At 57.0% G+C, this 57,671-nt stretch carries 49 protein-coding genes (2 of these 49 cut by a window edge); 20 read left to right on the top strand and 29 right to left on the bottom strand.

Annotated elements, in window-relative coordinates; translation table 11 throughout:
- The 6 genes from aroK to pilM form a co-directional block, all read right to left on the bottom strand.
- Nucleotides 1-332: the 5' portion of a shikimate kinase AroK gene (gene aroK / locus RT657_RS13580; protein WP_003852989.1), read on the bottom strand. Its footprint begins 190 nt before the window's first position; 332 of the gene's 522 nt are visible here — the first part of the coding sequence; its start codon is at nucleotides 330-332; the stop codon falls past the left edge of the window.
- Nucleotides 333-694: 362 nt separating this feature from the next.
- On the bottom strand, nucleotides 695-1,966 hold the full coding sequence (gene hofQ, locus RT657_RS13575) for a DNA uptake porin HofQ (RefSeq protein ID WP_313655079.1): 1,272 nt from the start codon (nucleotides 1,964-1,966) through the stop codon (nucleotides 695-697).
- On the bottom strand, nucleotides 1,902-2,288 hold the full coding sequence (locus RT657_RS13570; protein ID WP_313655078.1) for a HofP DNA utilization family protein: 387 nt from the start codon (nucleotides 2,286-2,288) through the stop codon (nucleotides 1,902-1,904). The genes hofQ and RT657_RS13570 overlap by 65 nt, the downstream gene beginning before the upstream one ends.
- Nucleotides 2,278-2,766 carry a hypothetical protein gene (locus tag RT657_RS13565; protein WP_313655077.1) on the bottom strand — a complete coding sequence of 163 codons (489 nt, stop codon included), beginning with the start codon at nucleotides 2,764-2,766 and terminating at the stop codon, nucleotides 2,278-2,280. Before RT657_RS13565 ends, RT657_RS13570 begins: the two co-directional genes overlap by 11 nt.
- Complete coding sequence (locus tag RT657_RS13560) at nucleotides 2,759-3,304, bottom strand: PilN domain-containing protein (protein ID WP_313655076.1); 546 nt, start codon at nucleotides 3,302-3,304, stop codon at nucleotides 2,759-2,761. The genes RT657_RS13565 and RT657_RS13560 overlap by 8 nt, the downstream gene beginning before the upstream one ends.
- A complete protein-coding gene (gene pilM, locus RT657_RS13555; protein ID WP_313655074.1) occupies nucleotides 3,301-4,107 on the bottom strand; it encodes a pilus assembly protein PilM in 807 nt (268 codons plus the stop codon). The genes RT657_RS13560 and pilM overlap by 4 nt, the downstream gene beginning before the upstream one ends.
- A 116-nt stretch (nucleotides 4,108-4,223) precedes the next feature.
- Between pilM and mrcA the strand changes: the two genes are divergently transcribed.
- The 4 genes from mrcA (at nucleotide 4,224) to RT657_RS13535 (ending at nucleotide 9,773) form a co-directional block, all read left to right on the top strand.
- Nucleotides 4,224-6,773 carry a peptidoglycan glycosyltransferase/peptidoglycan DD-transpeptidase MrcA gene (mrcA, locus tag RT657_RS13550; protein WP_313655072.1) on the top strand — a complete coding sequence of 850 codons (2,550 nt, stop codon included), beginning with the start codon at nucleotides 4,224-4,226 and terminating at the stop codon, nucleotides 6,771-6,773.
- Between the two features lie 556 nt (nucleotides 6,774-7,329).
- Nucleotides 7,330-7,740: a GNAT family N-acetyltransferase gene (locus tag RT657_RS13545; RefSeq protein WP_313655070.1), complete on the top strand. Its 411-nt coding sequence runs from the start codon at nucleotides 7,330-7,332 to the stop codon at nucleotides 7,738-7,740.
- Between the two features lie 24 nt (nucleotides 7,741-7,764).
- Nucleotides 7,765-8,454 carry a LuxR C-terminal-related transcriptional regulator gene (locus RT657_RS13540; protein WP_313655069.1) on the top strand — a complete coding sequence of 230 codons (690 nt, stop codon included), beginning with the start codon at nucleotides 7,765-7,767 and terminating at the stop codon, nucleotides 8,452-8,454.
- Between the two features lie 20 nt (nucleotides 8,455-8,474).
- Nucleotides 8,475-9,773 carry a cytosine permease gene (locus tag RT657_RS13535; RefSeq protein ID WP_313655068.1) on the top strand — a complete coding sequence of 433 codons (1,299 nt, stop codon included), beginning with the start codon at nucleotides 8,475-8,477 and terminating at the stop codon, nucleotides 9,771-9,773.
- Nucleotides 9,774-9,818: 45 nt separating this feature from the next.
- On the opposite strand, the gene nudE is transcribed toward RT657_RS13535, so the two are convergent.
- Entirely contained in the window at nucleotides 9,819-10,382 is a 564-nt protein-coding gene (nudE, locus tag RT657_RS13530; RefSeq protein ID WP_313655066.1) for an ADP compounds hydrolase NudE, read from the bottom strand.
- Nucleotides 10,383-10,772: 390 nt separating this feature from the next.
- On the opposite strand from nudE, the gene RT657_RS13525 reads away from it, so the two are divergent.
- The 5 genes from RT657_RS13525 (at nucleotide 10,773) to pckA (ending at nucleotide 16,929) form a co-directional block, all read left to right on the top strand.
- Entirely contained in the window at nucleotides 10,773-12,908 is a 2,136-nt protein-coding gene (locus RT657_RS13525; protein ID WP_313655065.1) for an intracellular growth attenuator family protein, read from the top strand.
- 58 nt (nucleotides 12,909-12,966) lie between these two features.
- Complete coding sequence (yrfG, locus tag RT657_RS13520; protein ID WP_313655064.1) at nucleotides 12,967-13,614, top strand: GMP/IMP nucleotidase; 648 nt, start codon at nucleotides 12,967-12,969, stop codon at nucleotides 13,612-13,614.
- A gap of 13 nt (nucleotides 13,615-13,627) precedes the next feature.
- The gene (gene hslR, locus RT657_RS13515; protein WP_313655062.1) at nucleotides 13,628-14,029 is read left to right on the top strand and encodes a ribosome-associated heat shock protein Hsp15; all 402 of its coding nucleotides are present in this window, start codon (nucleotides 13,628-13,630) and stop codon (nucleotides 14,027-14,029) included.
- A 49-nt stretch (nucleotides 14,030-14,078) separates the two neighbouring features.
- Nucleotides 14,079-14,945 carry an Hsp33 family molecular chaperone HslO gene (gene hslO, locus RT657_RS13510; protein ID WP_313655060.1) on the top strand — a complete coding sequence of 289 codons (867 nt, stop codon included), beginning with the start codon at nucleotides 14,079-14,081 and terminating at the stop codon, nucleotides 14,943-14,945.
- Nucleotides 14,946-15,309: 364 nt separating this feature from the next.
- On the top strand, nucleotides 15,310-16,929 hold the full coding sequence (gene pckA, locus RT657_RS13505; RefSeq protein ID WP_313655059.1) for a phosphoenolpyruvate carboxykinase (ATP): 1,620 nt from the start codon (nucleotides 15,310-15,312) through the stop codon (nucleotides 16,927-16,929).
- A 39-nt stretch (nucleotides 16,930-16,968) separates the two neighbouring features.
- Here the strand turns inward: pckA and envZ are convergent, their stop codons facing one another.
- Together envZ and ompR are read right to left on the bottom strand one after the other, a co-directional pair.
- Nucleotides 16,969-18,336, bottom strand: coding sequence for a two-component system sensor histidine kinase EnvZ (gene envZ, locus RT657_RS13500; protein WP_313655058.1), 1,368 nt, complete (start codon nucleotides 18,334-18,336; stop codon nucleotides 16,969-16,971).
- Nucleotides 18,333-19,052: a two-component system response regulator OmpR gene (gene ompR, locus RT657_RS13495; RefSeq protein ID WP_313655057.1), complete on the bottom strand. Its 720-nt coding sequence runs from the start codon at nucleotides 19,050-19,052 to the stop codon at nucleotides 18,333-18,335. Before ompR ends, envZ begins: the two co-directional genes overlap by 4 nt.
- A 538-nt stretch (nucleotides 19,053-19,590) precedes the next feature.
- Between ompR and yjbE the strand changes: the two genes are divergently transcribed.
- From yjbE to RT657_RS13475, 4 genes are all read left to right on the top strand, one after another.
- Nucleotides 19,591-19,839 carry an exopolysaccharide production protein YjbE gene (gene yjbE / locus RT657_RS13490; protein ID WP_313655056.1) on the top strand — a complete coding sequence of 83 codons (249 nt, stop codon included), beginning with the start codon at nucleotides 19,591-19,593 and terminating at the stop codon, nucleotides 19,837-19,839.
- Nucleotides 19,840-20,022: 183 nt separating this feature from the next.
- Entirely contained in the window at nucleotides 20,023-20,496 is a 474-nt protein-coding gene (greB, locus tag RT657_RS13485) for a transcription elongation factor GreB (RefSeq protein WP_313655055.1), read from the top strand.
- A 103-nt stretch (nucleotides 20,497-20,599) separates the two neighbouring features.
- On the top strand, nucleotides 20,600-22,927 hold the full coding sequence (locus RT657_RS13480) for a Tex family protein (RefSeq protein WP_313655054.1): 2,328 nt from the start codon (nucleotides 20,600-20,602) through the stop codon (nucleotides 22,925-22,927).
- Between the two features lie 127 nt (nucleotides 22,928-23,054).
- Nucleotides 23,055-24,740, top strand: a complete 1,686-nt coding sequence (locus RT657_RS13475; protein ID WP_313655053.1) for an alpha-amylase family glycosyl hydrolase — start codon at nucleotides 23,055-23,057, stop codon at nucleotides 24,738-24,740.
- On the opposite strand, the gene RT657_RS13470 is transcribed toward RT657_RS13475, so the two are convergent.
- Both RT657_RS13470 and bioH read right to left on the bottom strand, forming a co-directional pair.
- Complete coding sequence (locus RT657_RS13470; RefSeq protein ID WP_313655052.1) at nucleotides 24,741-25,010, bottom strand: YdgH/BhsA/McbA-like domain containing protein; 270 nt, start codon at nucleotides 25,008-25,010, stop codon at nucleotides 24,741-24,743.
- A 170-nt stretch (nucleotides 25,011-25,180) separates the two neighbouring features.
- A complete protein-coding gene (gene bioH, locus RT657_RS13465) occupies nucleotides 25,181-25,957 on the bottom strand; it encodes a pimeloyl-ACP methyl ester esterase BioH (protein WP_313655051.1) in 777 nt (258 codons plus the stop codon).
- Nucleotides 25,958-25,991: 34 nt separating this feature from the next.
- Here bioH and gntX point away from each other — a divergent pair, with 34 nt between their 5' ends.
- Both gntX and nfuA read left to right on the top strand, forming a co-directional pair.
- Nucleotides 25,992-26,672: a DNA utilization protein GntX gene (gene gntX / locus RT657_RS13460; RefSeq protein WP_313655050.1), complete on the top strand. Its 681-nt coding sequence runs from the start codon at nucleotides 25,992-25,994 to the stop codon at nucleotides 26,670-26,672.
- 58 nt (nucleotides 26,673-26,730) lie between these two features.
- A complete protein-coding gene (nfuA, locus tag RT657_RS13455; RefSeq protein ID WP_009087718.1) occupies nucleotides 26,731-27,306 on the top strand; it encodes a Fe-S biogenesis protein NfuA in 576 nt (191 codons plus the stop codon).
- A 37-nt stretch (nucleotides 27,307-27,343) separates the two neighbouring features.
- Here the strand turns inward: nfuA and malQ are convergent, their stop codons facing one another.
- The 5 genes from malQ to glpE form a co-directional block, all read right to left on the bottom strand.
- A complete protein-coding gene (gene malQ / locus RT657_RS13450; RefSeq protein WP_313655049.1) occupies nucleotides 27,344-29,425 on the bottom strand; it encodes a 4-alpha-glucanotransferase in 2,082 nt (693 codons plus the stop codon).
- 9 nt (nucleotides 29,426-29,434) lie between these two features.
- Nucleotides 29,435-31,840, bottom strand: coding sequence for a maltodextrin phosphorylase (gene malP, locus RT657_RS13445; RefSeq protein WP_313655048.1), 2,406 nt, complete (start codon nucleotides 31,838-31,840; stop codon nucleotides 29,435-29,437).
- Nucleotides 31,841-31,995: 155 nt separating this feature from the next.
- The gene (locus tag RT657_RS13440; protein WP_111140862.1) at nucleotides 31,996-32,754 is read right to left on the bottom strand and encodes a DeoR/GlpR family transcriptional regulator; all 759 of its coding nucleotides are present in this window, start codon (nucleotides 32,752-32,754) and stop codon (nucleotides 31,996-31,998) included.
- Nucleotides 32,755-32,785: 31 nt separating this feature from the next.
- A complete protein-coding gene (gene glpG, locus RT657_RS13435) occupies nucleotides 32,786-33,607 on the bottom strand; it encodes a rhomboid family intramembrane serine protease GlpG (RefSeq protein WP_313655047.1) in 822 nt (273 codons plus the stop codon).
- Between the two features lie 29 nt (nucleotides 33,608-33,636).
- Entirely contained in the window at nucleotides 33,637-33,963 is a 327-nt protein-coding gene (gene glpE, locus RT657_RS13430) for a thiosulfate sulfurtransferase GlpE (protein WP_313655045.1), read from the bottom strand.
- A gap of 227 nt (nucleotides 33,964-34,190) precedes the next feature.
- Between glpE and glpD the strand changes: the two genes are divergently transcribed.
- Nucleotides 34,191-35,696 (top strand): glycerol-3-phosphate dehydrogenase, encoded by a 1,506-nt coding sequence (gene glpD / locus RT657_RS13425; RefSeq protein ID WP_313655043.1) that lies wholly within the window; start codon nucleotides 34,191-34,193, stop codon nucleotides 35,694-35,696.
- Between the two features lie 204 nt (nucleotides 35,697-35,900).
- On the opposite strand, the gene glgP is transcribed toward glpD, so the two are convergent.
- The 5 genes from glgP to glgB form a co-directional block, all read right to left on the bottom strand.
- Nucleotides 35,901-38,348: a glycogen phosphorylase gene (glgP, locus tag RT657_RS13420; RefSeq protein ID WP_313655042.1), complete on the bottom strand. Its 2,448-nt coding sequence runs from the start codon at nucleotides 38,346-38,348 to the stop codon at nucleotides 35,901-35,903.
- 18 nt (nucleotides 38,349-38,366) lie between these two features.
- Nucleotides 38,367-39,800: a glycogen synthase GlgA gene (glgA, locus tag RT657_RS13415; RefSeq protein ID WP_313655040.1), complete on the bottom strand. Its 1,434-nt coding sequence runs from the start codon at nucleotides 39,798-39,800 to the stop codon at nucleotides 38,367-38,369.
- A 63-nt stretch (nucleotides 39,801-39,863) separates the two neighbouring features.
- Nucleotides 39,864-41,156, bottom strand: a complete 1,293-nt coding sequence (glgC, locus tag RT657_RS13410) for a glucose-1-phosphate adenylyltransferase (protein WP_313655039.1) — start codon at nucleotides 41,154-41,156, stop codon at nucleotides 39,864-39,866.
- A 10-nt stretch (nucleotides 41,157-41,166) separates the two neighbouring features.
- Nucleotides 41,167-43,149 carry a glycogen debranching protein GlgX gene (gene glgX / locus RT657_RS13405; RefSeq protein ID WP_313655038.1) on the bottom strand — a complete coding sequence of 661 codons (1,983 nt, stop codon included), beginning with the start codon at nucleotides 43,147-43,149 and terminating at the stop codon, nucleotides 41,167-41,169.
- Nucleotides 43,146-45,329, bottom strand: coding sequence for a 1,4-alpha-glucan branching enzyme (glgB, locus tag RT657_RS13400; RefSeq protein WP_313655037.1), 2,184 nt, complete (start codon nucleotides 45,327-45,329; stop codon nucleotides 43,146-43,148). Before glgB ends, glgX begins: the two co-directional genes overlap by 4 nt.
- 2,177 nt (nucleotides 45,330-47,506) lie before the next feature.
- Between glgB and RT657_RS13395 the strand changes: the two genes are divergently transcribed.
- Nucleotides 47,507-47,668, top strand: a complete 162-nt coding sequence (locus RT657_RS13395; RefSeq protein ID WP_313655036.1) for a hypothetical protein — start codon at nucleotides 47,507-47,509, stop codon at nucleotides 47,666-47,668.
- A 283-nt stretch (nucleotides 47,669-47,951) separates the two neighbouring features.
- Here RT657_RS13395 and asd read toward each other — a convergent pair whose 3' ends face one another.
- On the bottom strand, nucleotides 47,952-49,061 hold the full coding sequence (asd, locus tag RT657_RS13390) for an aspartate-semialdehyde dehydrogenase (RefSeq protein WP_313655035.1): 1,110 nt from the start codon (nucleotides 49,059-49,061) through the stop codon (nucleotides 47,952-47,954).
- Nucleotides 49,062-49,280: 219 nt separating this feature from the next.
- On the opposite strand from asd, the gene RT657_RS13385 reads away from it, so the two are divergent.
- Nucleotides 49,281-49,874: a YhgN family NAAT transporter gene (locus RT657_RS13385; protein ID WP_009087757.1), complete on the top strand. Its 594-nt coding sequence runs from the start codon at nucleotides 49,281-49,283 to the stop codon at nucleotides 49,872-49,874.
- A 47-nt stretch (nucleotides 49,875-49,921) separates the two neighbouring features.
- On the opposite strand, the gene gntU is transcribed toward RT657_RS13385, so the two are convergent.
- From gntU to RT657_RS13365, 4 genes are all read right to left on the bottom strand, one after another.
- Nucleotides 49,922-51,262: a gluconate transporter gene (gene gntU, locus RT657_RS13380; RefSeq protein WP_313655034.1), complete on the bottom strand. Its 1,341-nt coding sequence runs from the start codon at nucleotides 51,260-51,262 to the stop codon at nucleotides 49,922-49,924.
- Nucleotides 51,263-51,264: 2 nt separating this feature from the next.
- Nucleotides 51,265-51,801: a gluconokinase gene (gene gntK, locus RT657_RS13375; protein WP_313655032.1), complete on the bottom strand. Its 537-nt coding sequence runs from the start codon at nucleotides 51,799-51,801 to the stop codon at nucleotides 51,265-51,267.
- A gap of 139 nt (nucleotides 51,802-51,940) precedes the next feature.
- Nucleotides 51,941-52,936, bottom strand: a complete 996-nt coding sequence (gntR, locus tag RT657_RS13370) for a gluconate operon transcriptional repressor GntR (protein WP_313655030.1) — start codon at nucleotides 52,934-52,936, stop codon at nucleotides 51,941-51,943.
- A 102-nt stretch (nucleotides 52,937-53,038) separates the two neighbouring features.
- Entirely contained in the window at nucleotides 53,039-53,734 is a 696-nt protein-coding gene (locus tag RT657_RS13365) for a pirin family protein (protein WP_313655028.1), read from the bottom strand.
- A gap of 343 nt (nucleotides 53,735-54,077) precedes the next feature.
- Between RT657_RS13365 and RT657_RS13360 the strand changes: the two genes are divergently transcribed.
- Entirely contained in the window at nucleotides 54,078-54,578 is a 501-nt protein-coding gene (locus tag RT657_RS13360) for a GNAT family N-acetyltransferase (RefSeq protein ID WP_313655129.1), read from the top strand.
- Nucleotides 54,579-54,638: 60 nt separating this feature from the next.
- Here the strand turns inward: RT657_RS13360 and ggt are convergent, their stop codons facing one another.
- The gene (gene ggt, locus RT657_RS13355) at nucleotides 54,639-56,390 is read right to left on the bottom strand and encodes a gamma-glutamyltransferase (RefSeq protein WP_313655027.1); all 1,752 of its coding nucleotides are present in this window, start codon (nucleotides 56,388-56,390) and stop codon (nucleotides 54,639-54,641) included.
- Between the two features lie 202 nt (nucleotides 56,391-56,592).
- On the opposite strand from ggt, the gene RT657_RS13350 reads away from it, so the two are divergent.
- Nucleotides 56,593-56,880 (top strand): DUF2756 domain-containing protein, encoded by a 288-nt coding sequence (locus tag RT657_RS13350; protein ID WP_313655026.1) that lies wholly within the window; start codon nucleotides 56,593-56,595, stop codon nucleotides 56,878-56,880.
- Here the strand turns inward: RT657_RS13350 and ugpQ are convergent.
- Together ugpQ and RT657_RS13340 are read right to left on the bottom strand one after the other, a co-directional pair.
- Entirely contained in the window at nucleotides 56,877-57,620 is a 744-nt protein-coding gene (gene ugpQ / locus RT657_RS13345) for a glycerophosphodiester phosphodiesterase (RefSeq protein WP_313655025.1), read from the bottom strand. The genes RT657_RS13350 and ugpQ overlap by 4 nt on opposite strands.
- Nucleotides 57,617-57,671: the 3' end of a sn-glycerol-3-phosphate import ATP-binding protein UgpC gene (locus RT657_RS13340; RefSeq protein ID WP_313655024.1), read on the bottom strand. It continues 1,019 nt past the right edge of the window; the window shows 55 of its 1,074 coding nt (coding positions 1,020-1,074); the start codon falls outside the window, past its right edge; the stop codon is at nucleotides 57,617-57,619. Before RT657_RS13340 ends, ugpQ begins: the two co-directional genes overlap by 4 nt.

Here is a 57,671-nt window from a genome sequence, read left to right as displayed (position 1 = left end):
AGTTGCTTCTCGATGGTGGTTTCAAGATAAACCACAACACCGCGGGCGGAGAGACGATTACGCGTTTCCCGGGATTTGACGGAACCTCCGCCTGTCGCCAGGACGATGCCTTGCTTCTCGGTCAGTTCGTTAATGATTTTTTCTTCGCGATCGCGAAAGCCAGCTTCGCCTTCGACATCAAAAACCCAGCCCACATCCGCTCCGGTGCGTCGCTCAATTTCCTGATCGGAATCGAAGAACTCCATGTTGAGTTGCTGAGCCAACTGACGGCCAATAGTGCTTTTGCCGGCACCCATCGGCCCAACCAGAAAGATATTGCGTTTCTCTGCCATTTTGTCGGTATTACTAAGAATTCGTTAATGATACCCCGCGTTCAGCATTTGCTGGCGGGACAGGAACTGAGACCTCATGAGCGTTAGCAAGAGTCAGATGAAAAATTATCTCAACACTCAAGGCTGTTTGGCAACCGATTATATTGCCTTCAGCACATCCATTTCTGGATTGGCCTGTGTTCGCGAAACTGTAACGCGCCAGCGCTGCGTCTTTATAACGCGGCTTACAGAGGAGTTGACTAATCTGCTTGCCAGGTTTTACCCGGCATAGACGGTTACACCGTATTGAAAATCGCTAAACCTTGTAAGCTAATTCCTCTCCTGCGTCAACGCAGATGGCCCTAAGGAACACATTTTCCGTTTTATCCACCCGTAAGCGCTGATTCCCTGACCAATCGCGGTGTAATGAAGATGACCAGCTCTCTTTTTTTGCGCTGTTCCCTATGCTGGCGGAACAGTCCGCCAATGAACGGCACATTCCCCAGTAGCGGCACCTGATTCTGTCCACGCGTGCGCTGCTGCTGAAAGATACCGCCTAACGCCAGCGTTTGCCCGTCACTGACTGTGACCTGAGTCTCAATTTCCTGTTTATCAATGGATAAAATGTCGCTGTCGCCGGTTCGGATGCTGCGACCCGGCATATTCTGACTGATGTGAATTTTCAGCTGAATGCGACCATGACCGGAAATAGCGGGCGTAACCTCCATGCCCAGCACGGCTTCTTTAAACTCAATGCTGGTAGCCCCGCTATTTCCCGCCGACACTTCGTAAGGGATCTCGGTGCCCTGCTTAATCGAGGCGGTCTGCTGATGCGAGGTAAAAAGGCGCGGACTGGCGATGATTTCGATCTGGTTCTCCTGCTCCAGCGCACTGAGTTCCAGATCCAGAAGCCCACCGCCGATGCGCGACAGCGCCATTCCCACGCTGATGCCCGGTGAACTGACCGCCAGCGGAATCTCCAGCCGGGGATGATGCAGGAGGCGGGTCACTGCCGCCTCGCCCGCCTGCAATCCCCACTTCACCCCCAGTTCCTGCAGATGCTCCTCACTGATGGTCACGATATGCGCCGAAAGCTCAATCTGCTCCAGCGGTCGATCCAGCGCCCGTATCCAGCGTTCTGTCTCATTTAACGCAGCCGCCGTATCGCGCAGCAGCAGTGCATTGGTGCGTTTGTCGATCGTCGCACTGCCACGCGGGGTCATTAATGTCTGCCGCTCATTCAGCAGACTGGCATGAACTTCACTGGCGCTGGCATAGCGCAACATTACGCTACGCTGCTGCAAAGGGCGCTGTTGTAAGGCTGCCTGCTGCTCAGCCTCGCGCGCCTGCTGCTGTGCCTGCTGCCAGCCAGCCGGATAGACCATCAGGACATTGTCCTGCTCGATAAGCGTCAGCTTTGCCATACGCGCGACCAGATCCAGCGCCTGATGCCAGGGCACGTTATCCAGCCGCAGCGACAGCGTTCCTTCCACCTCCGGCGCAATCATCAGGTTGACCTGCTGATAATCCGCCAGCGCCTGCAGAATGCGCGCAACCGGCGCATGGTCAAACGTCAGGCTGAGGGGCTCCTCATCGGCGGCGTAAACCGGCAGCAGGCCACCCAGGGCCATCAGCAGCAGGGCTATCCTTGTCATATAAACGTCCTTTTAAAGAGAGCCGGGTCTGTTGTGCTTCACAGCTATCCGGTACTGCGAAAGTGATACTGTGGCGACTGACAGCCACAGGCTGCCAGGGATCCACCAGAAATGGCTTGCCGCTGAGGACCCTCACGCTCTGCCCCTGCGGGGTCAGCAGCCAGGCATGAAAATGCGCCTTGCGTCCAACGATTCCCTGTAGCCGCCAGCCAGTCAGGGGCGCAACCGCCGCCCTGCAGAGCGACGGCGCGGCAGGCCGGAACGGGTCCCGCGCCAGTACTCCGCCACAGCAGAGCAACAGGATCAGCAGGCTACGGCGCATCGTCAGGCTCCAGCCAGAGCTGCGCGACCAGAAACTGCGGCTGTGAGCGCAGCTGAAAATGGTGCGGAAAAGGCGCATCACTGCCGGCAAATCCGGCAAACAGTGACTGAAATGCCGGCCACTGCAGATGCAGCGTCAGCGTGCGCGAAGCAGCATCGGGCTGCCACGCTTCAAGCTGGTTATGATACGTCGCCAGGATCGCGTCGACGGCGCCGTCCGGATCGGGCCTGGTGCGCTGCATGGCCTGCAGTTGCGTCTGCAACTGCGCAATAGCTGGATGCTGTTGCCACTCTTTCTGGCGTTGCTGCAGATTAAGGGTTAACCGTGACAGCGCCTGCTGTTCCGCGAATAGCGCCTGCTGCCGGGGCCGTAACCCAGCCAGCCCGAAGAGCAGCAACAGCCCGGCAGAGAAGACCGCAAGCAGGGCGTAACGTGGAATGGCAGCCATCTGCCACCAGCGATTCCACCACTCAATCATCTTTTACCTCCCTCACTGCAAGCCGCAACGAGAACTGATAAAGGCCATCAGACTGGCGCTTTACCGCGCCCTGCGTCACCTGATCAAACAGGGCGACGGTCGTTAACTGCTGCCGGAATTGCCGGATCGCCGTCATCTCCTGCGCCATTCCTTCCAGCGTCAGACGCTGGTCGCGCTTCTCCAGCCAGGTCAGCCAGACGCTGTCGGGCAGTAAGGTGGGTAAAGCCTGCCAGAACAGCTGCCAGGCAGCCAGCTGTGCCCGCTGCCTGCGCTGCTTCGCCTGCTGCTGCTGCACGACCGCGAGCTGCGCCAGCAATGCTTTCTGCTCCGCCTGCTGCGTTATCAGATGATCCAGGGCTTGCTGCTGCACACTGACAGCCTGCGCGACATGCTGACGTGCCAGCTGAATACGCCAGATCTGCTGCATCCCCCACACCAACAGGCTGACAATCACCAGTAACAGCACCGCCAGGCTCTGTCGCTGCTGCTGCTGCAGACGCCGCTGCCGCCAGGGCAGCAGATTGACCGCCCTCGTCACCGCATGTCCTCACGCAATGCCAGACCCGCTGCCAGTGCAAATATGCCGGGATTTTCCGGCAGAGGCGGCTGCTGATAGCGAAACAGATCGAAAGGCGAAAACAGAACAGCGTCAGCCGGCAACACTGACTTTTCGCCTGCACACCAGACGACAGCGGGTGCGTCAGGAAAGGCCTGCTGCTGAAGTGCGCCGGGCGTGGCGAACTCGGCGGTATCGGCAGCAGTATGCGCATCACTCCAGAGCCAGCGGTCATCCTGATGCAGGGCCAGCACTGCGCCCGGCTGCCATGCTGCCTGCCGGACCAGCCGCCTGAGCGAGTCGGTCGTGAGTTCAAAAATCTGCGGCGTTAACCCCGCCTGCAGCAGGGGCGCCATCCACTGATCGATGATCTCCAGCCGTGCCGCCGTTACGCAGAGCTGATCGCCCTGTGCATCCGGGCAATAATCCAGCGCCAGCGCAGCAGGCTCCAGCGGGAAGAGACGGCGCGCGGCCGCCCGCACGTAGTGTCCCAGTGCGGGCTCCTTCAGCGGCTGAGCAGGCAGCGGAAGCTGACGCTGCAGCACCAGCCGGGCGGGCAGTGCGACCCGTAATGAGTAACGTCGTGGCAACCGCTGACGCCAGGCAATTAAGGCCGCCACTAATTCAGGTGAAGATTGCAGCACGCCGTTTCTTAACGTATCTTGCGGCAGCCGCTGCTGCCACCAGTGGCGTAGCTGCCAGCCATCACGACGAGGCTGGAGGGCCAGGGCGCAAATCTGCCTATTCTGAATATCCAGCCCAATTTGCCAGGTATGAAAAGCCATCCGCGCGATCTCCTTATCGTCCGGGAAAATGGACATATCAAAGCGTCTGGCTTGCCTTTATACTACCGCGCGGTTGTTTATAAACTGCTCAAACGACAACAGATGGGAAATTCCAGGTGAAGTTCGTAAAGTATTTATTGATCCTTGCAGTGTGTTGCATCCTGTTGGGAGCTGGCTCGATTTATGGTTTATACAAATATATTGAGCCACAGCTGCCTGACGTCAATACGCTGAAAGATGTGCGTCTGCAGACCCCTATGCAGGTTTACAGCGCCGATGGCGATCTGATCGCGCAGTATGGCGAAATGCGCCGTATTCCTCTGACGCTGCAGCAGGTTCCTCCTGTGATGGTAAAAGCGTTTATTGCAACCGAAGACAGCCGCTTTTATGAGCATCATGGTGTAGATCCGGTGGGGATTTTCCGTGCGGCCAGCATTGCGCTGGTTTCCGGCCATGCCTCACAGGGTGCCAGTACCATCACGCAGCAGCTGGCCCGTAACTTCTTCCTGAGCCCGGAACGCACACTGATGCGTAAGATCAAAGAAGCGTTCCTGGCGATCCGCATTGAGCAGTTACTGAATAAAGATGAGATCCTTGAGCTTTATCTGAACAAGATCTATCTGGGCTACCGTGCTTATGGTATCGGCGCCGCCTCACAGGTCTATTTTGGTAAGCCAGTTGATCAGCTGTCCCTCAGTGAGATGGCAATGATTGCCGGTCTGCCAAAAGCTCCATCAACCTTTAACCCGCTTTATTCGCCGAGCCGTGCCCTGTCACGCCGCAACGTTGTGCTGGCACGTATGCTGGATCAGCATTACATCACCCAGCAGCAGTATGACGAAGCCCGCAACACGCCGCTGGTCGCGAAATATCACGGTCCGGAAATCGCCTTCTCTGCGCCCTATCTCAGTGAGATGGTGCGCCAGGAGATGGTGAAGCGATACGGTGACAACGCCTACACCGACGGCTACAAGGTCTATACCACTGTGACCCGTCGTCTGCAGGAAGCGGCCCAGACATCAGTGCGCAATAACGTCATGGCCTACGATATGCGTCATGGTTATCGCGGTCCGACCCGTGTGCTGTGGAAAGTGGGCGAACCGGCCTGGGATCAGACAAAGATTGAGAACACGCTGAAGACGCTGCCGGTTTACGGCCCGCTTCATCCGGCCGTGGTGACGGAAGCGCGTAGCGATGAAGCCACCGTGATGCTGAAAGATGGCAGCAACGTGTCACTGGCATTAGCCGGTGTACGCTGGGCGCGTCCTTACAAGTCTGACACCGTGCAGGGCCCGACGCCAAAAAGCGTGACGCAGGTGCTGCAGGCCGGCCAGCAGATCTGGGTGCGTAAAGTGGGCGACGACTGGTGGCTGGGCCAGGTGCCGGATGTCAACTCGGCGCTGGTTTCACTGGATCCCAATGATGGTGCGGTGCGCGCACTGGTAGGCGGTTTCGCCTTTAACCAGAGCATGTTTAACCGTGCAACCCAGGCGCTGCGCCAGGTCGGTTCTAACATCAAGCCCTTCCTCTACACTGCCGCAATGGACCGTGGGCTGACGCTCGCCTCAATTCTTAACGATGTGCCGATTTCCCGCTGGGATGCCGGTGCCGGTGCCGACTGGCGTCCTAAAAACTCACCGCCAACCTACGACGGTCCGATTCGTCTGCGTCAGGGTCTGGGTCAGTCGAAAAACGTGGTCATGGTGCGTGCGATGCGTGCGATGGGTGTGGATTACGCCGCAGAGTATCTGCAGCGCTTCGGTTTCCCGGCGCAGAACATCATTCACACCGAGTCGCTGGCGCTGGGCGCCGCCTCGTTCACGCCGCTGCAGGTGGTACGCGGTTACGCCGTGATGGCGAACGGTGGTTTCCTGGTGGATCCCTACTTCATCACCCGGATTGAGAATGAACAGGGCAACATCGTGTTCGAAGAGAAACCGAAGATCGCCTGTCCGCAGTGCAATCTGCCGGTAATCTACGGCGAAACGAAGAAAGCGCTGGCGCTGAACGAAGAGAGCGTTGAGAACGTGGCCGCCTCAGACAGCAATCAGAATCAGGCGTTGCCACAGCCTGCACTGGAGCAGGTGCCAGCTCAGTCACAGCAGGGCGGACAGGCGTATGCGCCTCACGTCATCAACACCCCGCTCAGCTTCCTCATCAGGAGTGCGCTGAACAGTAATATCTTCGGCGAACCGGGCTGGATGGGTACCGGCTGGCGTGCCGGCCGTGACCTTAAGCGCAATGATATCGGCGGTAAAACCGGTACGACCAACAGTTCGAAAGATGCCTGGTTCTCGGGTTACGGCCCGGGTGTGGTGACCTCGGTCTGGATCGGTTTTGACGATGCGCGCCGCGATTTAGGCCGCAGTACGCTCTCCGGGGCCATTCCCGACCAGATTTCGGGCTACGAAGGTGGCGCGAAGAGTGCGCAACCGGCATGGGATGAGTTCATGAAGAGCGCGCTGGAAGGCGTTCCGGTACAGCCGTTAACGCCACCGGATGGCGTAGTTACGGTCACTATCGACCGCAGCACCGGCAAGCTGGCCAATGGTGGGGGGAATACGCGTCAGGAGTACTTCATCAATGGCACCCAGCCAACCGAATATTCGGTTCATGATGTGGGCACCACCATTATGGATAATGGCGAGAGTCACGAGCTGTTCTGACGTAACCGCTGAGATGTAAAATAACCTAAGCCGATCGCTCTGACGATCGGCTTTTTTTACGTCACGATTTCATGGCGCATGAGTTTAGAAAAAAGCTATGCCACGCTACTTTTCGCCGCTGCCCCTATTCTCTTCTGCCGATAGCAGGAGATATCAGAAAAGCGATAACACGCCTGTGGCGTGTCACGGGATTCAGGGGAAATTGCAGGCGAAAGAAAGAATAAAGGCTGAGGTTCAGCGACAGCACGCATAAAAAAATGCCGCCCACCTGAGTGAACAGCATTTTTTCAGCCTTACATTATAAGGCAACAGGCGTCCTGCTTAATTGTGGTGACCACTTTAAAAGCCAGGCGCATTTTATTATATTGCTGAAATATCGCATTTCCCTGGTGCCAGCTGATTAAAAAAAGTGCATGGCAACACAATACGTCTGTCCAGCATAATAGTTACCGCTTCGGATAACAGGGGTGAGATTGGCTCTTGCGCCTCGCTTTTTATCGTGATAAGAATCCTCTCAAATTGGTGTTGTTTAATTATTTGCGGAAACTATTTATATATGGAAATTAAAATTGGCGACGTGCCTGACCAGAAGAGTGAAGAATATATTATTCAGCAGCTCTGGCAGCATAATAGCGGTTTCGCTGACATCAATATGAAAACACTGAATGTTCTCCTGTATGACGATGAAAAAAATATTCAGGGCGGCCTGTTAGCGCATACCTGGTGCGGTACGCTGGATATTCACTACTTCTGGATAGCTGAAGCGCAGCGCATGCATGGCACAGGACGTCAGATGATGCAGGCAGCGGAAGAGGAGGCACGAAACCGGCACTGCCACATGGCAGTGGTAGACACATTGAGCTTTCAGGCTCGCGGTTTCTACGAGAAATTAGGTTATCGCGTCTACGGTGAACAGGAAGGCTACGCAGAGCGCTATGCGCGCTACTATCTGGCAAAAAGATTATAATCTGAAGCATTTCAGCGAGGTGCCATGGATAGCCCCTACCGTAGTATTGATGAGTTTATCGGCCCATTTGCCACAACAATGGATCTGTTACCGACCCCGTGGGGTTTTAAGGATGCGACGTCACAGCATCTTTATATGAATGAAGCGGCCAGGATGTATACGGCGACACCTAAAAACTATCGCTTAGAGGGAAAGAAGGACAATGAGTTTCCTACGCCCTGGAGCGACTGTGCCGATCAATTCTGCGAGCACGATCAGCAGGCAGAAGCGGCAAAAGGCAGTGTCGCCGTGATAGAAACGCATTACTGGTATGGAAATAACTACCTCTCCCCTTTTATCAGCGAAAAATACCCGGTATTTGACCACAATAAGCAACTGCTGGGCTGTATCTGGAATGCGCGTCCGGTCGATAATCTCTCCGCGATGCGCCTTATCGATCAAAAGAAGTCGTCCGTGCTGACCACGCGGCTGGCGCATCCCCTGTTTACCTCCGCCGAACTGGACGTCATCTTCCTGCTGCTGCGGCGGTTTAATGCCAAAGAGATCGCGCGTATCTATAACCTCAGCGTAAAGACCATCAGCAATCGCATCACGACGCTTTATCAGAAAGCCGGGGTGCATTCGCTTCAGCAATTTGAGAGCTACTGCTATGCAGAATCGCTGGAAAGTTATCTGCCAGAACGCTTTCTCAGCGCTGGCGTTATTTTTATTTAAATCGGTAAGGAAACCCCGTAGTGAGTAAATTTGACGATTATCCCCTGAGCCGTGTGCCTGAAAACAAACGACTTTCGCTGCTCAGCGTCGCGATTGTACACATGGGTATGTTGACGGCGCTGGACCAGTTTATGCTCGGGGCGGTGCTGGGCAACGGAATGTCCACGGGTGAAGCCTTTACCGCCATTACCCTGGCCAGTCTGCTGTTCGGTGTGCTCACCTTCGCGCTCGGCTACGCCGGTATGCGCGAGGGCCTGCCCGGCAGCCTGCTGGCGCGCTGGTGCGGCTTTGGCCGTCACGGTTCGGTGCTGATTGGTCTGCTGGTGGCGATTAGCCTGCTGGGCTGGTTTGGCATTCAGAATGCAGTCTTCGCCCGGTCACTGAGTTATGCGCTGGACGGTAAACTCAGCTTTGCCGAGGCGGCAGCACTGTCGGGTGGGGTTCTGACCCTGCTGGTAACTTTTGGCTTCCGGGCGCTGCGGTTTACTGCCCGTATTGCCGTACCACTCTTTATTGCGCTGGTGGGCTGGATTTTCTGGCACGCCTTTCACGGTCAGGCTGGCCCTGTTGCCCAGCCAGTGGTCGCCGCTGATCCCATTACCGTGAGCGCCGCGATTACCATGGTGATTGGCGGCGCAATTCTGGCCAGCCTGATGACCCCCGATCTGACCCGTTTCTCACGCAACGGCAGGGATGTGTTCGCTATTACGCTGCTGACTATCCTGGCGGGTGAATATGGGATCAATGGCCTGGCGATTCTGGTCGCCAGGGAGCTACAGACCTCAGACATTATCGCCATCATCACGCAGACCACCAGCACCCTGGGGTTGTTTGCGGTGGTCTTTTCTACCCTGCGCGTCAACGATCTGAATCTCTACTCCTCTACGCTGGGCATCACCAATGCGATCGAGGGCGTGACCGGCTACAAGCCGCGCTATCAGGTGATTACGCTGCTGCTGGGAATGCTGGGAACGCTCTGTTCAATTCTGGGGATCCTCGACCGGTTCGTCGATTTTCTGGAGCTGCTGGGCGTGGTCTTCCCGCCGGTGCTGGGGGTGATGATTATTGATTACTACGTGCTGAAAACCAGCCGCCAGACGCTTGAGCTGGGCCGCGCAGAGCATGCCCTGCCGCCCGTTTCGGTGGCAACAGGCTGGCCGGCGCTGATCGCCAGCCTCGCGGGCACGGCCACTGGCCTGTTTATCGAGCGCGGCGTACCGGTCTTCAACTCATTGATCGTCGCCTGCCTGATTTATCTGGTCGCGGCGCCCCTGTTCAGTCGGTTATCAGCGCAGCAGGCACGCGCGCTGACGGACTGATTCCGCGCCTTCTCTGCTGATTGCGCCGGTTGCTGACTGGCGCAATCAGTAACTCAGTCGTCCCTGTCTGACCAGCCACTCGCGGGCCATAAACAGCGCACTGACGTTGCGCGCCTCGCGGAAATCGGGCTCTGCCAGCAGTGACAGCATATCGCTCAGCGGCCAGCGGTGAACAATCAGCGGCTCCGGCTCATCGCCTTCCAGCCTTTCGGCGTAGAGGTCTTCCGCCACCACGATGTTCATTTTACTGGAGAAGTAGGAGGGGGCCAGCGTGAGTTTGCCCAGTGTCGTCAGCTTGTGCGCGCCAAAACCGACCTCTTCCTTCAGTTCACGTACTGCGGCCTCATTGACGGTTTCTCCGGCATCAATCAGCCCTTTTGGAAAGCCAAGTTCATAGGTTTCCAGGCCGACAGCATATTCCTGAATCAGAATCAGATGATCATCGATAATCGGCACAATCATTACGGCTTCCCGTTCTGAGGGCTTCATGCGCTCGTAAACGCGACGCGCGCCATTACTGAAAGCCAGATCGACAGATTCAATCGTGAATAACCGCGAACGCGCTACGGCGGTGATATTGAGGATGTCAGGTTTTTTTGGAATTTTCATATCAGCCTCAAATTATTCTGCGCCTCCTGGCGGGAGCAAATTAGCATACCTAACCACAGGCAATTGTGCGACAGTCATACAAGGGCGTTATCGTTACATAGATTCCGGCGATTGAATAACAGCCTTTAGTTATCAGTTAAGACTAAATTTGCATTAGTCAATATGCTGCGATAAGTTTCAGACAATACCGATATTTAATCCAGTCTGAGCCGGTTACCATTCGGACAAGGCATGGTTTAACAAATGCTAATCAGCTATACGCTGGCACTATTTATCAGGTGCCTGACACCCTGGGGTTATATAATCTTCCGCTGTGCCGCGTTTACCGTGTGCACAACCGGGAGCGTAAGTTAAAAGTGAAGGCAGCATTTTGGCTGAATTGAGCAGAGCATGAGCACAATCTTTATGATCCTGGCCATAGTGCTGACCTGTTCAATCCTGGCAGGTATTGGGTTCTGGTACGCTATGCGGCATCGGCCGCCGTTGGCGAAACCCTTGCCATTTATCAGTCCGCCCTGCCGTAAACTCTCAGCTCAGGAACGTGAAGCCGTCGACAAATACGTTGCCGCGCTGGAAAAGCAGCCGCGTACGACGGTAACGACCGATAAACGCAGCACATCTGATCGTCTGACGCTGACGGCCCAGAGCAACAATGTCTATCCGGTTACCCGGGCCATTACCCGCTATGGCCTGTCAACGGACGATCCGCACAAGTGGCGTTACTATCTGGATGAAGTCGAAGTTCATCTGCCGCCATTGTGGGAGCAGTACATCACTGACGAAAACTACGTCGAGTTAATCCGTACCCAATCCATTCCGCTGGTCATCTCGCTGAATGGCCACTCGCTGGCTGATTACGCCGTAGACCAGCAATCGCTGCCCACGCTGATGCGTCCGATGTCGACCAACGCCTCTATCCGTAAGGCGGAAACAGAAAATATTGAGCTGCTGAAGGTGCGTAAAGAGACGCCGGAAGAGTATCGTCTGTCACGGCCCGACGGCGTCCGGGAAGCGGTGATGATTTCGCTGGCTTTTTTACTGTTCTTCTTCAGCCTGTTAGTCCCCGCTACCCTGATGATCTGGCTGGTGCTGATTGGTGCCCTGATGATTGCGGCCAGCCTGTGGCTGCTCTATCGCATCCCCGGTGAGCGCGGCCTGCGTGATATCCACTGCCTGCGTGGTGCGCCGAAACGCTGGGGCCTGTTCAGCGAGTCGAACCAGGAGCAGAGCAATATTACCCTGGGCATTATCGACCTCGCCTATCCACCGCACTGGCAGCCTTACGTCGCACACGATCTGGGTCAGATTACCGATGTGGAAATCTACCTCAACCGTCAGGTGGTGCGTCAGGGTCGCTTCCTGTCACTGCAGGATGAAGTGAAAAACTTTCCGATTCAGCGCTGGCGGAAAAACGTGGTGCTGGCCTGTGGTTCGCTGATGGTACTGACCCTGCTGGTCACCTGGATCCCGCTCAGCATGCCAGTGAAGCTCAGCCTGGCCTGGGCCAGGGGCACCGACAGTCTGGAAGTCAGCAGCGTCGATAAACTCAGTGGTGTGGCCCTGAACATTGGCGACAGTCTTAAAGTCAGCGGCACCGGTATGTGTTCAGTGCCGGATAATTATCAGAGCAACCGCAGTTATGCCTATATGCCGTTTGACTGCTCTGCAATTTACTGGAACAACGCCACACCGTTGCCGCAGCCGCAGTCAGACATTATTGATAAAGCCGCTGCGCTGCTGGATACCACCACAAAGCAACTGCATCCGGAAACCAATACCGATCCCAAACTTAACCCGCAGCTGGCCTCGGCGATTCAGAAGTCCGGCATGATCCTGCTGGATGATTTCTCCGATCTGGTGATGAAGACACAGGATCTCTGCAATCAGCCGCAGGATTGTATGCGCCTGAAGAATGCGCTGGTGAATCTGGGTAATGCCAAAGACTGGGAGGCGCTGATGCGCCGGGCGGACTCCGGCCAGCTCAACGGTATGAATGTGCTGCTGCGCCCGGTCAGCGCGGAAGCGCTGGAAAATCTGGTGAACACCGCCACCTCGACCTTCTTTTTCCGCGAAACCCGCCGGGCGGCTGAGAATCTTAACAGCCCGCCGCCGGGCGGCTTCCTGATCGTCAGCGACGAGGGCCGTCAGCTGGTGAATCAGCCTCAGCCGACCGTATCGCTATTCGATCTCGATCCGCCGTCTCAGTGGCACGAGCTGCAACATCTCTCCGCTATGCTGCTGCACACGCCTTTCAGCGCCAGCGGCATTATCACCAGCCTCTCGACCGATGCCAACGGCACGCGTCATATCGCGCTGCACAACGAGCCGGATGCGATGGCGCAGTGGCGTTATCTGGGCACCGTATTGCTGCTGCTGGTGCTGCTGATCTGCGGCGTCTTCAACGGGCTGCTGGCGCTGCGCCGCATGCACCGCAACCGTCAGCGCATGATCGATATCCAGCACTATTACGACAAATGCTTTAACCACAACCTCGGGACTTTACAGGGCGTGCGCTCGATATTCTGAGCCCTGCCCTTCTGTGCTACCCTGTCGCCCGGTTTTTTTTAAGGGTGAGATCCCTCCGATGCTTAACTGGTCTGAGATTGATACCGTGCTGCTCGACATGGACGGCACGCTGCTGGATCTGGCGTTTGACCGCCACTTCTGGCTGGAGCATGTGCCCGAACAGCTCCGCCTGCAGCGCGGCATCCCTCGGGCAGAAGCTGAAGCAATCGTCGCGGAAAAGTTTCAGGCCGTCGCCCATACGCTAAACTGGTATTGTCTCGATTACTGGGCAGAAGCACTGGCGCTGGACATCTGTGCCATGACCTGGGCGATGCGCAGCCGGATCGCCCTGCGTGATGATACGCTGCCTTTTTTACAGGCACTGCGTCGCATGGGAAAGCGCACCATCCTGCTGACCAATGCGCATCCTTACAATCTTGACGTCAAACTGGCGCAGACAGGTTTAGCGCCGCACCTTGATTTATTACTTTCCACCCATACCTTTGGGTATCCGAAAGAAGACCCGCGATTATGGCAGGCGGTACAACAGCACACCGGATTTTCTGCGCCGCGTACGCTGTTTATCGATGACAGCGAACTCATTCTGGATGCCGCGACGCTATGGGGCATCGGCAGGTGCTTAGGCGTAAAAAATCCCGATTCGGGTCGTCCTGAGCAAATCTTTCGGCGTCACCGCGCTACCCGCGATTACCGGACGCTGATCTGAGTCAGGAGCAGCAATGAAAGAGAAAAGCAGCGAAGAGGTCCGCCTCGACAAGTGGCTGTGGGCCGCGCGCTTCTACAAAACCCGGGCGATTGCGCGGGAAATGATTGAAGGCGGCAAAGTGCATTACAACGGTCAGCGCAGCAAACCCAGCAAAGTGGTGGAGCTGAATGCGGAGCTGACGCTGCGTCAGGGAAACGATGAACGCACGGTAATCGTGGCAGAGGTCAGTAATCAGCGCCGTCCCGCCAGCGAAGCCCAGCAGCTCTATCGGGAAACCGATGCCAGCATTGAAAAACGCGAGAAAGTGGCGCAGGCGCGCAAGCTCAATGCGCTGACTATGCCCCATCCCGATCGGCGACCTGATAAAAAAGAGCGTCGCGATTTGATGAAGTTTAAATTATCGGGTGATGAATAACGTCGTCTTAGCAGACGCGCCATCACCCCGTTCCAGTGAGAGAAAAAATATGTCAGTCCAGGATCAACTGCACCGTTATCTATTTGAAAATGCCGCTGTGCGCGGCGAGCTGGTGAACGTCTCAGACACCTGGCGTGAAACCGTGAAGAACCATGACTACCCGGCGCCGGTTAAAACCCTGCTGGGTGAGATGCTGGTCGCTACCAGTCTGCTAACCGCTACACTGAAGTTTGATGGCGAAATCACCGTGCAGCTGCAGGGCGATGGCCCGCTGTCACTGGCGGTTATTAATGGCAACAACAACCAGGAGCTGCGCGGCGTTGCGCGTCTGAAAAGCGACATTCCGGCTGACAACACCCTGAAAAGCATGGTTGGCAATGGCTATCTGGTGATCACCATCACGCCGGAAAAGGGTGAGCGTTATCAGGGCGTGGTCGGTCTGGAGGGGGATACCCTGGCGGCGTGCCTGGAAGATTATTTCATGCGCTCAGAGCAGTTGCCGACGCGTCTGTTTATCCGCACCAGCGACAAAGGCGCAGCCGGGATTCTGCTGCAGGTGCTGCCCGCGCAGGATACGGAAAAAGAGGCGTTTGAACATCTGGCCACGCTGACCGAAACCATCAAAACGGAAGAGCTGATTGACCTGCCCGCCAATGAAACGCTGTGGCGTCTCTATCATCAGGAAGAAGTGACGCTCTATGATCCGCAGCCGGTGGTTTACAAATGCACCTGTTCGCGCGAGCGCTGTGGTGAGGTGCTGACGACCCTGCCGCAGGAAGAGGTGGATGAGATTATTGCAGAAGATGGCAAAATCGAAATGCACTGTGACTACTGCGGTTCAGACTACGTCTTTGACGCCGTCGATATCGCGGCGATTCGCAGCCACTCTCATGAGAATAGTGACCAGCTGCACTAATCGATCGGGCGGCCTCTGCCGCCCCCTTTTCCCCGCCCCGCTATCCCCATAATTTTTCAGACAAATTATCTTTTTTTACTTTCATAACATCTTTTAAACGTTCGAAACGTGGCCTTAACGCGCCCTGAGTCGCATTTTTAGATCACTGCCCTTTTTCCCGAAACGCAGAGGAGTAAACTGCGCGCGATCGTGCAAACGCCCGGAAGCCCGGGGCCGATGCCTGAACTGCCCGGTTCACTATGCGGAGTCCTGCAGCTGCGCGCCGGGCGGTTCAGCCATTCGTCGTATCCGATGCAGCAGCTGGCGGCACGATCCCAACCTATCTCTGCTGTGCAGAACAGACACCGATTTAAGGAGCAGTAAAATGCGCGTTAACGGCCTGACCTCGCAAGACCTTGCCGCTTTGGGCATCGTGGATACCACGGAAGTGGTTTACAACCCTGATTACGACACGCTATTTCAGGAAGAGACGCGCCCGGACCTCGAAGGTTTTGCTCGTGGCACCCTGACGCAAAGCGGTGCGATTGCCGTAGACACCGGAATTTTTACCGGGCGATCGCCAAAGGATAAGTACATCGTACGCGATGACACTACGCGCGATACCCTGTGGTGGAACGATCAGGGCACCGGCAAAAACGATAATCAGCCGTTGTCGCAGGAGACCTGGAACGCGCTGAAAAGCTGCGTCACCCGCCAGCTCTCCGGCAAACGCCTGTTTGTGGTGGATGCCTTCTGCGGCGCCAATGCCGATTCGCGTCTGAGCGTGCGTTTTATCACTGAAGTGGCCTGGCAGGCACACTTTGTGAAGAACATGTTCATCCAGCCGGACGAAGCCGAGCTGGCCAACTTCACGCCCGATTTTGTGGTGATGAACGGCGCCAAATGCACCAACCCGGACTGGCAGGCGCAGGGGCTGCACTCTGAAAACTTCGTCGCCTTTAATCTCACCGAACGTATGCAGCTGATTGGCGGCACGTGGTACGGCGGCGAGATGAAAAAGGGTCTGTTCGCGATCATGAACTACCTGCTGCCGCTGAAGGGCATCGCGTCGATGCACTGTTCAGCCAACGTCGGCAAAGCGGGCGACGTGGCGGTCTTCTTTGGCCTCTCCGGCACCGGCAAAACCACGCTCTCCACCGACCCCGATCGTCAGCTGATTGGCGATGATGAGCACGGCTGGGACGACGATGGCGTGTTTAACTTCGAAGGCGGCTGCTACGCGAAAACCATCAACCTCTCTGAGCAGGCTGAACCGGAGATCTACCGCGCGATTCGCCGCAACGCGCTGCTGGAAAACGTCGTGGTGCGCGAAGATGGCAGCATCGATTACGCAGACGGCAGCAAAACGGAAAATACCCGTGTTTCCTATCCGATCAATCACATCGACAATATTGTGCAGCCAGTGTCCAAAGCGGGTCACGCGAAGAAGGTCATTTTCCTGACCGCCGATGCGTTTGGCGTACTACCGCCAGTTTCCCGTCTGACGCCGGAGCAGACGCAGTATCATTTCCTGTCTGGCTTCACCGCTAAACTGGCCGGTACGGAACGTGGCGTCACGGCGCCTACCCCGACCTTCTCCGCCTGTTTCGGCGCGGCTTTCCTGACGCTGCATCCGACGCAGTATGCGGAAGTGCTGGTGAAACGGATGGAGGCGTCCGGTGCGCAGGCTTATCTGGTCAATACCGGCTGGAACGGCAGCGGCAAACGCATCTCCCTGAAGAATACACGCGCCATTATCAATGCGATCCTGGCGGGTGAGCTGGATGATGCGCCAACGGAAACCCTGCCAATCTTTAACCTGCAGATGCCGGTAACGCTGGGTGAACTGGACAGTGACACGCTTGATCCGCGTCGCAGCTGGGAGAGTGAAGAGAAGTGGACCGCCGCCGCCAACGATCTGGCGCAGCGCTTCATTGATAACTTCGCGAAGTACACCGATAACGCCGCAGGCGCTGCGCTGGTGAAGGCTGGCCCGCAACGCTAAAAGAGACGGCGCGGCAGTGTGCCTGCCGCGCCGCTTTTATCATCCCGATACACTGTTGCTGCCGTTGTTATGACTCAGCGCCATATTCTCTGTCAGCGGCAACCAGGCGCGAATACGTAATCCTCCGCGTTCGCTCTCGCCAATCTCCAGCGATCCCTGATGCGCATCAATAATACGCTGGACAATCGCCAGGCCCAGACCCGTGCCGCTGGTGCTGCGGGCGCTGTCACCCCGCACAAACGGCTGGAAAAGATGCGCCAGCTGATCCGGCTTGATGCCCGGGCCGTCATCCTCCACCTGGAACCAGGCACGATGCAGCTCACGTCCGCTGCTGACCTTGATCCAGCCATTGCCATAACGCGCGGCGTTCACCACCAGATTAGCCAGCGCCCGTTTAATCGAAAGCGGATTGATATCGAGCATCAGCTCTTCCGGCATCACCGCATTTTTGATCTCACGCTCATAGCCACTTTCCGCGGCGACCACTTCGCCCAGTACGCTGTTAAGGTCGGCGCGCTCCGTCTGCATCTCCTGACCGGTGCGCAGATAGTCGATGAACTGCTCAATGATGGCGTTGCACTCTTCGATATCTTTGTTGATCGATTCGGCCAGATAGCCATCCTGCTCGCCCATCATCTCGGTCGCCAGACGAATACGGGTCAGCGGCGTGCGCAGGTCGTGACTGACGCCCGCCATTAACAGCGTACGATCGTCGGCCAGCTGCTTCACCCCGGCTGCCATCTGGTTAAAGGCGCGGGTCACCGATCGCACCTCGGACGCGCCATATTCGCGCAGTGGCGGCGGAATAATTCCGCGCCCGACCTGCAGGGCCGCGTGCTCCAGATCCACCAGGGGTCGGTTCTGGATGCGGATAAAGAGCCAGGCCCCGCCAATCGCCAGCAGCATAATCGCCAGGGTGTAGCGGAACAGCGGTGAGAAGTCGCCCTGATGAATCTCCGTCAGCGGCACCCGCACCCAGATATCGGGCGACAGCCAGGTTTTCAGCCAGACCACCGGGGAGTTCTTGTTGACCTCCACCCGCACATCGGTCGGCCCGCCCAGCTGCTGACCCATCTGCTCGCTCAGGAATTCGTAATGCTGCGCCCAACGCAAGCCGTTCTCTTCTGCTGCCGCATTGGTAAACAGCGAAATCCCCAGTTCACGGTAGATCTCCCGGCGAAAGGCCGGGGGAACTTCAAGCTGTGTGCCATCTTCCAGCTGCAGCCGGTCGGTCATCAGCATACGGACCTCGTATGCGAGCACCTTGTTGAACTGCTGCAGGCTGGGAAGGATGGCAAAGTTCAGCACCACCAGATAGGTCGTGACCAGGCTGACGAACAGCAGGGTCACGATCAGCAGCAGCGTGCGGGCGAATGAACTGCGTGGCGAGAAGCGCAGCCGCTTCATGCTTTACTGCCGTCCGGCACAAAGACGTAGCCCAGGCCCCAGACGGTCTGGATATAACGTGGATGCGCAGGATCTTCTTCCACCATGCGACGCAGACGGGAGATCTGCACGTCAATCGAACGCTCCATGGCACTGTATTCACGGCCACGCGCCAGGTTCATCAGCTTATCGCGTGAGAGCGGCTCACGCGGATGGCTCACCAGCGCCTTCAGTACCGCGAACTCACCGCTTGTCAGCGGCATCGGCTCCTCTTCACGGAACATTTCACGGGTGCCAAGGTTCAGTTTGAACTTACCAAAGGCGATGATCGCCTCTTCCTGTGACGGCGCGCCCGGCAGTTCATTGGCCTGACGACGCAGCACGGCACGGATACGCGCCAGCAGCTCACGCGGGTTAAACGGTTTAGGAATGTAGTCATCCGCACCGATCTCCAGCCCGACGATGCGGTCCACCTCTTCACCCTTGGCGGTTACCATAATAATCGGCATCGGGTTGCTCTGACTGCGCAGACGGCGGCAGATAGAGAGGCCATCTTCGCCTGGCAACATCAGGTCGAGCACCATCAGATGGAAAGATTCACGGGTTAACAGACGGTCCATCTGCTCGGCATTAGCGACGCTGCGCACCTGAAAGCCCTGCTCGGTGAGATAACGTTCCAGCAGTGCACGCAGACGCATATCATCATCGACGACCAGAATTTTGTAGTTCTCTTGCATTTTCAACTCCCAAAGGCGCTATTGCCTGAGCCAACATTGTTAAAAAAAGATGCCTTATAGTGACAGTCATTAATGGTTTATATTCTAGCCAAAATTGTTACAAAGCATATTAAACAGGAGCTTATATTTATTCTGCGCCTGTTTTCGGGCGGGAGTCGCACGTTTTAACGTCTGCGCGCGACGGTTACGGCAAATCTGAAAAAAGAGCTGAATTTCTCTAAATGGCTGGCGTCAGAAACGTACCAGCATTTATTCAGTGAATAAATTCAGCGCGTTAGCAGATAATTTGACTTATAAACGAGCCATCACGATGACGACCCTCCAGATAATCTACCTTATCCGCACAATGACAGCATAATATTCTGGCCAAACCGATTAATGCCCCATGCTTCTCTCGGATTAATTTGAGCCAGGCTTCCGGCAAGACCACCCGGTATTAAAGTCCATTAAATCAATCAGTAAAGCCAACTTTTCGCCCCCTGAATTTTGAACCAGACTGCTCAGGCACCATTCGATGTCTCAACGGGGATTACACACAATGAAAAAAACAATTCTACTGCTCAGCGCGCTGGCTTTCAGCACCATCAGCCCGGTGCATGCCGCAACAGCGACCGGTGAAGCGGCCGGAGCCGCAGCCACCACCACCGCTAAAGGAAACTCCGACGCCATCGGCGTGGGTGCTGTCGCTGCCCTGCTGGGCGTCGCGCTGGCCACCATGGGCGGCGGCGGCGGTGACGGTCACGGAACCGGCACCTCAACCACGACGGCGACCCACGCCGGAAAATAAGTTCGCGACCTGTCAGTCCGGCTTCAGAACACGGTTTTTATTTTGATAGCACGCTCCAACCCTTTCGCCGCCGGGGAAGTCAACGTGGGTTTTTAGCCTTTAAAAACCCTTTCCCCGACTCTTTTTTGCCGCCACCTGTTTGTCTTACACTGAGCCTCTTTCGATCTCTCTGGCCGGTATAGCATGAAAACCCGACTGATTACCCGCGAAGGCTTTGACAGACTCAAAGCGGAACTCGACTATCTGTGGCGTGAAGAGCGTCCGGAAGTGACCAAAAAAGTCACCTGGGCTGCCAGCCTGGGCGACCGCAGTGAAAATGCGGACTACCAGTACAATAAAAAACGGCTGCGTGAAATCGACCGGCGCGTCCGCTATCTGACGAAAAGTCTTGAACAGCTGCGTATTGTTGACTACTCACCGCAGCAGGATGGCAAGGTTTTCTTTGGTGCCTGGGTAGAAATTGAAAACGATGAGGGGGACCTCAAACGCTTCCGCATCGTGGGCTACGATGAGATATTTGGCCGCAAAGATTACATCTCCATCGACTCGCCGATGGCGCGGGCGCTGCTGAAAAAAGAGGTCGGCGATGCCGCAACGGTGGAGACGCCGCTGGGGCCGGCGCTGTGGTATGTCAACGCGATTGACTACGCCCAATAACCCTTCAGATTATCGCTGAAAGCGGCCCGCCTCTCTGGCATTTTTAACCATCAATCCGTATAACTGTCGGCTATTTCTCAACCCGGAAAGCAAGACAGTCCTGATGATGAAAGTTCTGAGCCAGATAATTGCCAGCGAGCTTCAGGCGCGTCCCGATCAAGTTGACGCCGCCGTTCGCCTGCTGGATGAAGGGAACACCGTGCCGTTTATCGCACGCTATCGTAAAGAGGTGACGGGCGGGCTGGATGATACCCAGCTTCGCCAGCTTGAGACCCGCCTCAGCTATCTGCGTGAACTCGAAGAACGGCGTCAGTCGATTCTGAAGTCGATCGGGGATCAGGGCAAACTGACTGACGACCTCGCCCGCGCCATCAACACCACCCTCAGCAAAACCGAGCTGGAAGACCTCTACCTGCCCTATAAACAGAAACGCCGTACGCGTGGACAGATCGCGATTGAAGCCGGTCTGGAACCGCTGGCAGAGACGCTCTGGCAGGATCCGTCCCATCTTCCTGAGCAGCTCGCTGAGCAGTATGTCGATGCCGACAAAGGCGTCGCCGACGTGCGCGCCGCGCTGGATGGTGCCCGTTACATCCTGATGGAGCGTTTTGCTGAAGATGCCGCGCTGCTGGCGAAAGTGCGTAATTACCTGTGGAAAAATGCCCACCTGGTATCGCGCGTGGTCGAGGGCCAGCAGGAAGCCGGCGCGAAGTTCCGCGACTATTTCGATCACCATGAAGCCCTGAGTACCGTGCCGTCGCACCGGGCGCTGGCAATGCTGCGTGGCCGCAACGAAGGCGTGCTGCAACTGTCGCTGAATGCCGACCCGCAGTTCGATGAAGCGCCGCGCGAAAGTTACGGCGAAACCCTGATTGCCGAACACCTGAACCTGCGCCTGAATAACGCACCGGCCGACAGCTGGCGCAAAGCGGTGGTGAGCTGGACGTGGCGTATCAAGGTGATGCTGCATCTCGAAACCGAGCTGATGGGCACGGTGCGCGAACGCGCAGAAGATGAAGCGATCAACGTTTTTGCCCGCAACCTGCATGACCTGCTGATGGCGGCCCCTGCCGGGATGCGCGCCACCATGGGGCTGGACCCTGGCCTGCGCACCGGCGTGAAAGTGGCGGTGGTGGATGCGACCGGCAAGCTGGTGGCGACCGATACCGTCTATCCGCACACCGGCCAGACCGCTAAAGCCGCTGCCGCTGTTGCCGCACTCTGCATGAAGCATCAGGTTGAGCTGGTGGCAATCGGCAACGGTACCGCCTCACGCGAAACCGAGCGCTTCTTCCTGGAGCTGCAGCAGCAGTTCCCGCAGGTTACGGCGCAGAAGGTCATTGTCAGTGAAGCCGGGGCCTCCGTTTACTCTGCCTCGGAACTGGCGGCGCTGGAGTTCCCGGATCTTGATGTGTCGCTGCGCGGCGCAGTGTCGATAGCCCGACGCCTGCAGGACCCGCTGGCCGAGCTGGTCAAAATCGACCCGAAATCGATCGGTGTCGGCCAGTATCAGCATGACGTCAGCCAGAGTCAGCTGGCGAAGAAACTCGATGCGGTGGTGGAGGATTGCGTGAACGCCGTCGGCGTCGATCTCAACACCGCCTCGGTGCCGTTGCTGACCCGCGTGGCGGGCCTGACGCGCATGATGGCGCAGAATATTGTCAGCTGGCGTGATGAGAATGGCCGCTTCCAGAACCGTCAGCAGTTACTGAAAGTAAGCCGTCTGGGGCCAAAAGCCTTTGAGCAGTGTGCGGGCTTCCTGCGCATCAATCATGGCGATAACCCGCTGGACGCCTCCACTGTTCACCCGGAAGCCTATCCGGTGGTGGAACGTATTCTGAAGGCTACTGAGCAGGCGCTGAGTGACCTGATGGGTAACGCGGGCAGTCTGCGCAATCTTAGCCCCCGCGAGTTCATTGATGATCGCTTTGGTCTGCCGACCGTAACCGACATCATGAAAGAGCTGGAGAAACCGGGCCGCGATCCCCGTCCTGAGTTTAAAACCGCGCAGTTTGCGGAGGGTGTGGAAACGCTGAATGATCTGACGCCAGGCCTGATCCTCGAAGGGGCCGTCACCAATGTCACCAACTTCGGCGCCTTTGTGGATATCGGCGTGCATCAGGATGGCCTCGTCCACATCTCCTCACTCTCCGATCGCTTCGTTGAAGATCCCCATCAGGTGGTGAAGGCGGGTGATATCGTCAAAGTGAAAGTGATGGAGGTCGATCTCCAGCGCAAACGTATTGCCCTGACCATGCGTCTTGATGAGCAGCCGGGTGAAGGCAATGCACGCGGCGGCGCACGAAGCACCGCGCCGCGCGACGAGAAACGTCAGGCCAGCCCGAAAGGCCGTCCGCGTCAGGCTGCCGCCACCGCCGGTAACAGTGCGATGGGCGATGCACTGGCCGCGGCGTTCGGTAAAAAACGCTAAACTTTTCAGGGGCCATCCTCTGGCCCCTTTTTCACACCGCATCATCCGGTTGAAAATCCCCGCCATAACGCTACGCTAAAAAGACGCCTGTCATAAAAACAACACCTGCTGCGGCATCCAACTTACGATGGAAAAAATTAGCGATCTTATCGATAAGATTTATGCTGGCACATTCCCGGCCGCGACCCTGACGCGCCTGCTGGCTGATATCGCCGCCGCCCGTGACACCATCAAGCTGCCACGCAAGGCACACTGGGATGAACAGGATGTGGTGCTGATTACCTACGCCGATCAGTTTCGCGAAACCGATAAACCGACGCTCAGCACCTTTTCCCGCTTCTATCAGCAGCATCTGCAATCCATTTTTCCGCTGGTTCATCTGCTGCCGTTCTATCCCTGGTCCTCTGATGATGGTTTTTCGGTTATCGATTACCACCAGGTCAATCCGCAGTATGGTGACTGGCAGGACATCGCACGTCTGCATCAGGAAACGCGGCTGATGTTCGACTTCGTCTGTAATCACATGTCGGCTGACAGCGCCTGGTTCAGTCACTTTCTGGCGCAGGACCCCGGCTGGGACGACTTTTTTATCAGCATGCCGCCCGCAACCGATCTCAGTGCCGTAACACGTCCACGCACCTCGCCGCTGCTGACTCCCTTCACCCTGGCGAATGGCGAAACGCGCTTTATCTGGACCACCTTCAGCGCCGACCAGATTGACCTTAACTTCGCCAGCCCTGAGGTGCTGCGGCGCATGGTGAATGTGCTGCTCGACTACCTGATCCGCGGCGCCGACTATGTGCGGCTGGATGCGGTCGGCTATATGTGGAAAACGCCCGGCACACGCTGTATTCATCTGGAAAAAACCCATCAGCTGGTCAAACTGTTTCGAGCGATTGCCGATCAGGTTGCGCCGGGCACGGTGATTATCACTGAAACCAACGTGCCGCATCAGGACAACATCAGCTATCTGGGCAACGGGCACGATGAAGCGCAGATGGTTTATCAGTTTTCGCTGCCGCCGCTGGTGCTGCACGCTATCCACACCGGATCAGCGCGTGCGCTGCGGCAGTGGGCCAGCACGCTGGATCTCAGCAACCGCGATACGACCTTCTTTAACTTTCTGGCATCACATGATGGGATTGGGCTGAATCCGGCGCGCGGCATCCTGTCTGAAGTCGAGATCGTGGCGCTGGTGCGCGATCTGGCGCTTGAAAGCGCGCTGGTCTCCTATAAAAACAATCCTGACGGCACCACCAGCCCTTATGAAATCAACGTCACCTTTCTGGATGCGTTAAATCGTGAAAGCGATGACGACGCCACGCGGCTGAAACGCTTTCTGCTGGCGCATGCGATTCTGCTGGTCTTTCCCGGCGTGCCTGCCATTTATGTCCAGAGCATTCTGGGTGGCCGGAATGATTATGCGGGTGTGCGCGCCGCCGGACATAACCGGGCGATTAACCGTCAGAAGTATGACCTGAAGCAGATTGAAGCGGCGCTGGCGGGCGATGAGTGGCTGCGTCAGCAAATCTATATTCAGCTTGGCCAGCTGATTCAGCTACGCCGCCGGCAGCCCGCTTTCCATCCGGATAATGCGATGACGCTTTATGAGAGCGAAAATGCCGTACTGGTGCTGCGTCGCCATCAGCCGGAAAGTGGTGAGGGTTTACTCTGCGTCTTTAATCTCAGTGGACGAACGCTGGAGACGCGATTACCGGTGACGCATACCCTGCAGGATGTGGTGAGCGGAGAGAAGGTTGATGGCACCCAGCCGGTTAAGCTGGATGCCTGGCAGTTCTTATGGCTGCGATAATTACTTGTAAACTTCAGCGGTGGCGCTGAACTTACCGTGTTCGCGACCGGCGATCACGCGGTAGTATTTGCCGCCTTTTTCGTCAGCAAGTTTAGACAGCACTTTTTTAGCATCCATTGGCGACGTGGTTTCCGCTGTGGTGTTCACGGTACCAATCTTCTCCAGTTTCATTGTCTTAACTTCTTCATTAGTGACTTCTTTCGCTGCCATCGCAGAAAATGAAATCGCGCCCATCATCATTGAAGCCACAACCCATTTTAAAACTGTCATTATGTTTACCCTCATTCATGATCCATTGTGAGATGTAAGCAGCCGCTAAACGCGTAAGGCAGTATGGAACGGCATAGTCATTTCCGTGACTAATCACATAAAATTGCAGCGGCCTTGCTCACCATGAGAAGTATTACTGCTGTCGGCAATTTTGCCACTATAAAGCCCGATCATCCCGGCAATCCATTGATAAAATTAACAATATGCTGGCAGAAGGTCTCCGGATGAGAAATAAAAGGCGCATGTGCTGCCTTTTCGATAATCACGGACGGCGATGCCGGTAACCGCTCATCCAGTTCTGCCGCGATCCGGCGCGGCACCAGGCCGTCCAGTGCGCCATAGAGCCGCAGGAACGGCAGCGTGATCTGCGGCAGCGCGTCGCGCAGATCGACCTCGCGCAGAATTTCCAGCCCGGCATCCAGCACCGCGACCTCCGGCATTGGCTGCGACAGCACCACCTCTTTCAACTGACGCGCATCAGCGCGCGCCGTTTCGGTGCCCAGCGTCTGCAGCGCCAGGAAACGCTCTACCGTGCGCTGGAAATCGTTGCTGAGCATCTGCTGAAAGTTCTGCAGTGTCTCCGGTTTTATGCCGGGCCAGCCCTCTGTCGCGGTGAAGCAGGGCGAGGAGGCGACGGTGATCAGGGCCGCCAGCCGGTCGGGCGCTGCCAGCGCCAGCTCCGTTGCCACCAGTCCGCCCAGCGACCAGCCCATTACGATCGCCTGCGGCGGCAGCGCAGGAAGCAGCTGTGCTGCCATCTCTTTCAGCGTGCGCGCGCGACGATCCTGACTGCGGCCATAACCCGGCAGATCGACCAGATGCAGGCGACAGTGTGCGCTGAGTCGCGGAATAAGGGTTTGCCAGACTTCGGCATTCAGTCCCCATCCGTGCAGCAGCACAAGATCGCGTTTTCCTTCCCCGCAGGTGTGCCAGTAAAGCGACGTCATCAGTTACTATTCCGAAATTGATAAGGAGGTCACTATGCTAGCAATGCCCGCCCTGTGTTGGCTATGCCGGATGCCGCTACGGATCGCCCGCCATGGCCTCTGCAGCTTCTGCCTGCGCGGCTTACCCCCGCTTCCCCTGCTCTGTCCACGCTGCGGATTACCTGCGGGCTCCGCGCAGACCATCTGTGGCCGCTGTCAGCTTAAACCGCCGGCCTGGCAGGCGCTGGTCTGCGTCAATGACTACTGTCCGCCGTTCAGCCAGTGGGTTAACCAGCTGAAGTTTTCGCACATAACCGCACTCAGGGTGATGCTGGCGCGGCTGCTTTTGCTAAGCTGGCAGACTGTTTACCGGCGCGGCGGCGTGCCACGTCCCGATCTGCTGCTGCCGGTTCCGCTGCATCAGCGGCGGCGCTGGCGGCGCGGCTATAATCAGGCGGGGTTGCTGGCCGCCCCGCTGGCGCACTGGCTGGGATGTGAATGGCGCGAAGGCGTTTCCCGGCCATACCGGGGCGCATTGCAGCATCAGCTCAGCGCCCGCCAGCGCCGTACCAACTTACGCGGGGCCTTTCGCCTTGATATCGCGGTTCAGGGCCGCCACATCGCGCTGCTGGATGACGTGGTGACCACCGGCAGTACCGCAGATGAAATCAGCCGTCTGTTACTGGCGCAGGGCGCGGCCAGCGTGCAGGTCTGGTGCCTGTGCCGTACCTTGTAGAGCGTCTTTGATGGGCGTATTATAACCAACTAAATTAGTCAACTATTGAGCAATCGACATGATCCGAATTACTGACTCTGCCCAGGAACATTTTTCTAAACTGCTATCCAAACAAGAAGATGGCACCCAGATTCGCGTATTCGTGATTAACCCGGGTACGCCAACGGCTGAATGTGGCGTCTCTTACTGTCCGCCCGATGCCGTTGAAGCCACCGACACCGAGCTGAAGTTTGAAAAGCTTTCAGCCTACGTGGATGAACTCAGCAAACCCTATCTGGAAGATGCTGAGATCGACTTCGTAACCGACAACCTCGGTTCACAGCTGACGCTGAAAGCGCCGAATGCCAAAATGCGTAAAGTTTCGGACGATGCGCCCATGGTCGAACGCGTGGAGTATCTGCTGCAGGCGCAGATCAACCCACAGCTGGCCGGTCACGGCGGCCGCGTATCGCTGATGGAGATCACTGACGACGGTTACGCCATCCTGCAGTTTGGCGGCGGCTGTAACGGTTGCTCCATGATTGACGTGACGCTGAAAGATGGTATCGAGAAAGAGCTGCTGGCCGCCTTCCCGGAACTGAAAGGCGTGCGGGACATTACCGAGCATCAGCGCGGCGAACACTCTTTCTACTGATGAACAAAGCGCGGCAGCCTGACTGCCGCGCTATTTTTTACGTCTGTTTCTGTCCTGACTGACGCTGCCCGCTGACCACTTTCAGTAGCGCATTCACCTCCTTGTCCGCAAACATCTCCTCCAGCGTTTTACTCAGCTTGCGTCGCCAGTTAGGGTATTGATCTACCGTGCCCGGCACGTTGACCGGCGTGGTCATGCCGAGCCAGTCCTCCGGCTGCAGACCCAGCAGCGCACTGTCCGTGTCCGCCAGGAAACGGTGTATCGCCCGGTTCAGCGCAGGCGTCATCACGAGCTTCTCTGCTTTTTTCTGGCTGCGAGCCGGTAAGGCACCCGCCTGATGCAGCGCATCCAGCAGCGCCTGTTTCTGCGTGGCACGCTGCTCATGCAACGCTTTTATCGCATCACCCGGATAGAGGCCCAGTTTCTCGCCCAGCGTCAGGTCGCCCTGCTCCCAGAAGCCGGTCAGCGTAGGCAGATCGTGGGTGCTGGCGCTGGCGATCGACTGGCGTGGATAGTCCTGCGGTGCGCGATAACGCTCATCTTTCTCCTGCTCAAACCAGAGCACCTTCCATGAAAAGACCCCGCTCTTGCGCAGCAGAGTGATGATCTCCTGCGGCACGGTACCCAGATCCTCACCAATCACCATGCAGCGCAGCCGGTGGCTCTCCAGCGCCAGGATGCCGAGCAGATCGTTCACCGGGTAAGCCACATAGGCGCCTTTATCGGCGGTTTCTCCGGCGGGCACCCACCACAGGCGCAGCAGTGACATCACATGGTCGATGCGCAGCGCGCCGCAGTCGCGCATATTGGCGCGCAGCATATCGATAAAGGGCTGATAACCGCGCGCCTGCATCACATGCGGGTCCATCGGCGGCAGCCCCCAGTTCTGCCCCAGCGGGCCGAGGCGGTCCGGCGGCGCCCCGACGGCGGCCTTCAGGCGATAAAGCTCCGGGTCGTGCCAGGTTTCCGCGCTGCCCTCCGCCACGCCCACGGCCAGATCCCGATAGAGTCCGACGCTCATCCCCAGCGCCTGACTGTGCGCCCAGCAGCCGGAGAACTGCTGCTGCGCCAGCCATTGCAGCCACTGCCAGAAGGCAATTTCCTCTTCATGCTGTTCACACCACTGCTGTACCTCCGGCGACTGGCTGTTGCGCCACGCCTCCGGCCACGCGGGCCAGCCGCCCTGCTGGCTCTTGTCAGCCTGCCGCTCAAGCTGGATGCCGTCATAGGCTGCCTGGTAGCGCAGGCTTTCGCCGCCCTCGCGCACAAACGTAGCCCAGGATTGATGCTCCTCGCTCTGGCTGTCCCGCGCCCGGAAGTGTGTCCAGGCGTGGCGCAGCGCCGCGAGTTTCAGCGTCATGACCGCCTCATAATCGACATGCTCTGCCTCACGCGCCCGGCTTAGCGCCTTCTGCGTTCTGGCGCTTTTCCACCACTTCTGCGCCGCCGCACTTTCCCGGAAATCACTCACCTGATCGACGTCGATATAGATGACGTTCAGCCAGCGGCGCGACGACGGGCTGTAGGGGCTGGCGAAACCGGGGCTGGCGGGATAGAGCGCATGCAGCGGATTAAGCCCGACGAAATCGCCGCCGCGCTCAGCCAGCTGCACCAGCAGCCGATCAAGATCGCCGAAGTCGCCGATCCCCCAGTTCTGCTCAGAGCGCACGGTATAGAGCTGCACCAGCGCACCCCAGCGTTTTTCGCCCGCCTCCAGCGCCGGCGGCAGATAGCAGCGGCGTGGCGCGACGACAATCCGCGTCTGCCAGCTTTTCCTGCCTTTGGTGAGCGTCAGCTGGTGATACCCCTGGGTCAGCGAACCCGGCAGCGTAAACGGCTCACCTGCGGTGAGTTCGCCGCTGTGCTGCTTACCCTTTTCCGTCTGCAACTGCCAGCTGTAGATGCCGCTGCCCTCTGGCGTCAGCTGGCGTTTGCCGCTGCCGCTGAAGACCGCAACCGGCGGCAGCGGCGATTTTTTCGCCTTCTGCGGATTGCTCATCACCGCCAGCAATGCACGCTTGGTTTCATCGCTGATCTCTGCTTTTTTGCCGTTTACATCGATATAGTTCAGTGAAATACCCGCAGCACGGGCGGACTGATCGAGTGAATCCTGTTTCATTGCTGCTCCTTAACGCGGTGCCTGCCAGATACGTTGCTGATAATCACGAATGGATCGGTCCGAACTGAATATGCCGGTTCGGGCCGTGTTGAGAATTGCGGCGCGGGTCCAGCCTTCCGGGTCGCGCCACAACGCTTCAACCCGCTGCTGCGCGTCGATATAGGCCTGAAAATCGGCCAGCACCAGCCAGGGATCGCCCTGCCTAGTCAGGCTCGCCAGCATCAGGTCAAACGCCTGTTTGTCGCCGTTGCTGAATTTGCCCTTCTCCAGTGCTTTCAGCAGATCGTCCAGTGTCCTGTTCTGCCTGCGCACCTTTTTCGGGTTGTAGCCTTTCGCCCGCAGTGCTTTCACCTCATCCACGGTGTGTCCGAAGATAAAGATGTTCTCTTCTCCTACCTGCCCGGCAATCTCGACGTTTGCGCCGTCCAGAGTGCCGATAGTCAGCGCGCCATTGAGCGCCAGCTTCATGTTGCCGGTGCCGGAGGCTTCATAACCGGCAGTGGAGATCTGCTCTGACAGATCGGCCGCCGGGATCATCTGTTCGGCCACCGTGATGCGGTAGTCGGGGATAAATACCACCCTGAGCCGATCGCCCACGCGCGGGTCGTTGTTCACCACCTCCGCCACCCGGTTAATGGCGTAGATAATGTTTTTCGCCAGGTAGTAACCCGGCGCGGCTTTGGCCCCGAACAGGAACACCCTTGGCGTCACACTCTGATCGTCGGGCTGGCTGATGAGTTTCTGATAGCAGTAGAGAATATGCAGCAGGCTGAGGTGCTGGCGTTTGTACTCGTGCAGGCGCTTGATCTGCACATCGAACAGCGCAGCCGGGTTGACAATGATGCCGGTGTGCCGGGCAATGTAGCGGGTAAGCTGCTCTTTGTTCTGCTGCTTGATGCTGCGATAACGCTGACGAAATGCCGGATCGTCGGCATACGCCTCCAGGCCGATCAGCGCCTCAAGGTTATTGGCCCATTCGGTTTTCAGCGTCTCGTCGATCAACCCGGCCAGCGCCGGATTACACTGCTTCAGCCAGCGGCGCGGTGTGATACCGTTGGTGACATTGTGAAACTTCTGCGGCCAGAGCTGGTGATACTCCGGAAAGAGATCGCTGACCACCAGCCGCGAATGCAGCGCCGCCACGCCGTTGACCGCAAATCCGCTGACTACGCAGAGATTGGCCATCCGCACCTGCCCCTCAGCGACGACCGCCAGCTTGTGCCACATCGCTTTGTCATCCGGCCAGTGCTGCTTCACCCGCTTTTTCAGCCGCCGGTTAATCTCTTTAATAATCAGCAGATGGCGCGGCAGCAGCGAACGCATCAGCTTCTCATCCCAGCGCTCCAGCGCCTCCGGCATCAGCGTATGATTAGTGTAAGCAAACACCCGGCTGGTAATCTGCCACGCCTCATCCCAGCCCAGCTGGTGCTCATCCAGCAGCAGACGCAGCATCTCCGGGATGGCTATGGTGGGGTGGGTATCGTTAAGCTGGATCACCTCAAAATCCGGCAGCGTATGAATGCTACGCCCCGCCAGATGGTGACGCCGCAAAATGTCTGCCACTGCACAGGCGCACTGAAAATATTGCTGCATCAGGCGCAGCCGCTTGCCCGCCTGATGGTTATCATTCGGATAGAGCACTTTGGTCAGCTTCGCTGCCTCAATGCCCGGCTGCTCGGCCTGCAGAAAGTGGCCATCATTAAACGCTGTAAGATCAAACGGCTGCGCGCTTACGGCCTGCCACAGGCGCAGCGGCAGCGTCACCCCGTTGCGGTAGCCGATGACCGGCAAATCCCAGGCTTCGCCACGCAGCGTAAAATCGGGATACCAGCGCACAGCGCCCTCTGCCAGCTTTTCGACCCGGCCCCCCATTGCGACCTCGACATCCAGCGCCGCGTTGTGACGAAACCAGGGATAGTGCTCGCGCTGCCAGTCATCGGGCGCTTCCTTCTGCTGACCCTCTTCGAAAGACTGACGGAACAGACCGTACTGATAGTTAAGACCGTAACCGGTTGCCGACTGGCCCACCGTGGCCATGGAATCCAGATAGCAGGCGGCCAGCCGCCCCAGTCCGCCGTTGCCCAGCGCCGGATCGACCTCCTGCTCCAGCAACTCAGATAAGTCGAGCTGCTGCTCAGCGAGCGCAGCACTGACCTCGTTGTACCAGCTGAGATTCAGCAGATTGTTGCCGGTCAGACGGCCCGTCAGAAACTCCATCGACAGATAACTGACGTGCCGCTGCCCCTCTGCCGGGCGCGGTGTTGGTTGTGCGGCCAGCAGCTCCGCCAGCGCCGCGCTGACCGCCTGCCACGCCTGATGCTGCGTCATCTGTTGGGCAGAATGGAGATTCAACTGCTGCCACTGGCGGGTCAGCGCGGCATTAAAACGGGCTTTATTAAATTTTTGCTGCGGCATATCACTCCCTTCCGTTAAGCATGAGGTGAAGCAAAAAGAGAAAGCGCACAGGCTGGCAATCGGCTGCCAGCAACCGATTAAGTAAAGACGCGAGTGAGGAAAAAAGCGACAGCAATCAAAGAAAAACGCCAGCCGGGCGGCTGGCGTGGCAGGCATCAGCAGAGCTCGAGGTGGACCTCATGCTGTTCAATCACTTTCATGACGCTGGCAGGCGGCATTTTATCGGTGTAAAGATAATCCAGCAGGCTCATATTGCCCAGATTCACCATCGCGTTGCGCCCGAATTTCGAATGGTCCACCACCAGCATGACGCAGCGTGAATTTTCGATAATGGCGCGCTTGGTGCGCACTTCGTGATAGTCGAACTCCAGCAGGGAGCCATCCATGTCGATACCGCTGATCCCCAGAATGCCGTAATCGAGGCGGAACTGAGAGATAAAGTCGAGCGTCGCTTCCCCCATTACCGCCCCGTCGCGGGTCCGCACCTCACCGCCCGCGATAATGACGCGGAAATCGGGTTTACCCATCAGCAGCATCGCCACGTTGAGGTTATTGGTGACTACCCGAAGATCGCTGTGGTTCAGCAGCGCATGGGCCACCGCTTCCGGCGTGGTGCCGATGTCGATAAACAGCGTGGCCCCATCCGGGATCTGGCTGGCGACGCGCTCGGCGATGCGCGCCTTCTCCGCTGACCACATCATTTTACGATCGTGCCAGGCGGTATTCTCAGAGCTGGAAGGAAGCGCCGCGCCGCCGTGGTGGCGCTGAATTTTGTTCTGATCGGCCAGATCGTTGAGATCGCGACGAATGGTTTGCGGGCTGACCTCAAAATGGTCCACCAGCTCCTCAGTACTGACATATCCCTGACGACGGACTAAATCGATAATCGCGTCATGACGTTGCGTCTGCTTCACGTTCCTCTCCTGTTAACCTGCATATTTCCGTCTACCGCCGCGTAACATGACGCGTGTCGACCAGCGCCATCGCCAGCCCGACCAGCAGCCCGGCCACATGGGCCGCGTTGGCAATCGCCAGACCAAAGACGCCGAACCAGCCAATCACCAGCCAGACCAGCGCAAAACCGATCAGCCCCCGTTCAAGATAGACGCCACTGTCGGGATCGCGCTCGCCGCGCAGCCAGCAATATCCCATCAGCGCATACACCACACCCGACAGGCCACCAAACCAGATGCCGCTGAACTTCGCCTGCAGCCAGCCACTGAGCAGGGCCGAAATCAGCATAATCACGAACAGTTTGCCGCTGCCCAGCCGCTTTTCTACGGCCCCGCCCAGATACCACCACCACATCAGATTAAACAGGATGTGCAGCAGTGAAAAGTGCAGCAGCGCATGGCTGAACCAGCGCCAGACCTGAAAATGCTGATCAGCATCCGGCCAGGAGAGCCAGGCCATCACGGTTTGATCGCCCATGACCTGCATCAGAATAAACACGGCGATGCAGAGCACCATCAGGCTCATCGTCAGCGGTCCTGCTCGCTCGCGGATGTTCGCCCAGATGTTGCTGCGCTCATAGCGCAGGCCGCTGTCCGTTTTACCGCTGTGCCAGCTGGCCGCCTGATAGCGCCGGTGGTTGGGATCGTGCAGGAACTGCTGAAGTTCGTTTTCGACCACGGAAATCTTGCTTTCATCATCCAGCATGATGACGTAGTGGTTGTCGTGCTCGATCCGCAACGTGACGCCGCGCGTCGCCATATAGTCTACAAATGCCTGCGCCATGCGCGGCTGGTTAAACTGGGTAATGCGCATCAGTAACGCTCCATGTGACGAGCCGCCATCTATTCACTGCCGAGGGCGACCTGCTGAGGAAAAGCAGCGCGCCAGGCATCAAAACCGCCATCAATGCTGTACGCTGCACTGAAGCCCTGACCCAGCAGATACTGTGCTGCGCTTTTGCTGCTGTTGCCGTGATAGCACATTACCAGCACCGGCAGGCTGTGGTCGGCACCACTGATAAACTCGCTGAGGTTGCTGTTGGTCAGATGCAGCGCGCCAGCCGCATGCCCCAGGGCGTAACTCTGTGGATCGCGGATATCCACCAGCAGCGCACCCTGCGCCAGGCGCGTTTGCGCCTGCTGCACATCAATACATTCGAACGTTTCCATGGGATCTCTCATAACAGCATCATGATAGCGCGTAGTGTAACCCGAGAATCCACGCCGATAACCTGACAATCGTTACGGGTATCCGTTTTTTTGGTGGGCAATATGTTAGCTATATCACGCAAAAATGTTTTTAGCGGGTTAAAAGCTGGCGTAAATGTTGGTTTGCGATTATTATTATGCTCGAAAACGAACATTAGTGAACTATTCCGAACATCGGAGGAGATGACGTGGAAACCAAAGACCTGATCGTGATCGGCGGCGGCATCAACGGTGCCGGCATTGCAGCAGATGCTGCAGGACGCGGACTGTCGGTGCTAATGCTGGAGGCGCGGGATCTGGCTTGCGCGACCTCCTCTGCCAGTTCAAAACTGATTCACGGCGGCTTGCGCTACCTTGAACACTACGAATTCCGCCTGGTCAGTGAAGCACTGGCTGAGCGTGAAGTGCTCCTGAAAATGGCGCCGCATCTGGCGTTCCCGATGCGCTTCCGTTTGCCACACCGTCCACATCTGCGCCCGGCGTGGATGATCCGTACCGGCCTGTTTATGTATGACCATCTTGGTAAACGTACCAGCCTGCCGGGCAGTAAGAGCCTGCGCTTTGGCGCGGATTCGGCCCTGAAGCCGGAGATTACGCGCGGATTCGAATATTCTGACTGCTGGGTAGATGATGCCCGCATGGTGGTTCTGAACGCGCAGGAAGTGGTGAAGCGTGGTGGCGAAGTGCGTACCCGCACCCGCGTGACCCGCGCCTGGCGCGAAGGCGGTCTGTGGAAGGTTGAAGCGGAAGATGTCGACAGCGGTAAAATCCACACCTGGCAGGCAAAAGGTCTGGTCAATGCGGCTGGTCCGTGGGTTAAACAGCTGTTCGATGATGGGCTGCAGCTGAAGTCACCTTACGGCATCCGTCTGATCAAAGGCAGTCATATTGTCGTACCGCGCGTTCACACTGAGAAGCAGGCCTATATCCTGCAGAACGAAGATAACCGCATCGTGTTTGTTATTCCGTGGATGGATGAGTTCTCCATCATCGGAACAACCGACGTAGAGTACAAAGGCGATCCTAAAAACGTTCACATCGATGAAAACGAGATCGCGTATCTGCTGAACGTGTTCAACGGGCACTTTAAAAAGCAGCTGACCGCTGACGATATCGTCTGGTCTTACTCTGGTGTTCGTCCACTGTGTGATGATGAATCCGATTCACCGCAGGCAATCACCCGTGATTACACCCTTGACGTGCGCGACGACAACGGTCAGGCTCCTCTGCTGTCAGTGTTTGGCGGTAAGCTGACCACCTATCGTAAGCTGGCCGAGCACGCACTGGAAAAACTGGTGAAGTACTATCCGAATGCGGGTCCGGCCTGGACGAAGAATTGTGTGCTGCCGGGCGGAAATATCAACGGCACCCGCGACGATTACGCCGCCAGCCTGCGTCGCCGTTATCCGTTCATCAGTGAAAACATGGCGCGTCACTTTGCCCGCACCTACGGCAGCAACACTGAAACCCTGCTGGCTGGCGCGAAAAGCCTGAACGATCTGGGTGAGAACTTTGGCCACGAGTTCTACGAAGCAGAATTACGCTATCTGGTACAGCACGAGTGGGTACGTGAACTGGATGATGCCATCTGGCGTCGTACCAAACAGGGCATGTGGCTGACCAAAGAGCAGCAGGCCCGTGTCGCCGAGTGGCTGTCCGCAAAAGCGAAACCGGTTCTGTCGCTGGCTTCCTGAGCAGGCCGAAACCCATAAGAAAGCAGGCTGCGGCCTGCTTTTTTTATGGCTGTCGGCCATTACGATACGGGTGCCAATACTACCCGGGAAAAGCGGCGGGGATAACAGGCTGGAACAGCAAAGAGCCGGGAAGCGTCACACCTGACTAAACGAAGGCGCCTGTGCGGCCATAAACAGGGCCGCACAGACGTTAACGATTGGCGCTTACAGCCTGATCGGTGAAATGTGCCAGATCTCGTCCGCATACTCCTGAATGGTGCGATCTGACGAGAAGTAGCCCATTCCGGCGATGTTCCGGGCTGCGCGACGCTGCCACTCATCCGGCGTGCGGTAGAGCGCATCCACCTTATCCTGCGTGTCCACGTAGCTGCGATAATCCGCCAGCAGCTGGTAGTGATCGCCGAAGTTGACCAGTGAATCGAACAGATTGCGGTAGCGGCCCGGCTCCTGCGGACTGAAGACGCCCGACGCAATCTGAGTCAGTACCTGATGCAGCTCCTCGTCGCCTTCATAGTAGTCACGCGGGTTGTAACCCTTTTTACGCAGGGCTTCGACCTGCGGCGTGGTGTTTCCGAAGATAAAGATGTTCTCTTCGCCGACGTGCTCCAGCATCTCAACGTTCGCCCCATCCAGGGTGCCGATGGTCAGGGCGCCGTTCAGCGCAAACTTCATGTTACTGGTGCCGGACGCTTCCGTGCCCGCGGTCGAGATCTGCTCAGAGAGATCGGCCGCCGGAATAATAATCTGCGCCAGGCTGACGCTGTAGTTCGGGATGAAGACAACCTTGAGCTTGTTCTTCACCTGCGGATCGTTATTGATCACGTTGGCGACGTCATTGATCAGATGAATGATGTGTTTGGCCATATAGTAGGCCGACGCGGCTTTCCCGGCAAAGATGTTGACGCGTGGCACCCAGTTAGCCTGGGGATCGGCCTTGATACGGTTGTATCGCGTGATCACATGCAGGATGTTGAGCAGCTGGCGTTTGTACTCGTGAATACGCTTGATCTGCACATCAAACAGCGCATTCGGATCGAGCACCACATCCAGATTCTTCGCCACCCAGTCAGCCAGACGCCGCTTGTTCTGATGTTTGGCCACCGCCACCTTTTCGATAAAGGCCGGGTAGTCGATCTGCGCTTTCAGTTCGTCGAGCTGGCTGAGATCGGTACGCCAGTTGCGGCCAATTTCGTCATCCAGCACCTCAGAGAGCGCCGGGTTCGCCAGCGCCAGCCAGCGACGTGGCGTCACGCCGTTGGTCTTGTTGCAGAAGCGACCCGGGAACAGACGGGAGAAATCGGCAAACAGCGACTGCACCATCAGATTCGAGTGCAGCTCAGAGACGCCGTTGACCTTGTGACTGACGACCACCGCCAGCCAGGCCATGCGCACCCGGCGGCCATCGTTTTCATCGATGATCGAAATGCGCGACAGCAGATCGATGTCGTCGGGATAGTGATCCTGCACGGTCTTCAGGAAGAAGTCGTTAATCTCAAAAATGATGCTGAGGTGGCGCGGCAGGATCTTGCCGATCATATCGACCGGCCAGGTTTCCAGCGCTTCGCTCATCAGCGTGTGGTTGGTGTAGGAGAACACCTGACAGCAGGCGTCGAAGGCGCTGTCCCAGCTGAACTTATGTTCGTCGATCAGCAGGCGCATCAGTTCAGGGATCGCCAGCACCGGATGTGTATCATTCAGGTGAATCGCAATCTTATCCGCCAGATTGTCCCAGGTCTGATGCATCCGCCAGTGACGATTGAGAATATCCTGCACCGTGGCGGACACCAGAAAATACTCCTGACGCAGTCGCAGCTCGCGCCCGGAGTAGGTCGAGTCATCCGGGTAGAGCACTCGCGAGACGTTTTCGGAGTGGTTTTTATCTTCCACCGCCGCGAAGTAGTCACCCTGGTTGAATTTACCGAGATTGATCTCGTTACTGGCCTGCGCGCCCCACAGGCGGAGGGTGTTAGTGGCGTCGGTGTCGAAGCCCGGGATAATCTGGTCATAGGCCATCGCCAGAATCTCTTCGGTCTCGAGCCAGCGCACCTTAGTGCCTTCATGCTGAACACGGCCGCCAAAACGGACTTTGTAACGGGTGTTGAAACGCTGGAATTCCCACGGATTACCATATTCCAGCCAGTAATCGGGCGACTCTTTCTGCTCACCTTCCACGATGTTCTGTTTGAACATGCCGTAATCATACCGGATGCCGTAACCCCGGCCCGGCATGCCCAGCGTCGCCAGCGAGTCGAGGAAACAGGCTGCCAGACGACCCAGCCCGCCGTTACCCAGACCGGGATCGTTCTCCTCTTCCATCAGTTCGGCCAGATCCAGCCCCATCTCATCCAGCGCCTGGTTGAGATCGTCATAGATCCCCATCGCCAGCAGCGCATTGCCCAGCGTGCGGCCCATCAGGAACTCCATCGACAGATAATAGACCTGACGGACATCCTGAGAGAGCTGGGCACGGCTGGAACGCAGCCAGCGTTCAACCATCCGGTCGCGCACCGCCAGCAGTGAGGCGTTGAGCCACTCATGCTTGTTGGCGATAGAGGGATCTTTGCCGATAGTAAACATCAGCTTATAGGCAATCGAATGCTTTAAGGCATCAACCGTCAACGTTGGTGAGGCGTAAGTGAAAGGTGCGTTCATATCCAGTTTCCCAATCCGTTACATCAAACGTTGGTAGAGATCACGGTAGGCTTGTGCCGCCACCTGCCAGCTAAAGTCCATGCCCATCGCCTGGCGCTGAACATAACGCCACAGTGACGGACGGGACCACAGTACAAACGCGCGCCGGATCGCCCGCAGCAGCGACCATGCGTTGGCATCTTCAAAACTGAATCCGCTGGCGATACCGTCAGCCAGGTTCTCTAACGAGCTGTCGTTGACGGTATCGGCCAGGCCACCCGTACGGCGCACTAAAGGCAACGTACCATACTTCAGGCCATAAAGTTGTGTCAGCCCACAGGGCTCGAATCGACTCGGCACAACGATCACATCCGCGCCACCGACAATGCGGTGAGAGAACGCCTCGTGGTAGCCAATCTGCACGCCCACGCTGCCCGGATGTTCTGCGGCGGCGGCCAGGAAGCCCTGCTGCAGTTCAGCATCGCCCTGTCCCAGCAGCACCAGCTGGCCGCCCTGCGCCAGCAGGCCAGGCAGCGCCTCCAGCACTAGGTCCAGCCCTTTTTGTTTGGTCAGACGGCTGATGACGCAGAATACGGGGGCTTTGTCATCGACCCTGAGGCCCATCGCCACCTGCAGCTGACGTTTGTTCTCCGCCTTCGCTTCCAGCGTGTCGCGGTTGTAGCGCGCGCTGAGCAGCAGGTCGTGCGCCGGGTCCCAGATAGAGGGATCGACGCCGTTAAGAATCCCACTCAGCCGCCCTTCCCGCATCCGCTGCGCCAGCAGACTCTCCATGCCGTAAGCATATTCTGCCGAGGTAATTTCATGGGCGTAAGTCGGACTGACCGCCGTGATATGGTCGGCGTAGAAGAGCCCTGCTTTCAGGAAGGAGATCTGGCCGAAGAACTCCAGACCGTGCATGTTAAAGAACGACCACGGCAGGCCAATCTGGTCCATGTGATGCGCCATGAACAGTCCCTGATAGGCCAGGTTGTGCACGGTGAAGACCGATTTAGCCGGACGACCGCGCGCTTCCAGATAGGCGCAGGTCAGGCCGGCATGCCAGTCATGGGCATGGACGATATCGGGACGCCACATGGAATCCATACCGCACGCCATTTCGCAGCCGACCCAGCCCAGCAGCGCAAAGCGCAGGTAGTTATCGACATAGGCAAACTGCGACTCATCGTGATAGGGACTGCCGGGACGATCGTAGAGGTCAGGTGCATCAATCAGATAGATGCCCACACCGTTAAATTCACCAAACAGCAGACGTATATAACCGGCAAATGTCTCTCGCTCTGTCACTACCTGGAGATCAGGTATGCCTTTGCGCAATGCGGGAAAAGCGGGCAACAGCACCCGCGTATCCGTGCCACCCGCAATCTGCGCCTGAGGTAATGCCCCGACTACATCAGCCAGTCCGCCCGTTTTCAGCAGCGGAAAAAGTTCTGAACAGACATGTAAAACCTGCATCCTCGACCTCATTAAGTTATCCGGCACGCTCCGCGTGCCGATTGCGTAAGTTCCGCTTATCGCTTACAGCCCCGCTTTGGCCAGTCTGGCCAGCATGGCGCGGGTTACCAGCACGATTCCTTCATCCGAACGGTGAAACCGACGACTGTCTTCATCAGGGTTTTCGCCAATCACCATGCCTTCCGGTAACTCGCAGGCGCGATCGATCACGCAGCGACGCAGACGACACGAGCGGCCAACCACCACATCCGGCAGCAGTACGGTTGAATCAATATTGCAAAACGAGTTCACGCGAACCCGGGGGAACAGGACGGAATTCACCACTACCGAACCAGAGATAATGCAGCCGCCCGACACCAGCGAGTTCATGGTCATCCCGTGACTGCCGGAACGATCCTGAACAAACTTGGCAGGCGGCAGTGGCTCCATGTGGGTCCGTATAGGCCAGGTGACGTCATACATATCGAGTTCAGGCATCACCGAGGCCAGGTCGAGATTAGCGCGCCAGTAAGCTTCCAGCGTGCCGACATCGCGCCAGTAAGGCGGCGCGTTGTCATCATTCTGCACGCAGGAGAGCGCAAAGGAGTGTGCATAGCCTTCACCGCTGGCCACCACTTTCGGCAGGATATCTTTGCCGAAGTCGTGGTTAGAGCCAGGCGTCTGCAGATCCTCTTCCAGCAGCTCATAGAGATAATCCGCGTTAAACACGTAGATCCCCATGCTGGCGAGCGACTGCGTGTCATCACCCGGCATGGTAGGCGGCTTCGCGGGTTTCTCCACGAAGTCGATCACCATGTTCTCTTCATCCACCGCCATCACGCCAAACGCGGTGGCTTCATGCACCGGCACGGGCAGACAGGCGATAGTACATTTCGCCTCATTGACCACGTGGTCCAGCAGCATGCGGGAGTAATCCATCTTATAAATGTGGTCCCCGGCAAGGATAACGATGTACTGCGCCTGATAGCGGCGAATCACATCAAGGTTCTGCGTCACTGCATCCGCCGTGCCGCGATACCACTGTTCTGTCGAAAAGCGCTGCTGCGCTGGCAGCAAATCGACAAACTCATTCATCTCTTCGTTGAAGATCGACCAGCCACGCTGGATATGCTGAGTCAGGGTGTGAGACTGATACTGTGTAATCACGCCAATCCGTCGGATACCGGAGTTGACGCAGTTGGAGAGGGCAAAGTCGATAATGCGGAACTTGCCGCCGAAATGCACCGCCGGTTTGGCACGCCTGGCCGTTAAATCGACCAGTCGTGTGCCGCGTCCGCCGGCGAGGATCAGAGCAACCGTCTGTGTAGGGAGCTGGCGAGCCAGCATCAGGTGATCTGTTCTATCTAACTTAACCATGTCTGACTCCTTATGATTGCTTTTGGAACACGCACACACCGTGTGCGGGACCATGCCAGACAGTTAGCAGGATGGGGTTGTCGTCCCCGGCGAAAGGAGGAAGGGCACGCCATTCTCCGTCTGGTAACACGATGTCATTCACCTTATCCGTGGCATTTATTGTTATTAACCAGCGGCCGGACAGCAGGATCTGCAATCTGTGCATCCCCTGCGCCCAATCATCGTGTTGCAGTGGCTGGCCACCGGCATTGAGCCACTGCACATTGCCGTCACCGTCCTGCCACCAGCGATCTGCGGTCAGCGCCGGAATGCGCTGACGCAGACGAATCAGTGCGGCGGTAAATCCGACTAATCCCTTCTCATCCGCCCGCCAGTCAAGCCAGCTCAGGGCGTTGTCCTGACAGTAGGCGTTGTTATTGCCATGCTGCGTGTGGCCGCGCTCATCGCCCGCCAGCAGCATGGGCGTGCCCTGCGACAGCAGCAGCGTCGTCAGCAGTGCCCGTACGCTGCGGCGGCGGCGTTCAATCACGTCAAAGCCGACGTTCAGCCCCTCTTTGCCGTGATTGTGACTGTAGTTATCGCCGTGGCCATCCCGGTTATCTTCCCCGTTCGCTTCGTTGTGTTTGCGCTCGAAGCTCACTACATCCCACAGCGTAAAGCCGTCATGCGCGGTGACGAGGTTAACTGTTGCGTGAGGCGCCCGGTCATCGTGCTGATAGAGATCGCTTGAGGCAGCAAAGCGGCGGGCAAATTCGCCATTACTTAAGGCGCCGTGCAACCAGTAACGACGTGCGGTGTCACGAAACTGATCGTTCCATTCAGCAAACGGCGGCGGAAAACGGCCAACCTGATAGCCGTCAGGACCGATATCCCAGGGTTCAGCTATCAGCTTGACCTGAGAAAGCAGCGGACAGGCGCGAATCGCGGCAAAAAAAGGCGCATCGCGCTGGTAATCGGGTGTGCGGCCCAGTACCGGTGCCAGGTCGAAGCGGAAACCGTCAACATGGCAGACCCTTACCCAGTAGCGCAGCGCCTCTAACGCCCACGCCATCACCTGCGGATGGTGGATGTTCAGCGTGTTGCCGCAGCCGGTCCAGTTCTGATAACCGCCCTGCTCGTCCAGCCAGTAGTAGCTGGCGTTATCGATGCCCCGCATGGCGATCGTCGGGCCAGTCTCATCCAGTTCGGCGGTGTGGTTAAATACCACATCCAGCACCACCTCGATGCCCGCAGCATGCAGGTTCTTCACCGCCTGCTGAAACTCCTGCAACGGCGTTACCCCCGGCTGGCCGGAGCCGTAACGGGGGTCAATCGCCCAGAGCGCAAAAGGGTTGTAACCCCAGTAGTTGCTGAGGCCAAGCCGGAGCAGCCGGGGTTCACTGGCGAAATGCGCTACCGGCAGCAGCTCCAGGGTAGTGATCCCGAGCTGACGCAGGTAATCCACCATAACAGGATGACCCAGCGCCGCGTAAGTCCCGCACAGCGTTTCCGGAATTTCCGGATGCAGCAGCGTCAGACCGCGAACGTGAGCCTCGTAGATGACGGTGTTGCCCCACGGGATACGCGGTGCAATATCGTCCTGCCAGTCGAAGTCTTCCGCGACGACCCGTGACTTCGGCGCAATCGCTGCGTTGTCATGCGGGTCGGGCTGCGCTTCGCCGCCATAGAACAGCGGGTCATCCGGCACATCGCCCTCAACTGCGCGGGCGCAGGGGTCAACCAGCAGTTTCGCCGGATTAAAACGATGCCCCTGCGCGGGTGCCCAGGGGCCATGCACCCGGTAGCCGTAGCGTTGTCCGGGTTTGAGTGCCGGAATGTATCCATGCCAGATATCCCCACTGCGGCCAGGCAGATCAAAGCGCGCTTCCGTCCCCTCTTCATCAAACAGGCAGAGCTCTACGCGCCCGGCATGCTGGGAAAAAAGGGTAAAGTTAACGCCTTTGCCATCGTAACTGGCACCCAGCGGTTCGGGATCGCCGGCAGTGATGATCATTCCGCCTCCCGCACCAGCCAGACCGTTGCCAGCGGCGGCAGATTGAGGCTCAGCGACTGCGGTCGCCCGTGGCTGTGCTGCTCATCGGTATGCACCCGATGAATGCGCACGTCGCTGCCGTGATACTCATGCTGGTCGGTGTTCAGCACTTCACGCCAGTAGCCAGGCTGGTTCACGCCAAGTCGATAGCCCGGACGCGGCACTGGCGTAAAATTACTGACCACAATGAGTTCGTTGCCTTCACGGTCACGGCGCACAAAGGCGAAGACCGAGTGCTCCGCATCATCCACCACCAGCCACTCGAAGCCTGCCGGATCGAAGTCGAGCTGATGCAGCGGCGTATAGTGCTGGTAAGTATGATTAAGGTCGCGCACCAGACGCTGAACACCGTGATGCCAGTTGTCATCGCCTTCCAGCAGATGCCAGTCCAGGCTGACGTCATGGTTCCACTCGCGGCCCTGCGCAAATTCGTTGCCCATAAACAGCAGTTTCTTGCCGGGGAAGCCCCACATCCAGCCGTAATAGGCGCGCAGGTTGGCAAACTTCTGCCAGGCGTCGCCCGGCATTCTGTCGAGAATTGAGCGCTTGCCGTGCACCACTTCGTCATGCGACAGCGGCAGCACAAAGTTTTCGGTGTAGTTGTACATCATGCCGAAGCTCATCAGGTTGTGATGATGCTTGCGGTAGATGGGATCGACCTGCATATAGTCGAGGGTGTCGTGCATCCAGCCCAGGTTCCATTTGAACCAGAAGCCCAGCCCGCCGCCTTCGGTAGGACGCGTAACGCCAGGGTAGTCGGTTGACTCCTCCGCCATCGTGACCGAACCGGGCGCCACGGTGCCGAGTGTGCGGTTGGTGTAACGCAGGAATTCAATCGCTTCGAGATTCTCGCGGCCACCATACTGGTTTGGCACCCACTCGCCTTCGTTGCGGCTGTAGTCGCGATAGATCATCGATGCCACCGCATCCACGCGCAGGCCGTCGATTCCAAAACGCTCTGTCCAGTAGAGCGCATTGCCCGCCAGATAGTTGCTCACTTCCCGGCGGCCAAAATTGTAGATCAGGGTATTCCAGTCCTGATGGAAACCTTCACGTGGATCGCTGTGCTCATAGAGCTGGGTGCCATCGAACCGCGCCAGACCGAAGTCATCGCTGGGGAAATGGCCCGGCACCCAGTCGAGCAGCACGTTCAGACCCGCTTCATGGGCGCTGTTGATAAAGTCGCGGAAATCATCCCGGGTGCCGAAACGGCGGGTCGGCGCATACATGCCCAGTGGCTGATATCCCCAGCTGCCGTCAAACGGATGTTCGTTGATCGGCAGCAGTTCGATATGGGTAAAGCCCATCTCTTTGACGTAGGGCACCAGCTGTTCAGCCAGCTCTTTGTAGCTCAGCCAGAAATTGTTGTCGGTGTGGCGACGCCAGGAGCCCAGATGCACTTCATAGATAGAGACAGGTGCATCAAAGCCGTTGGCAGCCTTGCGCGACGCTTTCATTTCAACCGGCTCTGGCAGGCCACAGATCATCGATGCGCTCTCCGGACGCATCTGCGCTTCGAACGCATAGGGGTCCGCTTTAATACGCAGTTCGCCGTTGGCATCGATAATTTCATATTTGTAGAGCTGGCCATTCACGGCGCCTGGCACAAACAGCTCCCAGATCCCCAGCTCCTGACGCAGACGCATCGGATGTCGGCGACCATCCCAGAAGTTGAAATCGCCGACGACCGAAACACGACGGGCGTTAGGTGCCCAGACGCAGAAGCGGGTCCCGGTCACACCATCGATCACATCACCGTGCGCGCCCAGTGTTTCATAAGGACGCAGATGCGTGCCTTCTGCCAGTAGCCACAGGTCCATCTCCTGCAGTAACGGGCCGAAGCGATAGGCATCGTCGACCAGATTTTGCTGGCCATGCCAGTTGACCGCCAGCTGATAGCGGAACGGATTTTTGCGGCGTGGTATGACACCACTAAAGAAGCCACGCGCATCTTCACACGCCAGCTGAGCCAGTTTGCGCCCGGTAGAGGTTTCAATGACCCATACCTCAAGCGCTTCGGGGAGCAGTGCTCTGACTTCAAGGCCCTGCTGAGTCCGGTGCATCCCTAGTAACGAAAAAGGGTCGGCATAATTACCTGCAAACAGGGCATTGATCGCCTCGCGATCGGGAAGCTCTGACATGACTTTCTTCCTGTGATAATTGGCAGCCGAAATGAACGCAACATAGCCTGTGGCGCTTCATCTGCGCTGCTCTTCATTGAGCCATACGTACGACGGCAAAAGGAGTCAGGCCATTCCATGGAAAAGGTGTTTTGCCGTGTACCACAACCAGTTAGTCCAAAAAGCAAAAGCGTTACCTGTGGCACATCATGGTTAAATCATAGCTTGGTCCCGGCAGTTGCCATGAACTTAAGCAAAATATTCTTCACCGATCGGCAAAAAACAGAAGCCGGTCACTGAGTAAGCGAAACGGCAGTGAGTTTCGCATAAGATAAAGCCAGAAAAGTTCGGCTAAGCGGGTGATAAAACAGGGCTATGTTGCTCTGAACCACCGCGCTCACCGTGCTGTTTTTTTCACCTGAACATAACGGCTTTTCTGCCACCAGCCCGACGCTGGTCGTTATCCTGACCAGACGAGAGGGCTAGTGGGAAAAACTACCTGATAATTTCTTGTAAAGCGATGGTTAACGGTATGTTTCTTGAGAAAAGGCGTTACCTTAAGGAGGCGTAAAAATTGAACCGGCTTCGCGCGATCCGTTTTTTTCGCGAAAGCTACATTTCTGTTTTTTTGTATCAGCCCGCAAAGATGAGCTGACGGGCGCAAAAGGATTTTTCTGGCTTTGCAGGAAAAGTCTGTAATACATCATGCTAATTTCTCTCCTCCGGTATTCCGTGATTGAGATATCTTTTTGCTTTGGGTGCCAGGTTCAGATATGAACACAACGGTTCTGTTAAGCGGAGATCAATAAAAGTGCATCGACGACAACGCCTCTGATTACCGGATTCATCGTGCCAGAGGCAGGATGATTAAAACAATAAGAAGTGCATGTATGGTAATTCCTGATAATTTTTACGTCAGGATATTCATAGCAGGATAGAAGACCGCCCGTTTTCCTGCGGATACATTCTGCTTAAATCCGGCTTCATCCCGTTCAGGTTTACGCCTGCAGCGCAATCAAAGTTAACCTGCCGGGAGAGAGACTGTTGAAGATCTCAGCTATTCCGGCGCCCTAAAAAGGGTTAAACGCCTGTGGCATTATCTGCCTGAACGCCTGGGCGACCTAAACCGTCATTCAGGAATGGCGATATTCTTTTATCCTGTTTTACTATTTGCAGATTTGACCAGGAATAAACCTGATAAACGGATTAACGATGATGCTGTCTTAACACGGACCGGTGTGCTTCAGGCTCTGGTGCGGTGAATACAGGGGCAATTGAAAATCTCTTTTTTGTCGTTAATCCGTAGATAACTCCGGTCATTCTTTCATAGCAGAAACGCTATTTAAAAATGCAGATAATCAAATACCCCGACCTGCTTATGGGCGGCTCAACTATGATGATGCCACTTATAGTGAAGGGTATGCAGCTGTCCGGGAGCGTGAGGTCAGCATGGCGGTTATCCGCGCCAGTCACGGATGCAATACACCTGCAGACAGTACCATCGGTAAGCTTACTGGCAGCTGCTCACATTCGGTTTAACAGCGCCAGACCCTGACCTGATAAAGCCGCAGCCAGGGGTCAGAGGCGACAGAGTGCAGAAATGTGCTGGTACAGAATCAGCTATGCAGGCCAGAAGGTGTAGTGCACTGCCATGACTCCCGCAGGACTTAAAGATGACTGGCGGAATCCTTCTCTATCAGACGCAAAAATAACAGGCAGTGCGTCGATGGTGCGCAGGAAATTAATATCGATAATCTATGACAGCAGCACATCACGTCAGGATGATGCCAGTGTCTGGAAGAGCGCCAGCTGTAACAGAGGGCCTGATTTATTAAATGAACGCCCGGTGCTGAAAGACAAAAATAAACCTGTTAAGACTCATTTAAAACGTCTTTGAAACTAATCTGGTTTATGTGCATTGCCAGATGTCAGTGTCTCACCGGGACGCATCATTATGCTCCTGGCTATCGGACATAACGTTCTCCCCGTTAACAAAGGAATTATATTTCACTTTGATCAGCTCACGAAAACTTCAGTTAACAAAAAGATAAAAAAACTATAACAGTCATTTTGAGCACTATCACACTTTACAAAATAAGGTCTTCAGACTCATATTCATCAATTGAAAACGAGACAATAAAACCGTATCAAAGGAAACGGCATCCGTTCAGGTGTCACTACAAAAAGGAGCAATAAAAATGGCAAAACATTGGTCAGGACAAATTTGTCCTAAGACGGGAGACTACGGTCAGTATCATGATACGGATAACAGCTATGCCGGGTCAGATTATGATCGTCACGTGAAAAAAGACGATCCGTTCCCGCCTGCCAAAAACAATCATCATTTTGAAGAGAAATGATTGATTAATGAAAAAGCCCTTCGGGGCTTTTTCTTTGCACACATCAGGATTTGGAAAGAAAAATCGTCCAGTAAAAAGATAATCAGGGATTTTAACTCCCCTTTTTGAATATCACTGTGCCACAGAACATCGAACGTTTTACGCCGAGAGCATAATAACGTTCTCCTGAATCTGGAAACCCCATTAAAAAGCCCGTAACCCTTTACCAGGATTACGGGCTTTCATAGAGCAGCCTGTCGTCGCTATCTCACCTGTCAGCTCTGGCTACAGAAAACGGGTTTACTCAGTCGATTAACAACCGCAGCATACGACGTAGCGGTTCGGCTGCGCCCCACAACAGCTGGTCGCCCACCGTGAAGGCGGAGAGATATTCCGGTCCCATGTTCAGCTTGCGCAACCGGCCAACCGGTGTGGTCAGCGTGCCGGTAACAGCGGCGGGTGTCAGCTCACGCATAGTCAGCTCACGATCGTTCGGCACCACTTTGACCCACTCATTGTGCGACGCCAGCAGCTGCTCAATGTCGGCCAGCGGCAGATCGCGTTTCAGCTTCAGCGTAAAGGCCTGGCTGTGGCAGCGCAGCGCACCGACGCGTACGCATAATCCGTCAACCGGAATGATGTCAGTGGTGGCGAGGATCTTGTTGGTCTCCGCCTGACCTTTCCACTCTTCGCGGCTCTGGCCGTTCTCCAGCTGTTTGTCAATCCATGGGATCAGGCTGCCAGCCAGCGGCACACCGAAGTTATCGGTTGGCAGTGTACCGGAACGGGTAAAGTCAGTGACGCTACGCTCAATATCAAGAATGGCAGAAGCCGGGTTCTGCAGCGCAGGCGCAACGTGGTCGTGCAGCATGCCCATCTGGGTCAGCAGCTCACGCATGTGACGCGCGCCGCCGCCAGACGCGGCCTGATAGGTGGCGACTGACGCCCACTCCACCAGGTTCTGTGCAAACAGGCCACCCAGCGACATCAGCATCAGGCTGACGGTACAGTTCCCGCCGACAAAGGTCCTGATGCCCTGGTCGATGCCCTGGCGGATCACGGCATGGTTGACCGGATCCAGGATGATGATGGCGTCTTCTTTCATGCGCAGCGTGGAGGCCGCATCAATCCAGTAGCCCTGCCAGCCGCTGTCGCGCAGTTTTGGGTAAACGTCGCTGGTATAGTCGCCGCCCTGGCAGGTAATGATGATATCCAGCGCACGCAGTGCCTCGATATCAAACGCATCCTGCAGTGTGCCCTGCTGCTTACCCGCAAAGGCGGGAGCCGCCTGGCCATGCTGCGACGTCGAGAAGAAGACCGGATTGATTGCATCAAAATCGCGTTCTTCGCTCATGCGGGACATCAGCACAGAGCCGACCATACCGCGCCAACCAACAAAACCTACATTCTTCATGTCGTGTCCGTCTCAGGCGGTTTTACACCTGCTTTTCATTTCAGAGGAGAGAGCGGCATGCTATTTTCACGCCGCTCTGCGTAATAATGAGAGTGACCTGTCTCTGCTCACTCTACAAAATGCAGGGCGGGTAGCAAGTGAATTAATTCGATTAGGCTAACTTTTTCAGCAGTGTAACTAATAACCCCGCTTTTTCGCGGATAACAGGGTGCCAGACCGATGACTGAAATGATTTCAGCGACAATATTATTGTTGTTAATTATGGATCCGCTGGGCAATCTGCCGATTTTTATGTCGGTTTTAAAGCATCTGGAGCCGAAACGGCGGCGAGTGGTACTGATCCGCGAAATGCTGATCGCGCTGATTATTATGTTGCTGTTCCTGTTTACCGGCGAACGCATCCTGGCCTTTTTAAACCTGCGCACCGAGACGGTGTCGATTTCGGGCGGCGTCATCCTGTTTCTTATCGCCATCAAAATGATTTTCCCGTCGGCTGAAAGCAGCAGCTCTGGCTTACCGGCAGGGGAAGAGCCGTTCCTGGTGCCGCTGGCGATTCCGCTGGTGGCCGGGCCCTCGCTGCTGGCAACGCTGATGCTGCTGTCGCATCAGTATCCGCATCAGATGTCGCATCTGGTGGGTGCGCTGTTGATCGCCTGGGGCGTGACGGTGGGGATTCTGCTGATGTCAGGGCTGTTCCTGCGCCTGCTGGGTGACAAAGGTGTGAATGCGCTGGAGCGACTGATGGGATTGATACTGATTATGCTGGCAACCCAGATGTTTCTCGACGGGATTCGGGCTTATCTGAAGCTGTAAATACGCCTCTGCGCTTCCCGTCACGCGGGGAGCGCAGAGGTCGCGTCTTAAGAGAGCAGCGTAAAGGCGATCATCCCGACCACCGCGCCAACGGTGCCGAGAATGGTCTCCATCAGCGTCCAGGTCTTCAGCGTTTCCGCTTCGCTGGCCCCGGTAAAGCGACCAAACAGCCAGAAACCGGCATCGTTAACGTGGCTGATAATAATTGAGCCCCCGCCGATGCAGATCGACAGCGCCGCCAGCTGGGCACCGCTGTAGTGCAGCGGTTCAATCACCGGCATGATCAGCCCGACCGTCGTCAGGCAGGCAACCGTCGCCGATCCCTGAATAACCCGCACCGCACCCGACAGGATAAAGCAGGCCAGCGCAATCGGCAGGCCCGCGCCGGTCAGTGCATTGCCCAGCACCGGGCCGACGCCGGAGTCGACCAGCACCTGCTTAAAGACACCGCCGGCCCCAATCACCAGCAGGATAATCCCGGCGGGCTGCAGCGCACTGCCGCACACCTGCATGACCCGCTCTTTGTCCATGCCCTGACGATACGCCAGGCCATAGATTGCCACCAGCAGCGCCAGCAGAATAGCGGTGAACGGATGGCCGATAAACTCCAGCCACTCATACAGGGTGGTGCCTTCGGTTGTGAAGCGTGCGCCGATGGTTTTCAGCCCCACCAGCACCAGCGGGAAGAGAATCAGTGAGAGGCTGAAGCCAAATGACGGCAGTTTGCTCTCATCCACATCGGGTTGATGATCTTCCGGCGGTGCGCTGAACGTCACGTGTTTGCCGATGAAGTTGCCAAACAGCGGTCCGGCAATCAGCATACCGGGGATGGCTGCGCAGAGCCCCAGCAGGATCATCCAGCCAAAGTCCGCGTGCATCTGTGACGCCAGCAGCATCGGGGCTGGTCCAGGCAACAGAAACGCCGCCGCAGCTGCCACTCCGGCAAACAGCGGAATAACCAGCTTCACCAGATTGCCACCCGTGCGCCGCGCCACCGCAAACGCGATGCTGATCAGCAGCACGACGGCCACCTCAAAGAAGAGCGGCAGCGCGCAGATCAACCCGGCGATGCCCATCGCATAGTGCGCCCGGCTCTGTCCAAAGGTTTTCAGCATCCGGATAGCGATCTGATCCACCGCACCAGTTTCATGCAGGATTTTGCCGAACATCGCACCCAGCGCGACCACGATAGCGAGGAAGCCGAGCGTGCCGCCCATCCCCTTCTGCATGGTTTCAGCAATCTTATTCAGAGGCATGCCGGAGAAGAGCCCGGCACCGATTGAGACTAACATCAGCGCGACAAAAGCGTGCATACGCGCTTTCATCACCAGAAAAAGCAGCAGCAGGACAGAGCCTGCTGCGGTCAGAACAAGTGTTGCGGTATTCATCTCTAACCCTGGCTGATAGCGTCCCGGATCGTCGCAACTGTCGCCGCCACAACCTCGTCCAGTGAATGGGTGATATCCACGACCAGCACATCCGGCTCGTCGCTGTCCGGCTCTTCCAGCGTGGCAAACTGTGTCACCAGCATCTGTGGTTTAAAGAAGTGGCCTTTACGCGCTTTCAGGCGGGCTTCAATGGTGTCGAAATCACCTTTCAGGTAGATGAAACGCAGGTTGTCGTTTCCCTGACGCAGAATGTCGCGATAGCTTTTCTTCAGGGCTGAACAGACAATCACGGAAATCGCCTGGGTGCGCTGCATTGCAAAGGCGGCGTCGTTCAGCGCCTGCAGCCACGGCTGACGATCGTTGTCATCCAGCGGATGGCCATCGGCCATCTTCATGATGTTGGCGCGGGGATGGAGAAAATCACCGTCAAGAAAGGCTGTGTTCAGCTGATGAGAAACCTGGTTGGCGACGGCAGACTTTCCGCTGCCTGAAACGCCCATCAGGATAAAAACGTGATGCGACGGGGATTGCGTAGTCATTTTTCTGCTCCGGCAGGTGAGAATTGCCAATGTTACCGATAACAATGTCGTTTCTCATTCTCCTGGCCGCTTAACAGCCTGGCAACCCTTTTACCGGGAAAAGCGTGAAAGTGTGAGCTGACTCATAAAAACATCACAATCAGATGCTGCCACCTTCACTGATCTCAAAACCGACATCGTGCAGCGAATTGTCACTGTTTTCACCTGCGATGCGTGCCAGCAACAGAGCCGCTGCTTCGCGCCCCATCCGGTCGCGCGGCGTCAGCACCGTGGCGAGCGGTGGCGTAACGACCTGACTGATATCATGGCCATGAAAGCCGGCAATCGCCATCTGTGAAGGCACCTGTAATCCCTGGCGCTGGCACTCGAACATTGCGCCGACCGCCAGATCGTCATTGGTACAGAACAGGCTGTCTGTTTCCGGATAGAGACGCTGCGCCTCGCGCAGCAGATCGCCACCGGCACTGAAAGAGGAGGCCTCCTCCATCATCACACTGCGTGGCGTCAGCCCTGCTTCACGCATCGCGATTTCATATCCGCGCTGCTTTTGTAGCGTACGTTCATCCAGTCGCGCGCCCAGGTAGACCGTATAGCGATGGCCTTTAGCGAGAATGGCCCGCGTCATCTGCCGGGCGGCCTCAACGTTATTAAAGCCCACCGCCATATCCAGGCAGGGCGTTACGCTGTCCATCACCTCAATGACCGGAATCCCGGCTACCTCCAGCATCCGCAGCGTGCCTGGCGTATGCGTGCGTTCGGTCAGGATGACGCCATCGATGTTCCAGCCGAGCAGCGATCGCAGCTGCAGCTCCTCTTTTTGCGGGTTGTAGCCAAAGTGGGCGACCAGCGTCTGGTAGTTGGCTTCATCAGTGACGGCTTCGATGCCGCGCAGGACGTCGGCAAACACCTGGTTGGTGAGGGATGGCAACAGTACACCGATGGCACGACTGGTGGCGTTAGAAAGCATATCGGGGGCGCGATTGGGGATGTAGCCCAGCTCATCCAGAGCCACCGCAATCTTATCCCGCAGGGCAACGGAGACCTGTTCAGGATTGCGCAGGTAGCGGCTGACGGTCATTTTGGTAATGCCGACGCGATCGGCAACGTCCTGTAATACCGGTCTTTTCTTCTTCATCGTAGCGCCTGGGATCGCCCTGAAAGCTTAAGTACGATGAGTCTATCACTTTTTTGTCACAAAATTGCCAACCGGGCACGACAAGGCGCGCCCGTCATCGGCTTAAACCGGTGGTAAATCAAACAGCAGGACTTCTGCCGTGGTACTGGCTTCGAGAGTCAGCGCGTTTTCGTCCCAGATAGCCAGGGCGTCGCTGGTAGTGACCGGATGACCGTTAACGGTCACGTCCCCTTTCACCACCTGAATCCAGATCCGGCGGCCCGCCTCAATCGCGACGTTATCCTGCTCACCGGCTGACAGCACCCAGCGCGACAGCGTCATGTCCTGATAAACCTTCAGCGATCCGTCACGTGCATCCGGGCTGAGCACCAGCTGGCGACCCTGCACATCCGGGAAGCGGCGCTGGTCATAGCGCGGCTCAATGCCGTTGCGCTCAGGCATGATCCAGATCTGATAAAGGTGCAGCGGCTCGCTTTCGCTGGCGTTGTACTCGGAGTGACGCACGCCGGTACCCGCGCTCATAATCTGGAACTCACCCGCCGGGATCTGCTCTTTGTTACCCATGCTGTCCTGATGCTCAACCGTACCGGAGAGCACGTAGGTCAGGATCTCCATATCTTTATGAGGATGGGTACCAAACCCCTGACCGCCCGCGATGACATCTTCATTGATAACCCGCAGCGCGGAGAAGCCCATAAAGTTCGCGTCGTAGTAGCCGGCGAAAGAGAAAGTGTGCCAGCTATCCAGCCAGCCATGGTTTGCGTGACCACGTTCTTCAGCTTTGCGTACATAGATCATGTTCAAATCTCCTCAATTTTTTTTGTAGTGTGTTCCTGAGGCGGTCAGATTGATAGCTGAAAAACTTCACTCCTCTGTTCAAAATAGTTGAACAAAGGACGGGGAGTGGCTGAAAAGCACTGAAGGAGAGCAGGCAAAAAAAAGCCAGCACGCGGCTGGCTAAAAATACTGGAAGCAATGTGAGCAATGTCGTGCTTTCCCGGGCTGCCGTGCGACCTCCCGTGAATGCATGACAATAATAATCATTATCATTCTCGTCTGTAAAGTCTTTTGCACTAATTTTGTCTTGATTATCTGGCTGATTTCCCTGATGTTTAAAAGGTTTCTGCCAACCAGAGGAGCGATTATGGAGATCACTGTCCGCCACGTTATGCCCGACGATGCCACTGCGCTGCACCGGATCTACAGCCAGCCCGATACCCAGGCCAGCACACTCCATCTTCCCTACTCGTCGCTTCAGATGTGGCAGAGTCGTCTCGCCGCCCCGCAGCCCAATGCTCATCTGCTGGTCGCCTGTATCGGCGAGGAGGTCGTCGGACAGTGTGCGCTGCAGGTGGAAGAGCGTGCCAGACGGCGCCATGTCGCCTCCCTGGGAATGGGTGTGGATGCGCGTTACCGGCAGCGTGGCGTGGGCACCGCCCTGATGCGCGAAATGGTCGCGTTGTGCGACAACTGGCTCCAGGTTCGCCGGATGGAGCTGACGGTGTTTGTCGACAATGACCCGGCCATCGCCCTTTATCAGCGTTTTGGTTTTGAAATTGAGGGCACGGCGAGAGGCTTTGCGATGCGGCACGGCGAGCTGACTGATGCGCACTATATGGCGCGGGTTAAATCTGACGTGTGAAAGCAGCAAGGGCACGGACCTGCCCTTGCTGCTGATAACCCTGTCAGTGAACGTCTGAGATCAGTAACCGGCGCTTAAATCATCAACGCTGCGCGGATCGGAGGCGCCATACAGCATGCCATCCGGCCCGATCATGATGCTCTGGGTGCTGCCCATCGACGGCAGCACCTTCACATGCTGACCTTTGTTCTCCAGCAGGCGCAGCGTGTCGGGACTGAAGCCCTTCTCTACACGCAGCTGATCTGGCAGCCACTGATGATGGAAGCGCGGCGCATTGGTGGCTTCCGCCACGTTCATACCGAAATCGATGCTGTTGACCACCATCTGCAACACCGTAGTGATGATGCGGCTGCCGCCAGGACTGCCGGTGACCAGCCAGGTTTTCCCGCCTTTGGCGACGATGGTTGGCGACATAGATGACAGCGGCCGTTTCGCCGGCTGCACGGCATTCGCTTCGCCGCCGACCAGCCCATAGACATTTGGCGTGCCCGGCTTGGCGGAGAAGTCATCCATCTCGTTGTTCATCAGGATGCCGCTGTTACCTGCCACAATTCCGCTGCCAAAATAGGTGTTAAGCGTGTAGGTGACCGCCACCGCGTTGCCCTGCTTATCCACCACCGAGAAATGGGTGGTCTGATTGCTTTCATAAGGCTCCAGCTTGCCCGGTTTGATCTCGCTGGACGGACGCGCCTTCGCCACGTCGATCTGCTGCGCCAGCGTTTTCGCATAGGCTTTGCTGGTCAGCGCCTGCCACGGCACCTTCACGAAATCGGGGTCACCGAGATATTCCGAGCGGTCCGCGTAGGCATATTTTTCCGCTTCCGCCATCACCTGCATGGCGTCCGCGCTGCCAAAGCCCATCTTCGCCAGGTCGAAGTTCTCCAGAATATTCAGGATCTGCACGATATGGATGCCCCCGGATGAGGGCGGTGGCATAGAGAAGACTTCATAGCCCCGATAGGTGCCGCTGACAGGCGTTCGTTCCACCGCGCGGTAGGCCGCCAGATCCGCTTTACTGATCAGGCCGCCGTGCTGCGCCATCTCTCCGGCGATCTCATCCGCGATCTCCCCCTTGTAAAAGGCATCCGGCCCCTGGCGGGCGATGAGCTGCAGGCTGTGCGCCAGGTTTTTCTGCACCAGCCGATCCCCTTTCTGCCACGGCGTACCGTCCGGCTTATAGAAGATCGCTTTACTGTTGGGGTGATTAATCAGGACCTCTTTGCCGTAGGTTTTCAGGTCATCCGCCAGCGCGTCGTTGACCGGAATACCCTCGCGCGCCAGTTTGATCGCCGGTGCCAGCAGGGTGCTCAGCGGCAGCGTGCCATATTTCTGCGCGGCCAGCGCCAGTCCGGCGACGGTGCCGGGGGTGCCGGAAGCGAGGTGCGAAGTGAGCGACAGTTTGCTGTCGGCATTACCCTGCTTGTCCAGGAACATATCACGTGATGCGTGTCCCGGTGCCATTTCACGAAAATCGATGGCAGTGGCACGACCCGAGGCCGTACGCAACAGCATAAAGCCGCCGCCGCCCAGGTTGCCCGCCTGCGGGTGAGTCACAGCCAGCGCAAAGCCCACAGCGACCGCGGCATCGACCGCATTGCCGCCCTGGCGCAGGATATCCACGCCCACCCGGGTCGCCATCGCATCCACCGACGCGACCATGCCGTGCTGCGCCTTCACCGGATGAAACGTATCGCTGTCCACACCATAAGAGACCGGTGGGGCCTGCACGGGTGCGGCGTGCGCACCTGCTACCACGGTCATGCTCATTACCAGCGACCAGCTGAGCTGACGCACCCTGTTCTGCATTTTCATCCTGCCACCATCCTGTGTTGTTATTTACAATTTTTTATCATTTCTGCAAGTGCCTACAAATACAGCAAAATAACCGGGGTTAAGTCAAATCCGGAATACATCTGAAAGTAAGGTCTGTGATATCGGGTAAACTTATGGCTGCGACCCCGATGTCGGTGCGCGGTGTTGCGCACCCGGAACCCGCATTAAGAAAGGAGGAGTCATGAAAAAGTGGATGATGATTTTCGCCACCCTGCTGCCTTTCGCCAGCCAGGCGACCACGCTGAACAGCACCAACGATCCCAACCGGTCGGGTTATAACCCCAGCCAGCAGCGGATGCAGTCGCAGATGCAGAGCCAGCAGCAGCAGCAACAGCTGAAGCTGCGCCAGGATCAGCAGCGTCAGACACAGGATACGCAGCGTAAAATGCAGGAACAGCGCGACAGCGCCCGGCAGCGGGTGATCAACTCGCAGCCGGGCCAGCAGACGCAGAACCCGAATCAGAACTAATTAAAATCGGGGCCGATAATGTCGATCGCATCGGTACAGATGGCATCGACACCCCATCTGAGCAATGTCCTGGCGCGATCCGGGCTGTTGACGGTATAAACCAGAATTCTGAGGCCTGTGCTTTTCAGTTCTGTAACCCGCTCCGCAGTCAGCACCGTGTGATTCAGATGAATCGATACGCATCCCAGCGCAGTAGTTTTCGCCTGCCATTGCGGATCCCAGCTGTGCGACAGCAGACCGCGTGGCAGCTGCGGTTCGGCCTCCATTGCGGCCTCCAGCGCCTCGTAAGAAAATGAGGAGAGCAGCGGAGGCGTCTGACCCTGCCATAAAATTGCGGCGGCCTGAGCAATGGCCCGTCCGGTTTCGGCATCGCTGCCGGTTGTGGGTTTGATTTCGATGTTCGCCATCATCTGATACTGGCGACAACGCGCCGCCACCTCGTCCAGCCGCGCCAGCTTTTCACCTGAAAATGCCCTGCCAAACCAGCTGCCCGCATCGAGCTGAGAGAGTTTTTCCCATGGCAGCTGCCCTGCTACACCCCAGCCGTCGCTGGTGCGATCCAGCGTGTCATCATGCAGCAGAAAGATCTGCGCATCCGCCGATAATTTGGCATCAAATTCAATCATCTGATGACCATACTTCGCGCCGGTATCAATCGCCGCCAGGGTATTTTCCGGGGCCAGTTTGCCGCCACCGCGATGGGCGACGATACGAGGATAAGGCCAGTGTTGTGTGCTCATTCCAGACGCTTTCCATGGGTTGAATCGAAGAAGTGTAACGCATCTGACGGC

Origin of the sequence: Pantoea sp. (assembly GCF_032114055.1) — a bacterium.
GTDB lineage: Bacteria > Pseudomonadota > Gammaproteobacteria > Enterobacterales > Enterobacteriaceae > Pantoea.
The sequence above is the reverse complement of the archived record's forward strand: the minus strand, read 5'-3'. Positions and strand labels throughout refer to the sequence as shown.

Excerpts from the sequence above, each read along its gene's own strand:
- hofQ (WP_313655079.1), bottom strand. The coding sequence starts at position 1,966 with ATGACAAGGATAGCCCTGCTGCTGATGGCCCTGGGTGGCCTGCTGCCG.
- RT657_RS13570 (WP_313655078.1), bottom strand. The coding sequence starts at position 2,288 with ATGCGCCGTAGCCTGCTGATCCTGTTGCTCTGCTGTGGCGGAGTACTG.
- RT657_RS13565 (WP_313655077.1), bottom strand. The coding sequence starts at position 2,766 with ATGATTGAGTGGTGGAATCGCTGGTGGCAGATGGCTGCCATTCCACGT.
- pilM (WP_313655074.1), bottom strand. The coding sequence starts at position 4,107 with ATGGCTTTTCATACCTGGCAAATTGGGCTGGATATTCAGAATAGGCAG.
- RT657_RS13545 (WP_313655070.1), top strand. The coding sequence starts at position 7,330 with ATGGAAATTAAAATTGGCGACGTGCCTGACCAGAAGAGTGAAGAATAT.
- RT657_RS13540 (WP_313655069.1), top strand. The coding sequence starts at position 7,765 with ATGGATAGCCCCTACCGTAGTATTGATGAGTTTATCGGCCCATTTGCC.
- nudE (WP_313655066.1), bottom strand. The coding sequence starts at position 10,382 with ATGAAAATTCCAAAAAAACCTGACATCCTCAATATCACCGCCGTAGCG.
- RT657_RS13525 (WP_313655065.1), top strand. The coding sequence starts at position 10,773 with ATGAGCACAATCTTTATGATCCTGGCCATAGTGCTGACCTGTTCAATC.
- yrfG (WP_313655064.1), top strand. The coding sequence starts at position 12,967 with ATGCTTAACTGGTCTGAGATTGATACCGTGCTGCTCGACATGGACGGC.
- hslR (WP_313655062.1), top strand. The coding sequence starts at position 13,628 with ATGAAAGAGAAAAGCAGCGAAGAGGTCCGCCTCGACAAGTGGCTGTGG.
- hslO (WP_313655060.1), top strand. The coding sequence starts at position 14,079 with ATGTCAGTCCAGGATCAACTGCACCGTTATCTATTTGAAAATGCCGCT.
- pckA (WP_313655059.1), top strand. The coding sequence starts at position 15,310 with ATGCGCGTTAACGGCCTGACCTCGCAAGACCTTGCCGCTTTGGGCATC.
- envZ (WP_313655058.1), bottom strand. The coding sequence starts at position 18,336 with ATGAAGCGGCTGCGCTTCTCGCCACGCAGTTCATTCGCCCGCACGCTG.
- ompR (WP_313655057.1), bottom strand. The coding sequence starts at position 19,052 with ATGCAAGAGAACTACAAAATTCTGGTCGTCGATGATGATATGCGTCTG.
- yjbE (WP_313655056.1), top strand. The coding sequence starts at position 19,591 with ATGAAAAAAACAATTCTACTGCTCAGCGCGCTGGCTTTCAGCACCATC.
- greB (WP_313655055.1), top strand. The coding sequence starts at position 20,023 with ATGAAAACCCGACTGATTACCCGCGAAGGCTTTGACAGACTCAAAGCG.
- RT657_RS13480 (WP_313655054.1), top strand. The coding sequence starts at position 20,600 with ATGATGAAAGTTCTGAGCCAGATAATTGCCAGCGAGCTTCAGGCGCGT.
- RT657_RS13475 (WP_313655053.1), top strand. The coding sequence starts at position 23,055 with ATGGAAAAAATTAGCGATCTTATCGATAAGATTTATGCTGGCACATTC.
- RT657_RS13470 (WP_313655052.1), bottom strand. The coding sequence starts at position 25,010 with ATGACAGTTTTAAAATGGGTTGTGGCTTCAATGATGATGGGCGCGATT.
- bioH (WP_313655051.1), bottom strand. The coding sequence starts at position 25,957 with ATGACGTCGCTTTACTGGCACACCTGCGGGGAAGGAAAACGCGATCTT.
- gntX (WP_313655050.1), top strand. The coding sequence starts at position 25,992 with ATGCTAGCAATGCCCGCCCTGTGTTGGCTATGCCGGATGCCGCTACGG.
- nfuA (WP_009087718.1), top strand. The coding sequence starts at position 26,731 with ATGATCCGAATTACTGACTCTGCCCAGGAACATTTTTCTAAACTGCTA.
- malQ (WP_313655049.1), bottom strand. The coding sequence starts at position 29,425 with ATGAAACAGGATTCACTCGATCAGTCCGCCCGTGCTGCGGGTATTTCA.
- malP (WP_313655048.1), bottom strand. The coding sequence starts at position 31,840 with ATGCCGCAGCAAAAATTTAATAAAGCCCGTTTTAATGCCGCGCTGACC.
- glpG (WP_313655047.1), bottom strand. The coding sequence starts at position 33,607 with ATGCGCATTACCCAGTTTAACCAGCCGCGCATGGCGCAGGCATTTGTA.
- glpE (WP_313655045.1), bottom strand. The coding sequence starts at position 33,963 with ATGGAAACGTTCGAATGTATTGATGTGCAGCAGGCGCAAACGCGCCTG.
- glgP (WP_313655042.1), bottom strand. The coding sequence starts at position 38,348 with ATGAACGCACCTTTCACTTACGCCTCACCAACGTTGACGGTTGATGCC.
- glgA (WP_313655040.1), bottom strand. The coding sequence starts at position 39,800 with ATGCAGGTTTTACATGTCTGTTCAGAACTTTTTCCGCTGCTGAAAACG.
- glgC (WP_313655039.1), bottom strand. The coding sequence starts at position 41,156 with ATGGTTAAGTTAGATAGAACAGATCACCTGATGCTGGCTCGCCAGCTC.
- glgX (WP_313655038.1), bottom strand. The coding sequence starts at position 43,149 with ATGATCATCACTGCCGGCGATCCCGAACCGCTGGGTGCCAGTTACGAT.
- glgB (WP_313655037.1), bottom strand. The coding sequence starts at position 45,329 with ATGTCAGAGCTTCCCGATCGCGAGGCGATCAATGCCCTGTTTGCAGGT.
- RT657_RS13395 (WP_313655036.1), top strand. The coding sequence starts at position 47,507 with ATGGCAAAACATTGGTCAGGACAAATTTGTCCTAAGACGGGAGACTAC.
- asd (WP_313655035.1), bottom strand. The coding sequence starts at position 49,061 with ATGAAGAATGTAGGTTTTGTTGGTTGGCGCGGTATGGTCGGCTCTGTG.
- RT657_RS13385 (WP_009087757.1), top strand. The coding sequence starts at position 49,281 with ATGACTGAAATGATTTCAGCGACAATATTATTGTTGTTAATTATGGAT.
- gntU (WP_313655034.1), bottom strand. The coding sequence starts at position 51,262 with ATGAATACCGCAACACTTGTTCTGACCGCAGCAGGCTCTGTCCTGCTG.
- gntK (WP_313655032.1), bottom strand. The coding sequence starts at position 51,801 with ATGACTACGCAATCCCCGTCGCATCACGTTTTTATCCTGATGGGCGTT.
- gntR (WP_313655030.1), bottom strand. The coding sequence starts at position 52,936 with ATGAAGAAGAAAAGACCGGTATTACAGGACGTTGCCGATCGCGTCGGC.
- RT657_RS13365 (WP_313655028.1), bottom strand. The coding sequence starts at position 53,734 with ATGATCTATGTACGCAAAGCTGAAGAACGTGGTCACGCAAACCATGGC.
- ggt (WP_313655027.1), bottom strand. The coding sequence starts at position 56,390 with ATGAAAATGCAGAACAGGGTGCGTCAGCTCAGCTGGTCGCTGGTAATG.
- RT657_RS13350 (WP_313655026.1), top strand. The coding sequence starts at position 56,593 with ATGAAAAAGTGGATGATGATTTTCGCCACCCTGCTGCCTTTCGCCAGC.
- ugpQ (WP_313655025.1), bottom strand. The coding sequence starts at position 57,620 with ATGAGCACACAACACTGGCCTTATCCTCGTATCGTCGCCCATCGCGGT.